The 57,671-nt window shown below is 63.8% G+C and carries 53 protein-coding genes and 1 tRNA gene (1 of these 54 running past the window's edge); 31 read left to right on the top strand and 23 right to left on the bottom strand.

Annotated elements, in window-relative coordinates:
* Together BM118_RS37305 and BM118_RS37300 are read right to left on the bottom strand one after the other, a co-directional pair.
* Positions 1-14 carry the start of a lysylphosphatidylglycerol synthase transmembrane domain-containing protein gene (locus BM118_RS37305; protein WP_092192664.1) on the bottom strand. The gene continues 1,009 nt to the left of window position 1, outside the view, so the window shows 14 of its 1,023 coding nt (coding positions 1-14); the start codon lies at positions 12-14; its stop codon lies beyond the left edge, outside the window.
* 12 nt (positions 15-26) lie between these two features.
* Positions 27-728 carry an SIS domain-containing protein gene (locus tag BM118_RS37300; RefSeq protein WP_244550330.1) on the bottom strand — a complete coding sequence of 234 codons (702 nt, stop codon included), beginning with the start codon at positions 726-728 and terminating at the stop codon, positions 27-29.
* A 51-nt stretch (positions 729-779) separates the two neighbouring features.
* Between BM118_RS37300 and BM118_RS37295 the strand changes: the two genes are divergently transcribed.
* From BM118_RS37295 to BM118_RS37210, 18 genes are all read left to right on the top strand, one after another.
* The gene (locus BM118_RS37295) at positions 780-1,808 is read left to right on the top strand and encodes an SDR family oxidoreductase (RefSeq protein ID WP_092192756.1); all 1,029 of its coding nucleotides are present in this window, start codon (positions 780-782) and stop codon (positions 1,806-1,808) included.
* 85 nt (positions 1,809-1,893) lie between these two features.
* Positions 1,894-3,459, top strand: coding sequence for a PfkB family carbohydrate kinase (locus BM118_RS37290; protein WP_092192660.1), 1,566 nt, complete (start codon positions 1,894-1,896; stop codon positions 3,457-3,459).
* A gap of 28 nt (positions 3,460-3,487) precedes the next feature.
* Positions 3,488-4,489, top strand: a complete 1,002-nt coding sequence (locus tag BM118_RS37285; protein WP_092192658.1) for an NAD-dependent epimerase/dehydratase family protein — start codon at positions 3,488-3,490, stop codon at positions 4,487-4,489.
* Between the two features lie 5 nt (positions 4,490-4,494).
* The gene (locus tag BM118_RS37280) at positions 4,495-5,106 is read left to right on the top strand and encodes an HAD family hydrolase (protein ID WP_244550329.1); all 612 of its coding nucleotides are present in this window, start codon (positions 4,495-4,497) and stop codon (positions 5,104-5,106) included.
* Positions 5,103-6,140 carry an aminoglycoside phosphotransferase family protein gene (locus BM118_RS37275; protein WP_244550328.1) on the top strand — a complete coding sequence of 346 codons (1,038 nt, stop codon included), beginning with the start codon at positions 5,103-5,105 and terminating at the stop codon, positions 6,138-6,140. Before BM118_RS37280 ends, BM118_RS37275 begins: the two co-directional genes overlap by 4 nt.
* On the top strand, positions 6,115-6,963 hold the full coding sequence (locus BM118_RS37270; protein ID WP_092192653.1) for a transketolase: 849 nt from the start codon (positions 6,115-6,117) through the stop codon (positions 6,961-6,963). Before BM118_RS37275 ends, BM118_RS37270 begins: the two co-directional genes overlap by 26 nt.
* A gap of 10 nt (positions 6,964-6,973) precedes the next feature.
* Positions 6,974-7,933, top strand: a complete 960-nt coding sequence (locus BM118_RS37265) for a transketolase family protein (RefSeq protein WP_092192651.1) — start codon at positions 6,974-6,976, stop codon at positions 7,931-7,933.
* Positions 7,934-7,941: 8 nt separating this feature from the next.
* The gene (locus tag BM118_RS37260; protein ID WP_092192649.1) at positions 7,942-9,048 is read left to right on the top strand and encodes a DegT/DnrJ/EryC1/StrS family aminotransferase; all 1,107 of its coding nucleotides are present in this window, start codon (positions 7,942-7,944) and stop codon (positions 9,046-9,048) included.
* Complete coding sequence (locus BM118_RS37255; RefSeq protein WP_092192647.1) at positions 9,038-10,156, top strand: DegT/DnrJ/EryC1/StrS family aminotransferase; 1,119 nt, start codon at positions 9,038-9,040, stop codon at positions 10,154-10,156. Before BM118_RS37260 ends, BM118_RS37255 begins: the two co-directional genes overlap by 11 nt.
* On the top strand, positions 10,153-10,959 hold the full coding sequence (locus BM118_RS37250) for a sporadic carbohydrate cluster 2OG-Fe(II) oxygenase (RefSeq protein WP_092192645.1): 807 nt from the start codon (positions 10,153-10,155) through the stop codon (positions 10,957-10,959). Before BM118_RS37255 ends, BM118_RS37250 begins: the two co-directional genes overlap by 4 nt.
* The gene (locus BM118_RS37245; protein WP_092192643.1) at positions 10,952-11,344 is read left to right on the top strand and encodes an LIC12192 family sporadic carbohydrate cluster protein; all 393 of its coding nucleotides are present in this window, start codon (positions 10,952-10,954) and stop codon (positions 11,342-11,344) included. The genes BM118_RS37250 and BM118_RS37245 overlap by 8 nt, the downstream gene beginning before the upstream one ends.
* A 25-nt stretch (positions 11,345-11,369) precedes the next feature.
* Positions 11,370-12,035, top strand: coding sequence for a class I SAM-dependent methyltransferase (locus BM118_RS37240; protein ID WP_092192641.1), 666 nt, complete (start codon positions 11,370-11,372; stop codon positions 12,033-12,035).
* Entirely contained in the window at positions 12,013-12,591 is a 579-nt protein-coding gene (locus tag BM118_RS37235; protein WP_092192639.1) for a WbuC family cupin fold metalloprotein, read from the top strand. Before BM118_RS37240 ends, BM118_RS37235 begins: the two co-directional genes overlap by 23 nt.
* Positions 12,592-12,653: 62 nt before the next feature.
* Positions 12,654-13,634, top strand: coding sequence for a lysylphosphatidylglycerol synthase transmembrane domain-containing protein (locus tag BM118_RS37230; RefSeq protein WP_092192637.1), 981 nt, complete (start codon positions 12,654-12,656; stop codon positions 13,632-13,634).
* A gap of 29 nt (positions 13,635-13,663) precedes the next feature.
* On the top strand, positions 13,664-15,922 hold the full coding sequence (locus BM118_RS37225) for a hypothetical protein (RefSeq protein ID WP_244550327.1): 2,259 nt from the start codon (positions 13,664-13,666) through the stop codon (positions 15,920-15,922).
* A gap of 275 nt (positions 15,923-16,197) precedes the next feature.
* Positions 16,198-17,415, top strand: a complete 1,218-nt coding sequence (locus BM118_RS37220) for a class I SAM-dependent methyltransferase (protein ID WP_177235036.1) — start codon at positions 16,198-16,200, stop codon at positions 17,413-17,415.
* Positions 17,408-18,613: a class I SAM-dependent methyltransferase gene (locus BM118_RS37215; RefSeq protein WP_092192633.1), complete on the top strand. Its 1,206-nt coding sequence runs from the start codon at positions 17,408-17,410 to the stop codon at positions 18,611-18,613. Before BM118_RS37220 ends, BM118_RS37215 begins: the two co-directional genes overlap by 8 nt.
* Before the next feature lie 3 nt (positions 18,614-18,616).
* Complete coding sequence (locus BM118_RS37210) at positions 18,617-19,651, top strand: Gfo/Idh/MocA family protein (RefSeq protein ID WP_092192631.1); 1,035 nt, start codon at positions 18,617-18,619, stop codon at positions 19,649-19,651.
* On the opposite strand, the gene BM118_RS37205 is transcribed toward BM118_RS37210, so the two are convergent.
* Positions 19,641-21,335, bottom strand: a complete 1,695-nt coding sequence (locus tag BM118_RS37205) for a hypothetical protein (RefSeq protein WP_092192629.1) — start codon at positions 21,333-21,335, stop codon at positions 19,641-19,643. The genes BM118_RS37210 and BM118_RS37205 overlap by 11 nt on opposite strands.
* Positions 21,336-21,479: 144 nt before the next feature.
* Between BM118_RS37205 and BM118_RS37200 the strand changes: the two genes are divergently transcribed.
* From BM118_RS37200 to BM118_RS37190, 3 genes are all read left to right on the top strand, one after another.
* A complete protein-coding gene (locus BM118_RS37200) occupies positions 21,480-21,983 on the top strand; it encodes a hypothetical protein (protein ID WP_092192627.1) in 504 nt (167 codons plus the stop codon).
* Between the two features lie 8 nt (positions 21,984-21,991).
* Positions 21,992-22,498: a hypothetical protein gene (locus tag BM118_RS37195; protein WP_092192625.1), complete on the top strand. Its 507-nt coding sequence runs from the start codon at positions 21,992-21,994 to the stop codon at positions 22,496-22,498.
* Between the two features lie 127 nt (positions 22,499-22,625).
* A complete protein-coding gene (locus tag BM118_RS37190; protein WP_092192623.1) occupies positions 22,626-23,387 on the top strand; it encodes a glycosyltransferase family 2 protein in 762 nt (253 codons plus the stop codon).
* Positions 23,388-23,486: 99 nt separating this feature from the next.
* On the opposite strand, the gene BM118_RS37185 is transcribed toward BM118_RS37190, so the two are convergent.
* Positions 23,487-23,562: transfer RNA gene (locus BM118_RS37185), tRNA-Trp, on the bottom strand.
* 149 nt (positions 23,563-23,711) lie between these two features.
* Between BM118_RS37185 and BM118_RS37180 the strand changes: the two genes are divergently transcribed.
* Entirely contained in the window at positions 23,712-24,935 is a 1,224-nt protein-coding gene (locus BM118_RS37180; protein WP_092192621.1) for a serine hydrolase domain-containing protein, read from the top strand.
* A gap of 241 nt (positions 24,936-25,176) precedes the next feature.
* Here BM118_RS37180 and BM118_RS37175 read toward each other — a convergent pair whose 3' ends face one another.
* Both BM118_RS37175 and BM118_RS37170 read right to left on the bottom strand, forming a co-directional pair.
* Complete coding sequence (locus tag BM118_RS37175) at positions 25,177-25,944, bottom strand: SDR family NAD(P)-dependent oxidoreductase (RefSeq protein ID WP_014494484.1); 768 nt, start codon at positions 25,942-25,944, stop codon at positions 25,177-25,179.
* Positions 25,945-26,068: 124 nt separating this feature from the next.
* A complete protein-coding gene (locus BM118_RS37170; protein ID WP_177235035.1) occupies positions 26,069-26,767 on the bottom strand; it encodes a histidine phosphatase family protein in 699 nt (232 codons plus the stop codon).
* 133 nt (positions 26,768-26,900) lie between these two features.
* Here BM118_RS37170 and BM118_RS37165 point away from each other — a divergent pair, with 133 nt between their 5' ends.
* From BM118_RS37165 to argE, 3 genes are all read left to right on the top strand, one after another.
* Positions 26,901-27,686 (top strand): SDR family NAD(P)-dependent oxidoreductase, encoded by a 786-nt coding sequence (locus BM118_RS37165; RefSeq protein ID WP_092192617.1) that lies wholly within the window; start codon positions 26,901-26,903, stop codon positions 27,684-27,686.
* 1,398 nt (positions 27,687-29,084) lie between these two features.
* Positions 29,085-29,633, top strand: coding sequence for a hypothetical protein (locus BM118_RS37155; protein WP_244550326.1), 549 nt, complete (start codon positions 29,085-29,087; stop codon positions 29,631-29,633).
* Between the two features lie 127 nt (positions 29,634-29,760).
* Complete coding sequence (gene argE, locus BM118_RS37150) at positions 29,761-30,933, top strand: acetylornithine deacetylase (RefSeq protein ID WP_177235034.1); 1,173 nt, start codon at positions 29,761-29,763, stop codon at positions 30,931-30,933.
* A gap of 469 nt (positions 30,934-31,402) precedes the next feature.
* Here the strand turns inward: argE and BM118_RS37140 are convergent, their stop codons facing one another.
* The 4 genes from BM118_RS37140 to BM118_RS37125 all read right to left on the bottom strand — a co-directional run bounded on the left by BM118_RS37140 (position 31,403) and on the right by BM118_RS37125 (position 35,125).
* Positions 31,403-32,029 carry a LysE family translocator gene (locus BM118_RS37140; RefSeq protein WP_092192611.1) on the bottom strand — a complete coding sequence of 209 codons (627 nt, stop codon included), beginning with the start codon at positions 32,027-32,029 and terminating at the stop codon, positions 31,403-31,405.
* A gap of 20 nt (positions 32,030-32,049) precedes the next feature.
* Positions 32,050-32,391, bottom strand: a complete 342-nt coding sequence (locus BM118_RS37135; protein ID WP_092192609.1) for an NIPSNAP family protein — start codon at positions 32,389-32,391, stop codon at positions 32,050-32,052.
* Between the two features lie 298 nt (positions 32,392-32,689).
* The gene (locus BM118_RS37130) at positions 32,690-33,748 is read right to left on the bottom strand and encodes a phosphotransferase family protein (RefSeq protein ID WP_092192750.1); all 1,059 of its coding nucleotides are present in this window, start codon (positions 33,746-33,748) and stop codon (positions 32,690-32,692) included.
* Between the two features lie 141 nt (positions 33,749-33,889).
* A complete protein-coding gene (locus BM118_RS37125) occupies positions 33,890-35,125 on the bottom strand; it encodes an acyl-CoA dehydrogenase family protein (protein WP_092192607.1) in 1,236 nt (411 codons plus the stop codon).
* Between the two features lie 324 nt (positions 35,126-35,449).
* Between BM118_RS37125 and BM118_RS37120 the strand changes: the two genes are divergently transcribed.
* The gene (locus BM118_RS37120) at positions 35,450-36,112 is read left to right on the top strand and encodes a TetR/AcrR family transcriptional regulator (RefSeq protein WP_092192605.1); all 663 of its coding nucleotides are present in this window, start codon (positions 35,450-35,452) and stop codon (positions 36,110-36,112) included.
* Between the two features lie 187 nt (positions 36,113-36,299).
* Here BM118_RS37120 and BM118_RS37115 read toward each other — a convergent pair whose 3' ends face one another.
* The 8 genes from BM118_RS37115 to BM118_RS37080 form a co-directional block, all read right to left on the bottom strand.
* Complete coding sequence (locus BM118_RS37115; protein WP_092192604.1) at positions 36,300-36,692, bottom strand: RidA family protein; 393 nt, start codon at positions 36,690-36,692, stop codon at positions 36,300-36,302.
* 96 nt (positions 36,693-36,788) lie between these two features.
* Entirely contained in the window at positions 36,789-37,004 is a 216-nt protein-coding gene (locus tag BM118_RS37110; protein ID WP_092192602.1) for a hypothetical protein, read from the bottom strand.
* Between the two features lie 104 nt (positions 37,005-37,108).
* Positions 37,109-37,984, bottom strand: coding sequence for a beta-keto acid cleavage family enzyme (locus tag BM118_RS37105; RefSeq protein WP_092192600.1), 876 nt, complete (start codon positions 37,982-37,984; stop codon positions 37,109-37,111).
* A gap of 220 nt (positions 37,985-38,204) precedes the next feature.
* Positions 38,205-39,434 carry a CaiB/BaiF CoA transferase family protein gene (locus BM118_RS37100; RefSeq protein ID WP_092192598.1) on the bottom strand — a complete coding sequence of 410 codons (1,230 nt, stop codon included), beginning with the start codon at positions 39,432-39,434 and terminating at the stop codon, positions 38,205-38,207.
* A gap of 188 nt (positions 39,435-39,622) precedes the next feature.
* Positions 39,623-40,249 (bottom strand): outer membrane protein, encoded by a 627-nt coding sequence (locus tag BM118_RS37095; RefSeq protein WP_177235033.1) that lies wholly within the window; start codon positions 40,247-40,249, stop codon positions 39,623-39,625.
* A 95-nt stretch (positions 40,250-40,344) separates the two neighbouring features.
* Complete coding sequence (locus BM118_RS37090) at positions 40,345-41,550, bottom strand: MFS transporter (RefSeq protein ID WP_092192594.1); 1,206 nt, start codon at positions 41,548-41,550, stop codon at positions 40,345-40,347.
* A 134-nt stretch (positions 41,551-41,684) separates the two neighbouring features.
* Positions 41,685-42,512: a 3-oxoadipate:acetyl-CoA acetyltransferase gene (locus BM118_RS37085; RefSeq protein ID WP_092192592.1), complete on the bottom strand. Its 828-nt coding sequence runs from the start codon at positions 42,510-42,512 to the stop codon at positions 41,685-41,687.
* Between the two features lie 122 nt (positions 42,513-42,634).
* Entirely contained in the window at positions 42,635-44,032 is a 1,398-nt protein-coding gene (locus BM118_RS37080; protein ID WP_092192590.1) for an MFS transporter, read from the bottom strand.
* Between the two features lie 183 nt (positions 44,033-44,215).
* Between BM118_RS37080 and BM118_RS42630 the strand changes: the two genes are divergently transcribed.
* A complete protein-coding gene (locus BM118_RS42630; RefSeq protein WP_283806389.1) occupies positions 44,216-44,350 on the top strand; it encodes a hypothetical protein in 135 nt (44 codons plus the stop codon).
* Positions 44,351-44,456: 106 nt separating this feature from the next.
* Here the strand turns inward: BM118_RS42630 and BM118_RS37075 are convergent, their stop codons facing one another.
* From BM118_RS37075 to BM118_RS37055, 4 genes are all read right to left on the bottom strand, one after another.
* On the bottom strand, positions 44,457-44,660 hold the full coding sequence (locus tag BM118_RS37075; protein WP_092192588.1) for a hypothetical protein: 204 nt from the start codon (positions 44,658-44,660) through the stop codon (positions 44,457-44,459).
* 269 nt (positions 44,661-44,929) lie between these two features.
* Complete coding sequence (fcl, locus tag BM118_RS37065) at positions 44,930-45,889, bottom strand: GDP-L-fucose synthase (RefSeq protein WP_092192584.1); 960 nt, start codon at positions 45,887-45,889, stop codon at positions 44,930-44,932.
* Complete coding sequence (gene gmd / locus BM118_RS37060; protein WP_027549140.1) at positions 45,870-46,940, bottom strand: GDP-mannose 4,6-dehydratase; 1,071 nt, start codon at positions 46,938-46,940, stop codon at positions 45,870-45,872. Before gmd ends, fcl begins: the two co-directional genes overlap by 20 nt.
* 485 nt (positions 46,941-47,425) lie before the next feature.
* Positions 47,426-47,746, bottom strand: a complete 321-nt coding sequence (locus BM118_RS37055) for a hypothetical protein (protein ID WP_092192582.1) — start codon at positions 47,744-47,746, stop codon at positions 47,426-47,428.
* 727 nt (positions 47,747-48,473) lie between these two features.
* Here BM118_RS37055 and BM118_RS37050 point away from each other — a divergent pair.
* The 4 genes from BM118_RS37050 (at position 48,474) to BM118_RS37035 (ending at position 55,066) form a co-directional block, all read left to right on the top strand.
* The gene (locus BM118_RS37050; protein WP_177235032.1) at positions 48,474-50,147 is read left to right on the top strand and encodes a TolC family outer membrane protein; all 1,674 of its coding nucleotides are present in this window, start codon (positions 48,474-48,476) and stop codon (positions 50,145-50,147) included.
* 196 nt (positions 50,148-50,343) lie between these two features.
* The gene (locus BM118_RS37045; protein WP_092192580.1) at positions 50,344-52,593 is read left to right on the top strand and encodes a type I secretion system permease/ATPase; all 2,250 of its coding nucleotides are present in this window, start codon (positions 50,344-50,346) and stop codon (positions 52,591-52,593) included.
* Positions 52,583-53,833 carry an HlyD family type I secretion periplasmic adaptor subunit gene (locus BM118_RS37040; RefSeq protein WP_092192578.1) on the top strand — a complete coding sequence of 417 codons (1,251 nt, stop codon included), beginning with the start codon at positions 52,583-52,585 and terminating at the stop codon, positions 53,831-53,833. The genes BM118_RS37045 and BM118_RS37040 overlap by 11 nt, the downstream gene beginning before the upstream one ends.
* A gap of 339 nt (positions 53,834-54,172) precedes the next feature.
* The gene (locus BM118_RS37035; RefSeq protein WP_244550325.1) at positions 54,173-55,066 is read left to right on the top strand and encodes a transglutaminase-like cysteine peptidase; all 894 of its coding nucleotides are present in this window, start codon (positions 54,173-54,175) and stop codon (positions 55,064-55,066) included.
* Between the two features lie 61 nt (positions 55,067-55,127).
* Here the strand turns inward: BM118_RS37035 and BM118_RS37030 are convergent.
* Positions 55,128-57,671 (bottom strand): immunoglobulin-like domain-containing protein (locus BM118_RS37030; RefSeq protein WP_143099589.1); only part of this gene is annotated, 2,544 nt, incomplete at its 5' end.

The following is a 57,671-nucleotide window of genomic DNA, read 5'->3' as shown; positions in this document are numbered from 1 at the left end:
AACCGCGACTGCATCCGATGCCCGCCTCAGGACGCCGGGTATTCCGCGCGACCGATGACGAGGTCGATCGCGGCCATCATCCAGAACTGGTGCGTGGTCTCGACAATGTTGTAGCTGCGGCTGTCCACCCAGAAATTGACGTCGCCGAGATTACGCAGGGGATTCTCCGCATTCATGCCCGACAGCGTAATCACATCGAGCTTCATCGTCCGCGCCTGCGCGACCGCATTGAGAATGTTCTTTGAGCGCCCCGACGAACTGATCGCAACGAGGCAGTCGCCGGCGCGGGCGTTCAGCCGCACGGCGTGCGCGATCCAGTCTTCGAAACCGTAGTCGTTGGCGAGGCACGACATCATGCTTGCATCGCTGAAGCACAGCGCAGGCACTGATGCGTTCTTCGCCAGATCGATCGCCAGATGCGAGGCGATGCCGGCCGAGCCGCCATTGCCGATGAAGATGACGCGACCGCCCTGCTCGCGCGTCCGCAACCAGGTCGCCCGGGTGGCGGAGATCCCCGCAAAAATACCGTCGTCTATCGCCGTCGCGCGATGGAGGCGCCCGACGTAATCGTCGAGGAAGGCCTTGTGATCGGGATCGACGGACTCGGCAGGCATGGGCTGGCGGCTCGATTGCAACATGTCGCCGTGATACCGACTATTACTAGGGATTGCAAAGGTATAATACTTGCAAAGTTTGCGGGCGGCTGGTAGTCGGCTTTCGGGTTTCACTCAACATTGGCGAGCCTGTTTCGCTGGGCATTCGCGTCACGGATGTTCCCCATGAAATGTATCGTTACTGGCGGCGCCGGATTCATTGGAAGTCACCTCGTCGATCGACTCATCGATGACGGCCACGAGGTCATCGCGCTCGACAATTTCGTCATCGGACGTCCCGAGAATCTGTCGTCGCACGCCGGTTCGAGCCGGCTGAAGGTCGTGCGGGCCGACGTCACCGAACTCGAATCGATCAGGCCGCATTTCGACGGCATCGACTGGGTTTTCCATCTCGCGGCGCTGGCCGACATCGTTCCCTCGATCGAGTCTCCGATCCCGTATCATCGCACCAACGTCGACGGCACGGTCAACGTTCTCGAGGCTGCGCGGCAGGCGGGCGTCAGCCGCTTCGTGTACGCGGCGTCGTCGTCCTGCTACGGCATTCCCGACGTCTATCCGACACCGGAGAGCGCCGAGATCCGACCGATGTATCCCTACGCGCTCACCAAGAATCTCGGCGAGCAGTGCGTCATGCACTGGTGCCAGGTCTACAAGCTTCCGGCCGTGGCGCTCCGCCTGTTCAACGTATTCGGGCCGCGCCATCGCACCACGGGCACCTACGGCGCCGTGTTCGGCGTCTTCATGGCGCAGAAGCTCGCCGGCAAGCCCTTCACTGTGGTCGGCGACGGAGAACAGACCCGCGATTTCACCTTCGTCAGTGATGTCGCCGACGCCTTCGTGACCGCCGCGCGCTCCGATATCTCGCACGAGATATTCAACGTCGGCTCGGACAACACCTACAGCGTCAACCGGCTGGTCGAGCTTCTCGGCGGCGACAAGGTCCACATTCCCAAGCGTCCCGGCGAGCCCGACTGCACCTACGCCGACATCACCAAGATCAAGCGGGTCCTGAAATGGACGCCGAAGGTGAAGTTCGAGGACGGCGTCGCGACGATGCTGAAGTCGATGGACCAGTACAAGGACGCGCCTTTGTGGACGGTGGACAAGATCGCCGACGCCACCAAGGGCTGGTTCAAATATCTCGGCGACGAGGACGGCGCGGCGTCCGGCACGCCGCAAAAGGCAAGCCACTGAACAGGTTCGCCAGATATCGTTGCCGCGAATAGATCAATTCCGGGCCGGCCGGCTGAGGCCGGCCGGCGCTTTGGGTATAATACACATGGGTAATGCTTCGACAGACAAGCTGACCGTCCATCCGGCACCGCACGAGAAGATCAAGACGGTCGAGGAACTGGGCGCGATCGCGCGGGCCGCGCAGGCCGAGGGCCGCACCGTTGCGCTGTGCCACGGCGTGTTCGATCTGGTGCATCTCGGCCACGTCCGGCACATCCTGGCGGCGCGCAACGAGGCCGACGTGGTCATCGTGACCGTCACCGCCGACCGTTTCGTCAACAAGGGCCCGGGGCGGCCGATCTTCCCGGAGAGCATGCGCGCCGAGATGCTGGCCGCGCTCGGCACGGTCGACTGGGTCGGCATCAACCAGACCTCGAGCGCCGAGCCGATCCTCGATACCGTGCGCCCCGACATCTACGTGAAGGGCTCGGACTACGAAAATCCCGAGGATGACGTCACCGGCAAGATCGCCACCGAGCGAGAGGCCGTCGAACGCCATGGCGGCCGCATCGTCTTCACGCGCGACGTGACCTTCAGCTCGTCGTCGCTGATGAACCGCTACTTCGACATCTACGATCCCCCTCTGCGCGATTACCTCCAGAAGGTGCGCGAAAGCGGTGGAGGCGAACGCCTGCTGAAGCTGATCGACAAGATCCAGGACATGCACGTCGTGCTGGTCGGCGACACCATCATCGACGAATACCAGTACGTCACGGCGCTCGGAAAGGCTTCGAAGGAAAACATCGTCGCCACCCTGTTCAAGAATGGCGAGCAATTTGCCGGCGGCGTCATTGCCGCGGCCAATCACGTGGCGAGCTTCTGCAAATCGGTGGAGATCGTCACGACGCTGGGTGGCAAGGACTACCCGGAAGAGTTCATCCGCGCGCATGTCCGCCCGAATGTCACGCTCACGCCGATCCGCATTCAGGGCCGCCCGACGACCCGCAAATTGCGGTACGTCGAGCTGGGATATCTGCACAAGCTCTTCGAAGTCTACACCATGGACGACACGCCGCTCGACGAAGCCGAGCGCAAGGAGATCGACCGCATCACCGCCGAGCGCGTTCGCGGCGGGGATGTGGTGATCGTCACCGATTTCGGTCACGGGATGATCGCTCCAAGCACAATCGATGCCCTGATCGCGAACTCCAAGTTCCTGGCGATCAACGCCCAGAGCAACAGCGGAAACCACGGCTACAATCTGATCACGAAGTATCCGCGGGCGGACTACATCTGCATCGACGCGCCGGAAGCGCGGCTGGCCGCCACCGACAAGTTCAGCGACATCGCGTCGGTGATCGAGACCACCCTGCACGGCAAGATCGACTGCGACAACATGATCATCACGCACGGCTCCTTCGGCTGCTACCCCTTCTCGTCGAAGACCGGCGTCGCGCGCGTGCCCGCCTTCACCAAGACCGTCGTCGACACCGTCGGCGCCGGCGATGCGTTCCTGACGATCACGGCGCCGCTGGTTGCCGCCGGCGGCAATATCGAGGACGTCGCCTTCATCGGCAACGCGGCAGGCGCGATCAAGGTCGGCATCGTCGGTCACCGCAACTCGGTCGAAAAGGCCCCGCTGGTCAAGTTTGTCACCGCGTTGCTGAAATAGCGCACAGGAAGAATTCTGGAGAACGATAGTGATTGATCAGAAATGGAACGTGATGGTCACCGGTGGCGCCGGCTATGTCGGCAGCGTGCTGGTTCCCCAGTTGCTGGCAGCGGGCCACAAGGTCACCGTGCTCGACCTGTTCATGTATGGCGAATCCGTCTTCGACGCGGTTCGCAACAATCCGAACCTTCGCCTGATCAAGGGCGACATCCGCGATGAGGCCGCGATCAACGAGGCCCTGCGCGGCAACAACGCGGTGATCCACCTCGCCTGCATCTCCAACGACCCCTCGTTCGAGCTGGACCCTGCGCTCGGCAAGTCCATCAACTACGACTGCTTCCGTCCGATGGTGCGCGCCGCGAAGAAGGCCGGTATCAAGCGCTTCATCTACGCCTCCTCCTCGAGCGTCTACGGCATCAAGGACGAGGCCGAGGTGACCGAGGAGCTGTCCTGCGAGCCGCTCACGGACTACTCGAAGTTCAAGGCGATGTGCGAGACCGACCTCGCCGAAGAGGCCGCGTCCGGCTTCGTCGCCTGCACGGTTCGTCCCGCAACCGTCTGCGGCTACGCACCGCGGCAGCGGCTCGACGTCGTCGTCAATATCCTGACCAATCTTGCGGTCAACACCGGCCGCATCCGCGTGTTCGGCGGAACGCAGCGCCGGCCCAACCTGCACATCGAGGACATGTCCGCGGCCTATCTGTTCCTGCTTCAGCAGGACGACGCGAAGATCGACGGAAAGACCTACAATATCGGCTACGAAAACCACTCGCTGATGAAGATCGCCGACATCGTCAAGTCGGTGGTCGGCAGCAATGTCGACGTGGTCGTCGAGCCGACCGACGATCTGCGCTCGTACCATGTCTCTTCGGAGAAGATCCGCCGCGAGCTCGGATTTGCGCCGACGCACACCATCGAGCAGGCCGTGTCCGGCCTTGTGGATGCCTTCAAGGCCGGCCGCCTGCCGGACTCGCTCAACGACCCCAGGTATTTCAACATCAAGATGATGCAGAACATCAGCCTGAAGTGAGCGGCGTGCGGATCGGCATCGATTTCGACAACACGATCATCTGCTACGACAAGGTCTTTGCCGCCGTCGCGCGTCAGCGTGGGCTGGTGCCGGAGGGCTGGGAGGGGCTGAAGACCGACGTGCGGGATCATCTGCGATCCCGCGCGGGCGGCGAGCTTGCCTGGCAAGGGCTGCAAGGCTTCGTCTACGGCAAGGGCATTGGCGGCGCCGAAATCTATCCGGGGGTGCGGGAATTCCTGGCGGCGTGCAGGCAGGCCGGCGCGAAGGTCTACATCGTGAGCCACAAGACCCGGTTCGGCCACCAGGACCCCGACCGCACCGACCTGCGTGACGCCGCGCGCGGCTGGCTGCGGGAGGCTGGCCTGATCGACGCTGCGGACGCGGCGCTGGCCGTCGGCGACGTCTATTTCGAGGACACGCTGGCCGGCAAGGTCGAGAGACTTGCGAGCCTGGAGCTCGACGTCTTCATCGACGATCTCGTCGAGGTCTTCGAGCAACCGCATTTTCCGAAGGCCACGCGATCGATCCTGTTCACGCGTTCGCAGCCTCCCCACCCCGAACACTGCAAGCCGATCGCGACATGGGCCGGCATCCGCCGCGAGGTGTTTGCGGAATGAGCGAGCCCGACATCAGCGCGCCGGATGCAATGGCGGTCGGCAGCCGCCTGGCGGGGGCGCGGGTCGCGGCCGTCCAACCGGCGCGGGCCGGCGGCAACAACAGGGTGTTTCGGCTGGAGATGGCAGAGGGACCCCCCCTCGCCCTGAAGCATTATCCGTCCGACGGGCGCGATCGCCTGGGCCAGGAATATGACGCGCTCTCGTTTCTGTCGCGCCACGGCATCACGTCGACGCCACGGCCGATCGCGAAGGACGCGGATGCGTTCTGCGCATTGTATGAATGGTTCGACGGCGAGGCGGCGGTCCTGCACCCCCACGGCGACGATGCCGACCAGCTGGCCGAGTTCCTGGTCGCGCTGCAAAAGCTGCGAGACGCCGAGGGCGCCGGGACTCTGCGGAACGCGTCAGCCAGTATCTTTTCGCCCGAGGAAGCGATTGCCCAATACGAGCAGCGGCTGGACGGACTGAGGCGCGCCTCGGATGATCATCCGAACCTGCGCGCCTTCATGGACGACAGCCTGATTCCCAGCACGGCCATCGCGATCCGGCAGCTCCGCCGTCGCTATGCGGAACTCGGCTGGGATCCCGCAGCGGACATTGCGCCCGAACATCGCGCATTGAGCCCCTCCGATTTCGGACTGCACAACGCGCTGCGCGCCGCGGACGGCCGGCTGCGCTTCATCGACTTCGAATATTTCGGCTGGGACGATCCGGTCAAGCTGGTGTCCGACACCGCGATTCACCCCGGCAGCGATCTGCCCGAAGCCGAAGCAAATCGGTTGACCGAACGCCTCACGCAAGCTTTCGCGGCTAGGGATGACGCGTTTGCGATCCGCCTTGACGTACTGTATCCTGTGTTTGGGGCGATTTGGTGCCTGATTGTCCTGAATACCTATTTGCCGGAAAGCCGCTCCCGGCGCGCCTTGGCTGCGCAAGGTGGCGACCTGACGGTCCGCCTCGCCGGTCAGCTCGACAAAGCCCGCCGGCTCCATCAAACGATTTGCCAACGTGATCCAGATCTCACCCCACGCTGAAGCCGCCCTCACCTGCACGCTCGACGAGCGCAGCCTTTACTTGCGCCGCCTGGTGCTCGGATCCGTCCGCTCGGCGGGACGCGGACATGTCGGTCCTGCGCTGTCGCTGATCGAGATGGTCCGCGTGCTCTACGACGACGTGCTGCGGATCGATCCGAACAACCCGCGCGATCCGGACCGCGACCGCGCGATCCTCAGCAAGGGACACGGTTGCCTGGCGCTCTATGCGCTGTTGGCCGACCGCGGCTTCTTCCCCCTGTCGGAGCTGGAGGGCTTTTGCGGCCCAGACAGCATTCTGGGCGGACATCCCGAATACGGAATGGTGCCGGGGGTCGAAGCCTCGACCGGCGCGCTTGGACATGGCCTGTCGATCGGTGTCGGCCTTGCGCTCGCTGCGCGCATGCGCGAGCGCACCTACCGCACCTTCGTCCTGCTCGGCGACGGCGAGATCAACGAGGGATCGGTGTGGGAGGCTGCAATGGGCGCGGCCAAGCACGGGCTCGACAACCTGGTCGCGCTGATCGACTACAACAAGCTCCAGAGCTACGGGCCCACCGACTACGTCCTGCCGCTGGAGCCCCTCGCGGACAAGTGGCGCAGCTTCGGCTTTGCCGTGCAGGAGCTCAACGGCCATGACGTCGGCGCTCTGCGCACCGTCCTGAAGCAGGTCCCGCCCGTTGCGGGCAAACCCACCGCGATCATCTGCCATACCGTCAAGGGCAAGGGTCTGCCGGCCGCAGAATCCAACGCCGATTGGCATCACAAGAACAAGCTGACCGACAGCGAGCTCGACGCGATTCGCGTAGCTGTCGGCGATTTTTGATCGGCACCCCATGCGCAACACCGCCATGAACATGGTCCACAAGCTCGCCGCGCGCGACGAGCGTGTGCTTTACATCGGCTCCGATCCCGGCGCGGGCACCTTGCGCGCGATGAGCAAGGAGTTTCCGAAGCGCCATCTGATCGAGGGCATCTCGGAAGCGCACATCATCGGCATGTCGGCCGGCCTCGCGATGGAGGGCTTCGTGCCCTACGTCAACACCATCGCGACGTTCCTCACCCGCCGCTGCTACGAGCAGGTGGCCGTCGACCTCTGCCTGCACAATCTGCCGGTGCGGCTGATCGCCAACGGCGGCGGGCTCGTCTATGCGCCGCTCGGCCCCACCCACCAGGCGATCGAGGACATCGCCATCATGCGGGCGCTGCCCAACATGACGGTAGTCTGCCCGTGCGATGCCGACGAAGCGGCACGGCTGATGGAGCAGACCCTCGACTGGACCGGGCCGATCTACATCCGCCTGGGAAAAGGCGGCGACGCCATCGTCTCGAAGGCCGAGCACGGCTTTGAGATCGGCAAGGCCATCCTGATGCGCCCGCCGGGTGACGTCCTCATGGTGACCACCGGGATCATGCTTCAGCGAGCGCTGGCCGCAGCCGACCTGCTGGCCGCACAAGGCGTCCGCGCGGGCATCCTGCACATGCATACCGTCAAGCCGCTCGACACCGAGGCGCTGCTGCAAGCGATCCGCGGCACCAAGCTCGTGGCGACTCTCGAGGAGCATGTCCCGTCCGGCGGCCTCGGCAGCGCGGTCGCGGAGACGCTGATCGACAAGCTCGGATCAGGCCTGCCGGCGATGCTGCGGCTGTCGCTGCCGGACCGCTTCATGCACAATTACGGCTCGCAGGACTCGCTGCTCAAGAAGCACGGGCTTTCCGCCGGCGCCATTGCCACCTCGATCGAGCGCGCACTTGCCGCCTCGCACACCTCCTCCCCTCAACTCCATTCCACCTGACGGGTCACATGTACGACGTTCGATATTCCTATCTGCTCGAGCAATTCTCCGACCCCGCCCCGATCCTGGCCGAGATCGGCCGTCTCGTGGCGACCGGCGACTTCACCCTTGGCAAGCCTGTCGCTGAATTCGAGAAGCGTTTTGCGGAGCTGATCGGCGTGCGTCACGCCATCGGCGTCGGATCGGGCACCGACGCGCTCAAGCTGCCGCTCAAGGCGCTCGGCATTGGCCATGGCGATGAAGTCATCACCGCCGCCAACACCTTCATCGCCACCGTCGGCGCGATCGCCGAGACCGGCGCGACGCCCGTGCTCATCGATTGCGACGATTCCTTCTGCATGAATGTCGACCAAGTCGAGGCCGCGATCACGAAGAAGACGAAGGCGATCATGCCGGTTCAATTGACCGGCGAGGTCACCGACATGGGCAAGCTGATGCCGATTGCGCAGCGCCACAACCTTCCCGTCGTCGAGGACGCCTGCCAGGGCATCCTCTCGGAGTTCGCGGGAAAGCGCTCCGGCACCCACGGCATCGCGGCCGGCTTCTCCCTGCATCCGCTCAAGAACCTCAACGTCTGGGGCGATGCCGGCGTCGTCGTCACCAATGACGACGGCATGAACGAGAAGCTCCGTCTGATCCGCAACCACGGCATGAAGAACCGCGACGAGATCGCGATCCTCGGCTGCAACTCGCGGCTGGATTCCCTCCAGGCGGTGGTCGGCAACTGGCTGATCGGCCAGACCAGCGAGATCACGCGGCGCCGGATCGAGAACGCGGCCTATTACGACGCGGGGCTCGCCGGCCTGCCCGGCCTGCGCGTCCCGCCGCGCCGGCCCAACGTGAAGCACGTCTATCACCTTTACATGGTGTTCGCCGAGCGTCGCGACGAGCTCTATCAGTACTGCCTGGACAACGGCATCGAAGCCAAGATCCACTATCCGATCCCGCTGTACCAGCAGGAAGGCCTCAAGCATCTCGGTTACGCCCCGGGAACGTTCCCGGTCACCGACCGTCATGCCAAGGAAGTCATCAGCTTCCCGGTGGACCAGCACCTGACACGCGCGCAGCAGGATCGCGTCATCGAGACTGTCAGGAAGTTCTGCCATGGACGCTGACACCGGCCGACGGCGCATCGGTTACGTCAATCTTCCGGCGCAATTCGAGGAAGAGCGCGCCGAGATCATGCAGGCGGTCGAGGGCGTCTTCCAGCGAGGCGATTTCATCGGCGGGGCGGCGGTCGGAAAGCTCGAAGAAGAGCTGTCCGCCTATCTCGGCTCGCCGCATGTCGTGACGCTGAATTCCGGCACCGATGCGCTGATCCTCGCGATGAGGGCGCTCAACATCGGTCCCGGCGACGAGGTCATCACGCCGCCGAATTCGTTCGTGGCATCGACCGCCGCGATCATCGCAGTCGGCGCCTCGCCGGTCTTTGCGGACGTGCTGCCGGACCAGAACATCGATCCGGCCGCGGTCGAGGCCGCCGTCACGCCGCGGACCAAGGCGATCATGCCGGTGCACCTGACCGGGCGCATGGCCGACATGACCCCACTGATGGCGATCGCCGCCAAGCACGCTCTCGCCGTGATCGAGGACAGCGCCCAGGCCGTCGGCTCGACCTATGACGGGCGGATGAGCGGCACCATCGGAACGTTCGGCTGCTTCTCCGCGCATCCCCTGAAGAATCTCAATGCCGCGGGCGATGCCGGCTTCCTCGTCGCCGCCGACGCCGAGCTAGCCGCACGAATTCGTCGCCTGCGCAATCACGGCCTGATCAACCGCAGCGACGTCCAGGAATGGGGCATCGTATCGCGGCTCGACACGCTTCAGGCGGAAGTGCTGCGAATCCGCCTGCGCCATTTGCCGTCGGTGATCGAGCGCCGGCGGCGCAACGCCGCGCAATACCGCGCCGAGCTTGCAGGCCTGCCCCTGTTCATTCCGCCCTGCCGCAACATCGAGTTCAATACGTTCCACACCTTCGTGGTGCAAACTGACCGCCGCAACGACTTCCAGAAATATCTTGCCGACAAGGGCATCGAGACCGCGATCCACTATCCGGTGCCGATCCACCTTCAGCCGGCGGCAGCGCATCTTGGTCTGGGGCGCGGCGCGTTTCCGGTGACCGAGCGGCAGGCGGATCAGATCCTCACGCTCCCGATCAATCAGTTCCTCTCGGCCGCCGATATCAGTTATATTTGCGCGACCGCCCGGGAGTATTTTGCATGACGGATACGGACTTCCTCCAGGCCGAAGAGCAGGCGCTGGCGCAGCGCTTCATCGACGACGGCTTCGTCACGACGCCGGCCGACGACCGCCCCGGGCTCGACCGGATCCAGCGGCGCGCCGCTGAACTTGCCGCCGACTATCTGAAGCTGCCGCACAGCAATGATCCCTATGCGATGCTCGACGGCATCCATACGCGCGTGAGCGTCGACGATCTCAACGGCCTGCGGCTCCACGTCTTCAACGGCCTCAACGCCGAGCCCTGGTTCCGGCCGACCTATTTCCGTCTGGCGCGCTCGACGATCGAGACCATCGTCGGCAACGAGCTCTGCATGCAGCGCCGCGTCAACCTCAGCATCCAGATGCCCGGCGACGATTCCTCGCTGCTCGCCACCCATTCCGACGTCTGGTCGGGCGACTCGCCGTTCGAGGTCGTGGTGTGGGTGCCGCTGGTGGACGTCCACCGCACCAAAGCGATGTATCTGCTACCCCCGTCCCTGAACGGCGACATGCAGGATCGGATGGCGAGCCTGCGCAGCGCTGAGGAGCTGTACAAGACGATCAAGCCGCACGCGACCTTCATCGAGATTCCCTACGGTCACGTGATGCTGTTCAACCAGACCCTGATGCACGGCAATCGCATCAACGAGGAGCCCGGCACGCGCTGGAGCATGAACTGCCGGTTCAAGAGCATCATGTCGCCCTACGCGGACAAGCGCTTCGGCGAGTTCTTCGAGCCGATCCTGCTGCGCCCGGCGACACGGGTCGGCATGCAATACAAGCTGCCGGGAGGCTTCCATGGCTGAGCGAGCCGGCCATCGCGGCTACATCGGCGCCCGGCCGCTGAACGGCAGCCGCTCCCCTCAGCACGTCCAGAACATCGTGATCCGCGACTACGCGCGGCGCAAGAACCTGCAATACCTGCTCAGCGCCGTCGAGCACATCATGCCCGGCAGCTACATGGTGCTCGAGGACATCCTGGACGAGCTGCCCCGCTTGAACGGCCTGATCCTCTACAGCATCTTCATGCTGCCGCCCGACGAGGCACGACGGCGGGAGATTTACGACCGCGTGCTGCGCGAGGGCTGCGATCTTCACGCAGCCGTCGAGGAGATCACGCTTTCGTCGCGGGACGGCATTCAGGCCGTCGAGGACATCCTGCTCGTCAATAAATTCGCGACCATCCTGTGACGATGTCGCGGACCGGTCTACGATCATGACCGAGATCAACCTGCTCCAGCCGATGCACGCATCGACCAAGCGGAACTACGTTCAGCGCGTGGTCGAGCATGACAAGGCCGAATCCGCCACCGTGGCGCGGCAATGGGGCCGCGACTACTGGGACGGCGACCGCCGTTACGGCTATGGCGGCTATCGCTACGACGGACGGTGGCGCCCGCTCGCCCAGACCCTGATCGACCGCTACGGCATCAAGCCGGGCATGAGCGTGCTCGATATCGGTTGCGGCAAGGGCTATCTGCTCTACGAGTTCACCCAGCTCGTCCCCGACCTCACGATCGCAGGCATCGACGTCTCCGAGTATGGCATCGCCAACGCCAAGGAGGAGGTGCGGCCGCACCTGAAGGTCGGCAGCGCCGTCGAGCTGCCCTACCCCGACTACGGCTTCGATCTCGTGGTGTCGCTCGGCGTGCTGCACAACCTTCCGCTCGAGGACGTCTTCCGCGCGGTGTCGGAGATCGAGCGTGTCGGACGCGGCGCTTCGAAATATCTGATGGTGGAATCGTTCCGCAACGAGCGCGAGAAGGCAAATCTGCTCTACTGGCAGCTCACCTGCCTGAGCTTCCACGGTCCGGAAACATGGGCCTGGATCTACGACAAATGCGGGTATCGAGGCGACCATGGGTTCATCTTCTTCGAATGAGACGGCCAGCCTGGGCCGGCCGACCTCGCTGCGTGCGCAGAATCCGGAAGTGTACTATTCGGACGACGCCATCGTCACGGCGGACGATGCCACGATCGCTGAGCTGAAGCGCATCGCCGCCGGCAACCCGCGCCTGCGCAGCCGGCTGTGCACGCATCCCGATCCCTCGTCCGGCCTGCACGAGATGCTGATCGTGCATCATCGCGAGGCCTATGTGCGGCCCCACAAGCATTTTGGCAAACCTGAATCGTTTCACGTGATCGAGGGTACGGCGCAGGTCGTGATCTTCGAAGATGACGGCCGCATTCGCGACGTGCTCGAGATGGCACCATACGGCCAGGGCAAGCGCTGCTATTACCGGATGCCCGAACAGGTCTTCCACTCGATCCTGATCACCTCGGAATGGCTGGTGTTTCACGAGACCACCGCCGGTCCCTTCGACCCCTCCCGCACGGCATTTCCCGACTGGGCGCCGGATGGCAGCGAAGCCGCCGCGGTCCAGGACTATGTCACAAAGACTGGCGCGCTCGCCGCAGAGCATCTGGCCCGCAAATAGAGTTCGACCTGCTATCGCTGCTCGACGATCCCACCGTGAATGATCGAGGACGAAACTAGACGATGAAGCAGCCTGCAAAAGCATTGGTGACCCTCGTCAAGTTCGCTGTCTCGATCGGAATCCTCGCATGGCTCTTGCGTGGCCAGGACCTGTCATCCCTTGAGGCCGATCTTCTCGCCGTCAAATTGGAGATGCTGGCGCTCGCGGTGTTGCTGCTGTTCGCCCAGACTTTCGTGCTCTGTCACCGGTGGATGCTGATCCTGCGCGCGATGGGCGTGCCGCTGGATTGGCTGGCGGGCTGGCGTATTCTCATCGTCAGCACCTTTTCCAATCAGGTGCTGCCCGCCGGCGGTGACGCGGTCCGCATCTGGATGTTGCGGCGGAATGGCGTGCAATGGTCGCAAACGATCGGCAGCATCGTGGCCGATCGCTTCATCGCGCTGCTGGCGCTTGTCGCCGTCTTATTGGCAGGAATGCCGTTCCTGTTCCCACGGATCAGCGACAACTCACTCCTTTCCGCGATCGTTATCGTTCTCGTCTTTGGATGCCTCGGCACGATCGCCCTGGCCACGCTGGATTGGTGGCCAGCTCGCATGATCGCGGCGCTGCCGGCCAAGATCGTACAATTCGCGAGGCTCGTCAGGGCTCCGTTGCTGGCGAGTAATGGACGCGGAACGCTGATCGTATCCGCCGTCCTCATCCATCTGATCACGGTCGCAGCCTGTTATGTCCTCGCGATTGGAATGGAGGCGCAACTTTCCGCGCGCGATGCGTTCGTTCTCGTCCCACTTGTCATTCTATCGTCCGCGGTCCCGATCTCGATCGGAGGATGGGGCGTTCGCGAGGGGGCGATGGTTGCTGCACTCAGCCTGGCGGGAATCTCCTCCGACAAGGCGCTCGCGATATCGGTCTTGCTGGGTCTCGGCTCCCTGACCGTGGGACTGTTCGGCGGTTTGGTATGGCTGCTCGCTCCGGAGCGAGCCAATTTCACCCCCGACAAGAGCCGCGCCATCGCCGAGCAGGCCGACGCCGCGTCGATCTAGCAATGGGCAGCGGCAGATCAGATCAGGCGATGGCAGTGCGCTTGCGCACCATCGTCGAGACGTGGTGGTGGCGGATCCTGATCCTTGCGCCGGCCGCGCTCTCCATCTCGTGCCTGAATCGAAGCGGCACCTACCGCGCGTTGATATTCGATGGCGGCTGGATCGCACAGACGTACGTCGTTTCTTGGCTCGTTCTTACACCGTATCTCGGCTGGGTCGTGATCGCCACCGGGCGCCTGACTTACGCACTGATCAGGCACGAGGCCGCCCGGCGCGTCGATGAGTTCTTCGTTGGGGCAGCTATGCTGATCCTGATCGGGTTGGGACTCGGCGCAATTTCCCTCCTGTATCCGCAGCTCGTTCTCGGGCTGATGGTCGCGGCCTTGCTGTGGGACACACGCAGCCTCAGAACGCCACGCCGGATCGAGACAAACTACGCCGCGCTCGCGATGTTGCTGCTCGGCGTCTGGCTTCTGGGAGCGGTCTTCCTCGATCGCGCCGTCATACCGGACGTCATTTCGACCGACGTTCAGCAGCTCTACGCACCCTATCTTGCAGAGGTTGCGAGAAATCACAGCATCTGGCTTGCGGCTGACAATCCCATCTTCTCCGACTTCGAGATCGGTCACGGCAACGGGCTACATCTGCTGCTGGCGACGTTTCTCCCGCCCCATGTCGCCCAGATCATTTCGTTTCTCTACTTCGTCGGAATCGGAGCAGTTATCTTCGAGCTCATCCGCATGCTCATACCGCTACGGGCGTTCGGACCCGGATGGGATCAAGCGGCAATACCAATGGCGCTCGGCGTCGCGATCCTCGGGCTGGCGTGGGACTCCGGTCTCCACGTCATGGAATTTGGGAAGTACCATCTCCAGACGGCAGCATTCTGCTTCTATTTCCTGCTGGTCGTCATTCGATCCTGCGAAGGCAGAGACAGGCTTGCCGCCGGGATTTGCGCCTTTGCTTTCGCGTTGTCTTATCCGCTTTATGCAGTTTTCGCATTCTTGATCTCCGGATTGGGCGTGCTTGCCAAGGCGCTCCAACGCGATCGATCGGGCATCGCCATGGGCATGACGCTAGGATTGAGCGCGGCCGCCGGGTGCATGGTCGCTTTTGCAAGCAACTATTTCTATCTCGGAATTCCGGCAACCAATCCCTACTCGATCTTCCGGCATGTCGTGTCGATAGACCGGTTTTCGCACTTCGGAAGCCTCGACATCCTCGACTATTTCGTGCTGGCCCAGTCCGTTGGAGTGAGCGACTTTTCCATTGGATCGGGACTGATGGCAGCGACCAAACTGGTGAAGACCGTCTTCGAGGCCGCTGCTTTCCTCGTGATGATATCTTGCGTAGTTTCGTTCGCCGACTCAAAGCTTCTGCCCGGTCGATCCTCGGCCCTCAGGGCGCCGTCGTCGGGCACGGCCGCAGGACTCTTCGTCCTCGTCGCCTACCTCGTCAGTGTCCGGCTCCTCGATGCGACACTGCAGATTCCGAGCCTGATGAGATTGTCGTTCCATGTGAACGCGCTGATCCCCGTCGCGAGCGTCGCTGTCGCTTTCGGGGGACTGGCAATCGCATCGCGATTGGCTCCAGGCTGGTTTACCGGGCGCCTCGCTCCGCACATCGCGGTCCTGACGCTCTTCCTGGTTTGCGCCTGGACAATCCGCGCATATCCCTGGCGCAGCTTCAACGCCGACGGCGCCATGCTTTTCGTAAAGGGGCGCCCGCTCGATCAAATGCCCCGTGTCAGCGCCGACTGGCGCCGGTGCGACGGACTACAGCAATCAACGGGTTCCGATCGCATCCTCGCCCTGAACGGCTACCGGGCAATGGTGCCCTGCTATTTTTCGCCGCTGCTCACGCGTGGCAAAGTCATCCACACCTATCAGAGCGACGTCGCACGCGACTTCAGGAAGATCGCACTTGGGACCGCCGATACGGCAGAAGCTACCCTCCGGTCGCTTGGAGTGAAGCTGTTCTATGTCCAGAAGCAGAATTGCGACTTCTGGCTCAACGGCTTCTCCGACCTGTTTCAAAAGGCCGAGCTGGAAAGGCGATTCGCTGTTCATAGCGAGACGCCGCACTATTGGCTGTTGACGTGGAAAGACGGCGATCAAACATTGAGCCCGCAGGTCGAGGCCGGCATTTCAGCGCTACGGACGAAATCGAAGGACATCTACCGGGAGGCCTATGGCACGGAGCCGTTCGAGGTGGTGAAGCGCCGCTCGACCCTTGCCGGCAAGCGAGGAGACATCGCCGCTCTCGGTCAGCTCTCCACCTGCCAATAGGTCATGCGCTACCGCGATCGCCCCGGTTCCGCGCATGTTCGGCGACACGGCGATCTGCAACCTCGAGCTCTCGCCGCAGGCCAAATGCGGCCGTCGGAGGATTCGGCCCACAAAAGGCTGCGAGTACCGCTGCAGGGGACCAAGGGGCCTGTGAATAGCCCTCCCGGGGCAACTTAAGAATTGTGGCACGGCCTGTGCCGCTATATAGGCTTGAGTAAGCTGGGTACCACTCAAGGGTGCCGATTTCCGTATTATTCCTGCGCAGAGCCAAACCAGTGACCGACCATTGCCGCCTTTGCCATTCGACCAACCTGCGACCGGTCATCGACCTCGGACAGATGCCGATTGCGCATCGACTTCGGCACAGCCGGAACGAGCAGGAGGAACGGTATCCGTTCGAGGTGCTCGCCTGCGGCGATTGCGGTCTGCCGCAGATCGTCAAGCCGATCGATCCCGACATCCTGTATCGCCAGTTCAACTACAATTTCAGCAGCTGGAAGCCTGAGCCGCACCAGGTCGACGAGCTCGATACCATCGCGAAATTCTCGAGCCATCAATCCGTGTTCGAGATCGGCTGCAATGACGGCCTGTTCATGGACAAGCTGCGCGAGCGCGGCGCGAAGGTTTTGGTCGGCGTCGAGCCCAACCCGGTGTCGGGCAAGATCGCCCGCGAGCGCGGCATCAAGGTCTATGCCGACATGATCAGCCCGGCACTGTGTCACGACGCGGTCGCCCAGGCCGGCCAGTTCGACCTCGTCGTCTCGCGCCAGGTGCTGGAGCACATCGTCGACTTCGAGAACTTTTTCGACTGCGTCAAGATCGCGCTGCGCGACGACGGCCTGCTGTTCATCGACGTGCCGGATTTCGCGCCCGGCTCGACGGTCGGCGACCTCTCCGTCCTCTGGGAGGAACACGTCAGCTATTTCACCGAACCGACCCTGGTCGCGCTGCTGGCGCGCCACGGCTTCGAGGCGGTGTCCGTGAAGAAATACAATTTCAGCGGCGGCAGCCTCGCGATCGCGGCCCGCCGTGCGACGCGCGACGTGACGCCGCCGCCCGCCCCTGCGGGCGTCGGCGAGAAGTTCGGCCAGCGCGCGAGGGAGTATGGAGCGCGCCTCCGCCCGATCCTCGCCAAGGCTCGCGCCAATGGTGCCGAGATCGCCATCTACGGTGCGGGCTGCCGCGCCTGCACCTTCACCAACGCGCACGAACTGGCTGATCTCGTCGACCTCTCGGTCGACGACCAGAAGGAGCGCCAGGGGCTGTTCCTGCCCGGCACCGGGATCCCGATCCGCTCGCCGGAGGAACTCGCCGGCAAGTCGAATGCGCTCGTCTGCCTCCTTGCCGTGAACGAGGAGAACGAAGCCAAGGTCAGCAGCCGGCTGCGCGAAAACGTGAAGCGCCCGCTGCACATCGTCTCGATCTTCGCGCCCTCCGATATCTGGAGCGAGCTCGACCGCCTTGAGGCGGCCGCAGGGTCGCGGCATGGCTGAGGACAAGCTCTTCAACTACTACGAACGTCAGGACGTCCTGCCGACGTTCGGGAATTTCAAGTCGGCCGCTGAACTTGCGGCCTATGCTGGCCAGCGGCGCGAACTCTTTTCAGACAAGCTCGTGCTGCCTCCGCGGCTGTTCCGCGATGCCGAGGTCCTCGAGTTCGGTCCTGATTCCGGTGAGAACGCGCTGGTGTTTGCCGGCTGGGGCGCGAACATGACGCTCGCCGAACCGAACCGGCATGCGCACCCGAAGATCCAGGCCTACTTCGCGCATTTCGGCCAGGCGGAACGTCTTCGCGAACTCGCATTGTCCGACGTCGAGGGATTTCGCAGCGACCGCCGTTTCGACATCATCGACGCCGAAGGGTTCATCTACACGGTGCAGCCGAGCGAAAAATGGCTCGGCATCTTCCACCGGCTGCTCAATCCCGACGGTTACGCCGTCGTTTCCTATTACGAACGTTATGGCGGCTTCTTCGAGCTCGCACTCAAGGCGATCCATGCCGCCGGCAAGGCCCTGACGGGCCGCCCCGCGCCGGAGACGGCGAAGCTGCTGTTCGAGCCGAAGTGGAACAGCATTCCGCACACCCGCAGCTTCGAATCCTGGCTGATGGACGTGCTTGAGAATCCGTTCGTGCGGCACCGCTACTTCCTCGATGCGGGGGCCCTCTGTACGGCGGCGCACGAGCAGGGATTCGACATCCATTCGGCATGGCCCGCCTATCGCGACAGCCTGGACGTCTACTGGCACAAGAAGGTCCTGTCGACGGACGAGAAGCTGCGTCGCGCCACACGCCATCTCGACCGCAGCCGCCTGAGCTTCCTCGGGGGACGGAAGCTCTATCTGGTCGGCCAGGCCGACGCGGTGAGCGCGATCTCGGCTTCGATCGAAGCGCTGGTGCTCGATGTGGACAGAATGATCGACGAGCCCCTCGGCGACAGCCTGCCCCGCGTGATCGCGAGCCTCGCCTCGTTACGCGAGACGATCCTGACGACGGATATTCTCGCCGACGATGCTTCCGACATCGAAGCCATCACGGCAACGCTCGACAGTTTCCATCGCATCTTCAGCGCGATCGGGCGACGGGATGCGTCCGCGGTTGCCGCCCTCACCCAGTCGGATCCGGCGTTCATCGGCACCTGGGGGCAGCCGGCGCATTTCCTCGTCGTCCGGAAGCGCTTCGAGGGATCGTAGCCAGTGAGGCCAGGCATTGGCATCATCGGAACGGGCATGGTCGGCCAGATGTGCCACCTCGCCAATTTCGCCGCCAATCCCGCCTGCCGCGTCGTTGCGATCGCCGATCTCCGGCCTGACCTGGCGACCGCCGCGGCGAAGAAATTCGGCATCCCCCGGACCTACGGCACGCACCGGGAGCTGCTCGCGGACAGCGAGGTATCCGCCGTCGTCGTCGTGACCAAGCGTCGCGCCACCGGCCCGATCGTGCTGGATGCCTTGAACAGCGGCCGGCACGTGCTGTCGGAGAAGCCGATGGCCTACACGACGGTTCAGGCTGCGTCGCTGGTCGAAGCCGCGCGGCGACAGCGCCTCGTCTACAGCATCGGCTACATGAAGCGTCATGACGCCGGCGTGGCGCGCGCGCTGGCCGAACTGCGGCGTCTGCGCACAGACGGCTCGCTCGGACGCGTTGTCGGAGCAAGGGGCTGGTGCTTCGGCGGCGACACCGGCCGATCGCACGACAATTTCGTCATGACCCGCGAAACCCGGCCGGACGGGCTCGAGCTCTGGCAGGATGGTCCCGACTGGATGCCGGGCACGATGCGGCCCGGCTACGACAATTTTCTGAACGTGTTCAGCCATATCATCAATCTCGCGCGCTACATGCTCGGACCGTCGCCGGCAGTCGCCGAAAGCACCCTCGAGAACTCGGGAGCTGCGCGCATAACCCTCGACTTCGACGGCGTCGCGTGCACGCTGGATCTCGTGAATGGATCCGAAGGTGCCTGGCGCGAGGGATTGACGATCGATTTTGAGCGGGGCGCATTGAGCATCGAATTGCCCCCGCCCTTTGCCGAACAGGAGGCAGAGGTCATCCTCGACCAGGGCGGACAACGCACGCGGCTGGTGCGCGAAGGGAGCTGGGCGTTTCGGCGTCAGGCCGACGCCTTCGTCGCCGACATCGTCAAGCAAGGAACGCCCCTGGCCTCCGGCGAAGATTCTGTGGCCGACATCGCTCTCGCCGAGGCGATCTGGAAGCGGCGCGTCAGCGGCTAGGCATCGCATCCGCCTTCGAACGATCGAGCGGCGTTATTCCCGCGATCGGCCCCGGCTTGATGGTGACCTCTGCCAGTTCACGCAGAAACTGTGAAACGTCGCAGCGCGACAGCAGCCGGCATGCGTAGTACTTGCGCACCAGAGCCTGGTTCGGCGCGGCCGCAGGGCCCGGCTGGAACGAAATCGTCGCCTGCGGCCCCGACGGATCGAGATGATGGAACGCACTTCCCGGCGCCGTCCGCGCCACTTCCATTTCCTGTAGGACGGTCGGCCGCTCGGCGCGCAGGGAAAATCCGAAGAAGGGCTGATTGCCCCAGGCAAGGCGGAGCATGCCGGTGACCTCGGCCAGGCCGAACAGAACGTGGCGTGACGGATAGTCGACGAAACCGTCATCGAGCGCGAACACCGTTGCGGCCGGCTGGGTCCGGCTGGCGAGGTCGTTCGCGAGAGCCTCCTGCTTCAGCGTCCGCGCCTGCATGAAGACGTAGACGTTCCACAGCTGTCCGATCGACAGCACCGCCCCCAGTCCGAACACGACCACGAAGGCTGCCTTTGGCCCGATCGCTCGTTCGACCCATCGTTTGAGAGCAAGAAGGGTCAATGCCGACGGCAGGCCGAACATCAGCAGATGGCGGCTCTCATAGAAGTGCGAGCTGGAGGGCCGTGATCCCGCGACCAGATAAGGGAGCGATAACGCCAGAAACGAAACCACTGCGAGCGAGAGCGGGGCAGCAATCGCATATCCGGTTGCGGTCGGCCCTGTCTCGGCGCGCAGCAGGAACAGGCCGGCGCCGACGAGGAGCACAGCCACAACGAGTGGCGCGGGTGCATCGATCGTCATCTTGATCGCGCTGGTCACGACGTCCCAATAGGCGGTGACGAAGAACGTCTTCCATCCGTTCGCCAATTCGCCGAACGTCGGCAGATGAGCGTTGTAATGCTGAGCATAGACGCCGGTACGTTTGAACCAGACGTTGAGCACGCCCCAATAGACCAAGGGCAGCACCGCCAGCTCCGGATAGCGGGTCATGCAATACCAGGCCGCGCGCCATGTGCGCTGAATCAGGCCTTTCGCCTCGTCGCCGCTGCGCCATACCGCAATGAAGAGGCCCGCAAGCACGAATGCGTACAGCATGATCGTCGAATTGAGTGCAAAGCTCAGCAGGAACACGAGTGCACACGCCATCCGGAGCAGCACGCACCGCATGCCTTGCGCGCTGAAGGCCAGCATCAGCAGCCATGCCCCGATGAACACCAACCCAAAGCTGAACACGTAGACCGCGTTCGCCTTGCCCGCCCAGAGCTGATAGCCGGGATAGGTCCAGACGATCAGTGCGAAGCCGACCGCCTCCGCACGGCCGAGCAGACCGAGACGCGTTGCAGTCAGAGCCAGGCACATCGCGCCGAAGAAAATTCCGGCGAGCGCCAGCAAGACCATCACGGCGATCGGCGCGCCGGTCCAGTTGGCGAAGGTGTCGTAGCTGAAGAAGATCGGATGGCCCGCGCCGCTCAGGAGAAAATCGATGTCGATCATGAAGTCCGGACGCGGCTTGAGCACCAGCCAGTCGTCCATGAAGAGGCCGTCGTTCAGCAGCATCGGCGCATGCGCGACCAGCAGCAACGCCAACAGAACGACTGTCGCGCGCAGCGTTGCGGATGTGCTGAGACGGGAGAGAGACGGCATCGGCGGCAAGAATTCGCACGCCTACCTGGCCGCCGCAAGAGCCGGATGACGGGCTCCCAATTGGTCATTGACCCCCAAAATGCGACCTCCTATAGACACCGCACAGGTTAGGCAGCACCGAGGCGTCCAAGGCGATTTTCCGCGATGAACTTCCTACCGGGCCCGGCACAGACCACTGCGATTTGTCTCAGTGTCGCGCTTCCGCTGCTGTTGCTGTGCTATGCACGTATCGCCATTGGCGGAGCCGGCCGCCGTTTTCGGCTGGGCTGTCTCAGCGTTATCGCACTTTTCGTGATCACCTGTATCGCGATTCCCGGTCCACGGCATCTCGACGATTTGGTCAGCGGCCTCTTCCTCCTGGCGACCGCGATGATGCTTTGCTACGTCCTGTTCAGCCTGCTGGCCTGGGGCTTTACCCTGACGCTGCTCACGGCGCTCGTCCAGGCCGGACGTCCCCTCACCTCGGAGCAATGGGCTGCCGCCTACATGCAGGGGGGAGATCTCGGCACCTTCGCGCACAATCGATTGAAGCTCCTGATCGGTTCGGGAATGGTGACGACGGCCGACGGCAAATTGGCCCCGACGGCCAAGGGGCTCGCGGTGGCGCATCTCGTCAAACTCGTTCGTTTCTCAACGGGTCTTGGATAGCGGCCACGATGTCATTCGCCGTCGGTCTCATCGCTGCCGTCGCATTTGCCCTGCTGGCGCCCGCCATGCAGTTCATCGCTCGTGTTCAGGGCTGGTCGCTTGCACCGGTGATCCTGCTCGCGATCGCCGCGGTCGTTTCGCATCTTCTCGGCGTGCTGCTCGGCGTGTTGACCCTCCCGCAATTCCGCTATTGGGACGCCGCATCGATCTTCGGCTTTGGCGTCATGGGTTACGTTTTCGCGTTTGGAGCAGTCTACAAATCGGTCTCGCTGGACATCCTGCTTGGTCTAGTCGACCGGCCCGGCCGGCAGGCTCCGCTGTCGGACGTCCTGGAACGGCAGGTTCCAGGTCTGTTCCAGGGGCGGACCAAGATCTTGATCGACGGCGGCCTGGTCGAACAGGTCGGCTCGCGCTTTGCCGCGACGGCGGCAGGGCAGATCCTGGCAAAACGGATCGGGCGGCTGCGCCATGCCTTCGGTATCGGCGACACCGGGCTCTACGATTTCCCCGACTAGTTGCCCGAATGCAACGTAGTTGCGTTGACCTGACCTGTGGGACCGATATTGTTGGCCGCACCCCCGATCACCCAGGGGTTGTGGGTAGGGTTCCAACAGTAAGAGTGGCCGGCAACGGCGGTATGCGATGACACCTTCCAGGGCGGCAAAAAGGCTTACGATCGTCATCCCTGCGCTGAATGAGCAGGACAAGATCGCCGATACCATCGACGGCGTGCTGCCGCTCGCGCGCGAATTGCTGGACGATTTCGAGATCTTCCTGATCGACGACGGCAGCACCGATGCCACCGGCGCGATCATGGACGAGTTCGCGGCCAGGGAGCCGCGGATCATCGTGCATCACAACGCCGAGCGGAAGGGCGTCGGTGCCGGCTTCGAATACGCCCTGGCGCGCGCGAAATTCGATGCCATCACCCTCATTCCAGGCGATCATGCCTTTCAGAACGAAGGCATCGCCAGGATGTTCAAGGCGACGGGCGCCGCCGACATCGTCATCACCTATCGCGACAACCAGTCGGACCGCTCCGTCAACCGCTCGATCCAGTCGCATTCGCTGCGCTTCATCCTGAACTGCCTGTTCGGCTTCTGGCTGTCCGACTACCACAGCATGATCGTCTACCCCGTGAGATGGCTGCGCCAGATCGCGGTCAAGGCCGACGGCTACGGCTATCAGATCTGTGCGTTGATCTCGCTGCTCCAGCTCGGCCTCACCCACGTCCAGGTCCCCGTGAGCCTGAACGCGGAGCTGAAGGGGTCATCGCGTGCGCTGCGGCTGCACACCTATTTCGAGCTCGTCGGGACCATCGTCTCGCTGCTCCGCCGCGTTCCGATTCGGGATGTCGATCTCGATCAGGTTCCGGCCAACGCCGGGCCGACCCCCGCACGCTGATCCCCGGCCGAGGCCCCGATCACGGTCGACGACCGCGAGCGCCTGCCGGGGAGATGTTGTCCCCATCCGGCCGATTCTAGTCTAAATGGTTGATTTCGCTGGCAGGAGTGGCAGGGCTCGAACCTGCGACCCCCGGTTTTGGAGACCGGTGCTCTACCAATTGAGCTACACTCCTACGGACCCTGCGTCGCCTTAGGATCACGGCCGCTTTCAAGCACAGGGGACGGCCGGATTGCAAGGGAGAAGCGCGCTGGCTTCGCTTGTTTGTGCCGCGCCTTCTGGGCCACAGTTCGCTCCCGATAATAATGCGCCCCGGGAGTGACCATGACCGCGACAGCCGCCCTTAGCCCCACAACCGCGCCGAAAACTCCGCCTTTGCCCGAGGCCAAGCCCGAGACGCTGGGCCTGTCGCGGCCGCGCCTCCAGGCGATGTCGGACGCGTTCAAGCGCGAGATCGACAAGGGAACGGTGCCCGGCATCACCGTGCTGGTGGCCCGCCGCGGCCAGGTCGGCTGGTTCGAGGCGCTGGGCCGCCAGAGCCCGGCCGCATCAGCGCCGATGGCGCCTGATTCGATCTTCCGCATCTTCTCGATGACCAAGCCGATCGTCTCGGTCGCCGTCATGGCGCTGGTCGAGGACGGCCACCTCCTGCTCGGCGATCCCGTTGCCAAGTTCATCCCGGCGTTTGCCGACCAGAAGGTCGGGATCGTCAGCGGCGGCAAGCTGGACCTGGTTCCACCGAGGCGCCCGATGACGGTGCAGGACCTGCTCCGCCACACCTCCGGCCTGACCTACGAGCACCAGGGCGACGGCCCCGTGCACAAGATCTACCAGGACTCGCGGGTGCGCAGCCGCAAGATCACCAATGCCGAGCACGCGGCACTGGTGGCGAGCTTCCCGCTGGTCTGCCACCCCGGCGACGAGTTCAACTACAGCCGCTCCACCGACATCCTCGGCCGCATCGTCGAGGTCGTCAGCGGCAAGCCGCTCGGCGCGTTCTTGACCGAGCGCGTCCTGGCCCCGCTCCAGATGGCCGAGACCGGCTTTGCCACCGGCGAGGCCAATGCCGGCCGGCTCGCCGAGCCGTTCGCGGCCGATCCCTGGACCGGCGACAAGGTCGCGCTGTTCAACATGCTGGAACAGCCGGTGATGGAATCCGGCGGCGGCGGCCTCGTCTCCACCACGATGGACTACGCCCGCTTCGCGCTGATGCTGCGCAATGGCGGCACGCTCGACGGCAACAGGATCATCGGCCGCAAGACGCTGGAGCTGATGGCCTCCGACCACCTCGGACCCGAGGTGAAGACCAACGGCACCCTGCTCTCGCCCGGTCACGGCTTCGGCCTCGGCTTCGCCGTGCGCCGCGAGGCCGGCATCGCGCCCTTCCCCGGCAGCGTCGGCCAGTATTTCTGGAGCGGCATCGCGGGGACGTTCTTCTGGATCGACCCGAAGGAGGATCTGTTCGCGGTGTTCATGAGCCAGGGTCCGGGCCAGCGCGACTACACGCGCACGCTGGTGCGGGACCTGGTGTACGCGGCGGTGGATTGAGGTCCTTCTGACGCGCGACGCCGCATCCACATTCGCCGTCATGCCCCGCCACCGGGTCTCGCCTTCGGCGAGCCCGATGACAGGCTCCGGCGGGGCATCCAGTACGCCGCGGCGGTCGTTCGTTCACACAACTGCGGCCGCGGAGTACTGGATCGCCCGCCTTCGCGGGCGATGACACCGATGATGGGGCGCGGCGCTTGCCCCCTTCCTCGAGCAGCGCGTCAGCTAGCCAATCGCGGCCTCAACTGATCGTCGCGCCGCCGTCGATCACCATGGTCTGGCCGGTCATGAAGTCGCCGGCCTTCGAGCCCAGGAACACGGCCGCGCCGGCGATCTCGTCGGGGATGCCGATGCGGAGCAGCGGCGAGCGCGAGGTCGAGGCCTTCAGGTTCTCCGGATTGTCCCACAACGCCTTGGCGAAATCGGTCTTGATCAGGCCGGGCGCGATGCAGTTCACGCGGATGTTGTGCTTGCCGTATTCGCAGGCGAGGTTGCGCGCGAGCTGCATGTCGGCGGCCTTCGAGATCGCGTAGGCGCCGAGGATGGTCGAGCCTTTGAGGCCGCCGATCGAGGAGACGATGATGATCGAGCCGTCCTTGCGCTCGATCATCTGCGGCACCACCATCGAGATCAACCAGTTGTTGGCGACGATGTTGTTGTCGAGGATCTTTCTGAACTGATCGTCGGAGATGCCGGCGAGCGGACCGTAATACGGGTTCGATGCGGCGTTGCACACCAGCACGTCGATCTTGCCGAAGGCGCGGTTGCTCTCGTCGATCAGGTTTTGCAGATTTTCCTTCGACGAGATGTTGGCCGCGATCGCGACCGCGGTGCCCTTGCCGAACTTGTCGTTGATCCCCTTCGCGACCTGGTCGCAGACGTCGGCCTTGCGCGAGGAGATCACGACCTTGGCGCCGTGCTCGGCCATGCGCTCGGCGATCGCGAGCCCGATGCCGCGAGTCGAGCCGGTGATGACGGCAACTTTCCCCTTCATGTCGAACAAGGTCATGTTTCTCTCCCAGATTGATCTTCGTATTCAATATCGTTACGCGGCGATGCGAAGCATCGAACTATGGTGCGCAATTGCGCACCTGAGGTCTGGTCCTTCGGACCATCCCGGGATGACAGCTCACTCAGGCGAGCTTCTTGACTTCAGGTCCCGCAAGCTGGTGCATCGCCGCGTGCGCATCATCCGCGATCCACGGCTGCTGATTGACCATCGGCAGCCGCCAGACCATGCGCTCGGGACTGGCAAAATAGTCGAGCCGCGTCACCGAGCAATTGTCGATGTCGAACGACAGCCCCCGCTCCGGCTGGCCATCGAGCGCGAGCCCCAGCGCGGCCTTGATGGTGCCGCCGTGCGCGACCGCGACGATGTCCTGCCCCGCCGCCTCGGTGTTGATCCGCTCGATGGTGCGGCGCGTGCGGTTGTAGAGATCCATGAAGCTTTCGCCGCCGGGCGCGGGCTCGTTGATGTCGGCGAACCAGCTGGTGCCGACGGGACGGCTGGCGATGAACTGGGCGCGGTTCATGCCCTGCCAGCGGCCAAGATTCTGCTCGGCAAGGTCCGTTTCCCACTTCATCGACGCAGGCCTTGGAAAGCCGGCCGCCCAGATCGCTTCGGCCGTTTGATGCGTCCGCATCAGATTGCTCGAATACCAGACCGCCTTGCGTGGCAGCACCTTGGCAACAGCATTGAACACATAGGTGTCGCTGGTGTCGCAGGCGATATCGCTCTGCCCGTAGATGTTGCCGCCGTCATTGCGCACCGGCGCGTGACGGACCCACCACCACCGTGTCGTGACCACATTCGGCTTGTCTGCGCCTGCCATCGAAACCCTTCCATCCCGTGTAATGTCGCTGTACGTCAGGTGTGAACGTGTCTCAAGACACTTTACCGTTTGAAATCTTGTTTGAAATTCCGTCGCGCGGCAAGCGTCGTGCGCGAGCCAAAGGGAGAAACGCATGGGCCGCCTGCAAGACAAATCCGTCATCATCACAGGCGCCGGCAGCGGCATCGGCCGCGCCGCTGCGCTGCTGTTCACCAGGGAAGGCGCCAGGCTGATCGCGGTCGATCGCACCGAGGCGGTGAAGGAGACTGTCGAGGAGGTGAAGAAGGCCGGCGGTGTCGCGGAAGCGATGATCGCGGATGCGGGTTCCGAGAAGGATGTGATCGCGGTCATCGACAAGGCGGTGAAGACGCACGGCCGGCTCGACGTGATCTGGGCCAATGCCGGCGTCTCCGGCGGGCTCGTCCCGCTCGGCGAGCAAACCGTCGAGCACTGGCAGGAGGTGCTGCGCGTCAATCTGATCGGACCGTTCCTCGCGGTGAAGCACGCGATGCCGCACATGGTGAAGCAGCAGTCCGGCGCGATCGTGCTGACCGCGTCCGTCGCGGGCCTCAAGGCCGGCGCCAGCGGCCATCCCTATGCGGCGAGCAAGGCCGGCGTGATTTCCCTGGTGCAGACCGCCGCCTATTCGCTCACCGGCACCGGCGTGCGTATCAACGCGGTCTGCCCGGGCCTGATCGAAACCGGCATGACGAAACCGATCTTCGACCGCGCCAAGGAGCGTGGCACCCAAAACAAGATCGGCCAGCTCAATCCGCTGAAGCGCCCCGGCCAGCCGCACGAGCTCGCGGCGATGGGGCTGTTCCTGGCGAGCGACGAAGCCTCGTATGTCAACGGCCAGGCGTTCCCGGTGGACGGCGGCCTGACCGCGTCGATGCCGTATACGGGCAAGCCGGTTTAGCAAAGTCGCTCTCCACGTTGATGATGGCCGGGCGAGCCCGGCCATTTTCGGACCGGCGTTTTGCGCGAGACCGCGGCAACACCCTCGCTGTCGTCCTGGCGAAAGCCAGGACCCATAGCCACCGAACTTGGTTGCTGCGAACGCTGGTGGCCACGTCGTGCTTCGACCACGCTGACCGGGGTAATGGGTCCTGGCATTCGCCAGGACGACGGTGGGGGATAAGGCGCAAACTGCATCACCACCGTCATTGCGAGCGCAGCGAAGCAATCCAGAGTCCCTCCGCGGAAAGATTCTGGATTGCTTCGCTGCGCTCGCAATGACGGAGTGTGGGAGACAACACCCGTTCCTCTCGTGTCCCGGACGCGCTGCAACGCCTCTTGGCGTTGCTGCGCAGAGCCGGGACCCAGGATGCGACGAGATCGCCGACGCCTGGGCCCCGGCTCTGCAGCGCACCGCTAAAGTAGCGCTGCGCTGCGTCCGGGGCACGAGACCGTTGTTCATCGATAGACATAGCTGTTCATCCTCGCGGCATGTTTCGCCCGAGCTTTGCTTCGTCGCGTCACGCCCAATGAAAGAGGGCGCAGGGAAGGCCGGGAGCCGGTTGGCTCCCATTGGCCGCCATGCCAAACGCGGATTGCGCTACGATGCACAGCGGGAAACAGGGCAACCGGAGCATCCCGGCCTTCCCTGCGCGATGGTTGGAACGGCTTATGTCGCGCTCTCCCCGGGGAGCGATGCACTATTGCCCCCGTCGCCTTACGGATGGCTGATGCGCGGGTCCGGTTGAACCACACACATCACCGCAAGACTTGGCGCACAGACCCCGGGCGCCAGGACGACACGATTTGGCCGTACGCCGATCACACCGGTCGTGCGCGCGATGGTCTCGCTCACGGTTGCCCGCCCTGCGATGCGTTTCGCGCCGATGTGACCCACGTCCACCGCCGCCCGGCCCGCGTTCGTGACGATCGCGATACGCCCCTCTTCCTTGGGCCGGAGTGCGCGCACTATCCGCCAATTCCGAATTTCGGTAAAGTGGAATATTTTGCGACCGCGCGTTGACCGGCATCTTGCGTGTCTTGCCCGTCGGGCAACGCAAGGGATTGTAGCCCGGATGAGCGCAGCGACATCCGGGATTCTCGGCACGAGCTGTCCCGGGTATCGCTCCGCTCACCCGGGCTACGGGTCTGCAGGTTGGCGCCGGCGGCCCGCCTCATTCGGGCCGAATGGTCCCGGCCTGATGTTGCCGGGCGGTGACAGATTCCGTTCGATCGAACCGCTAATGTCATTGGCTCGGTTTGTTTGAGGAATGACGATGCACGTTTTTGCAGGCATGAACCAGAACCTGCTCGGTGCGCGTGTCGAGGTCAGGCTCGGATGGTGAGGCTGGATTTGGCCATGCGCGTGCGGAAATATCTCGGCCTCGCTTTGGGCGTGGTGGTCGCCTTGTCGCTGGCGGTCATGAGCTCGACCATGGCCGAAGACGACAAGGCCGCCGCCAAGCAGCAGCCGCAGCTTCCCGTCAGCGCCGAGCAGGCGCTGTACCTGATCCGCTCCACGCTGCTGACGCTGAACGATGCCAACCGCACCGGCAACTATTCGGTGCTGCGCGACCTCGCCGCGCCCGACTTCCAGGCCAGGAACAGCGCCGCCGATCTCGCGCTGGGCTTCACCGACCTGCGGCGGCGGAATTTCGACCTGTTCTCGGTGGCGCTTGCCGCACCGCAGCTCTCGACGCCGCCTTATCTCGATCCCAACAAGATGCTGCGCCTGACAGGATTCTTTCCGACCCGCCCGCTCCAGATCAATTTCGACCTGACGTTCCAGAACGTCGCCAACCAGTGGCGGCCCTACGGCATTTCGGTCGCAACGCCGCAAGCGCCGCCGGAAACCGCCGCGGCGCCGGCGCCCGCCCCGGCCAAGAAGAACGCGGCCCAGAAGAACTGAGCGCATTCGGACGGCCGACCTGGCTCGCCCGCCCGCCCAGCGGGTTTGCACGTCGTACCGTTCCGTTGGTATGGTTCGTGCAGGCGGCAGAGCCGACCACCACCCCTCCCATCACATGATCCCGAGAATGCTGGACACAAGACCCGACCGGATTCGCAAGCTCCTCGCCGACCTCGTCGGCTTCGACACCGTCAGCGACCGCACCAACCTGCCCCTGATCGCCCATATCGAAAGCTACCTCGCCGCGCTCGGCGTCGGCTTTGAGCGCATCGTCGACGAGACCGGGCAGAAGGCCTCGCTGTGGGTCACCATCGGGCCGGAGGACCGCCCGGGCCTCGTGCTGTCGGGCCACACCGACGTCGTGCCTGTCGTGGGCCAGGACTGGAGCCACGATCCGTTCAAGCTGGTCGAGCGCGACGGCAGGCTCTACGGCCGCGGCACCACCGACATGAAGGGCTTTGTCGCGGTGTGCCTTGCCATGGTGCCGGAGATGCTGGAGGCCAAGCTCAAGACGCCGATTCATCTGGCGATCTCCTATGACGAAGAGATCGGCTGCGTCGGCGTGCGGCCGATGCTCGGCGAGGTCGCCAAGAAGAAGGTCAGGCCACTCGGCTGCTTCGTCGGCGAGCCGACGCAGATGCAGGTCATTATCGGCCACAAGGGCAAGCACGGCGTGCGCGCCACCTTCCGCGGGCTCGCCCGCCACTCCTCGATCGCGCCCGACGGCGTCAACGCGATCGAATATGCCGCCGAGCTGATCGTCGAGATCCGCCGCCGCGCGGTGCAACTCGCAGGCAAGAGATCAACGGACAGCCTCTACGACGTTCCGCACTCGACGCTGCTCACCAGCATCGTCCATGGCGGCGCCGCGCTGAACATCGTGCCCGATCTCTGCACGGTGGATTTCGAATGCCGCGGCATCGGCATCACCGAGTCGCGCGAGGTGACGGATGCGATCGTCGCCTGGGCCAAGGCCGAGATCGAGCCGGCGATGAGGGCGCGGCATCCGGAATGCGGCATCGATTTCGAGGAGATCCTCGATTATCCCGCGCTCGACACCGCCGCCGACGCTGCCATCGTCACGCTGGCCAAGAGCCTTGCGGGGCGCAACGACCACGCCAAGGTCGCCTTCGGCACCGAGGCGAGCCTGTTCGCCAGCATGGCCGAGATCCCCTCGGTGGTGATCGGCCCCGGCGCGATCGCGCAGGCGCACACGCCGGACGAGTTCGTCGAGATGTCGGAGCTGTTGAAATGCGCGGGCTTCGTCGAGAAGCTGATCGCGCATTGTGCGAAGGGCTGATGCATAGGGCGGGTTAGCCCTACAGATGCGCGAGGCGGATCTGCTCGGCCGCCAGTTTGCGCGAACTGATTGCGAGGACTCCGAGCTCCATCCTCGTCATTGCGAGGAGCTCTTGCGACGAAGCAATCCAGTCTGCCACCGCGGAAAGATTCTGGATTGCTTCGCTTCGCTCGCAATGACGGAGGGAACGAGCGCTCCTCATCATCGGTGTCATGCCCCGCCTTGTGCGCAATTGCGCACTGGGGCGGGGCATCCAGTACGCCGCGGCAGCTCGATTCGAGCAGCGCCGCCTCTGGAATACTGGATTGCCCGCCTTCGCGGGCAATGACGCAGAGAGTGTGGGGACGGCCTGTAACCCGCATGAGCGACTTGTCCGCCGTAGCTCGAAGAGCGAAGGCGGAAGCGACATGCGGGACGACCTGCCCCGGATATCGCTGCGCTCATCCGGGCTACGGGAGCGCACCGCGCCTCAGCGCTCCTGCAATGCCAGCCGCACGCCGACGGCGCAGTAGATGGTCCCGACCACTTTGCCCTGCCACTTCACGACGGCCGGATGGCGGCGCAGGAAATTGCCGAGACGACCGGCACCCACGGCGAACACGACGGTGCTCAACAAGCCGAGCAGCACGAAAACGATGCCGAGGATCGCAAGCTGAAGCGCGGTCCCGCCGTGTTCCGGCCGGACGAACTGAGGCAGGAACGCCAGGAAGAACAGCGCGGTCTTGGGATTGAGCACCTCGGTCAGCACGGCCTCGCGGAATGCACGACCTGCGCTGATCGTGGGCGCTCCGCCGTTCAGAGCGATCGGTGCCTTGTCGAGCATGGCGCGAATGCCGAGATAAATCAGGAACGCGGCCCCCGCATATTTGACGATGCTGAACAGGAGCGCCGAAGTGGCGATGATCGCCGAGAGGCCGACGATCGCCATGCTGGTGTGGATCACGTCACCCGCCGCAATCCCCGCGCCCGTCGCGATACCCACCTTCGTTCCGGAGCTTGCGGCGCGCGCCATGGTGAGCAGCGTGGCCGGACCGGGAATGAAGACGAAGCCGAGCACGATGAGGATGTAGGTGATGAGAGTGGTGTGGTCGATCATGGGCGTGGTCCCGAGGGCCGTTAGCGTAACAGGCTGAGCGAGGGCGAATAGTCCACCGGCACGAGCAGGCGATCCTCGATCTGGCCCACCATCAGTCCATGCTCGGCGTGAGTGACCCGCTTGATCTCGGCCCATTCGGCGTCCGCCATGAACGCCGCCCACGCCGACGTCTTGACGGCCTCGTCGGGCCACTCCAGGAGATAGGCGAATTCGGTGCGATCACCGTGTTTCGTCTCCCACATCGCCACTATCCGGAAGCCATATCTGGTTCGCATGATGCGGGCGGCGTGATCGCGAAACCGGGCGTGGAACGCGGCCTTGTTCTTCTCGAAGATCTCGTAGATGCGCAGTTGCTGGATCATGATCAGTCTCCGTGCCCCGCGGAGATAGGATCGGAGCGCGGGATGTCAAAGGTCGCGAAGTTGTAGGTATCCGCGAAGGCGGTGGGCACGGCGCGAAACGCGCGCCTTTGCCCACCCTACGGAAGCTGTCATGCCCCGCGAAGGCGGGGCATCCAGTACGCCGCGGCCTCACGGTTCAAGCACTGCCGCCTCTGGAATACTGGATTGCCCGCTTTCGCGGGCAATGACACCAAGTGCCTGGCGGGATGTGAACCACAAACGAAAAAGCGCGGCCACATGGCCGCGCCGTCGCATTTCCTTACACCGCCCCCGCCTTCTGCGCGTATTCCCACGACGCCTGCGACAGCGGCACGGTGCGCTTGGCGGATTCGAGCGCCTTGGCGTTGGCGGCGGTGCCGTCGCGGATGCGGCCGGCGATGCCTTGCGTGATGCCGGCGAGGCGGAACAGGTTGTAGGAGAAGTACCAGTTGAGATCCGGCACGCTCATCCCGGTCGCGTTGCAATAGATCTGCGCGGCCTCCTCCAGGCTTGGAATGTTGAGCGCCTTGAGGTCGACGCCCTGCAGGCCCGGCATGATCCACTGCATGAGCAGATAGGTGAAGTCAGCCATGGGATCGCCGAGCGTCGACAGCTCCCAGTCCAGCACGGCCTGCACGCGCGGTTCCGTCGCGTGGAAAATCATGTTGTCGAGCCGGTAGTCGCCGTGCACGATCGAGACGCGCGCCTGTTCCGGCACGGTCTTGGGCAGCCATTCGGCGACCTTCTCGAACTCCGGAATGTGCTGGGTTTCGGAGGCGCGATATTGCTTGGTCCAGCGGTCGATCTGGCGCGCGAAATAGTTTCCGGGCTTGCCGAAATCGCCAAGGCCGATCGCGACGGGGTCGAACATGTGGAGCTTTGCCAGCGTCTCGATCTTGCTGGTGAAGATCTTGCGACGCGCATCGCCATCCTGGCTCGGCAGCGCCGGATCCCAGAACACCCGGCCCTCCTCCATCGACATGATGTAGAAGGCCGCGCCGATGACGCCGTCGTCCTGGCACAGCGCATAGGCGCGCGCGACCGGAAAGCCCTGTTTTCCCAGCGCCGCGATCACGCGATATTCGCGATCGACCGCATGCGCCGACGGCAGCAATTTGCCGAACGGCTTGCGGCGCATCACGTAGGAACGCTTCGGCGTGTTCAGCCGATAGGTCGGGTTGGACTGGCCGCCCTTGAACTGGAGGACGACCAGCGGTCCTTCATAGCCTTCGACGTTGTCGCGCATCCACGCCTCGAGGCGCAGCTCGTCGAAACGATGCCGCTCCTCGACCGGCTTGGTGCCCGAGAACTCCTCGTCTTTCCTGACGCCGTCGGCCACGATGACGCTCCCTCTTTTCTCATTTTCCGTCATTCCGGGATGGTCCGAAGGACCAGACCCGGAATCTCGAGATTCCGGGTTCGATGCTATGCATCGCCCCGGAATGACGGTGTGGGGAGCGACACGTCGCCCTCCCCCATCTTAGTGCGTGGAAGAGTTTGCATACTTCCGAACTTCAAGTCTGGCAATGGCGCGGTTGTGCACCTCGTCCGGACCGTCGGCGAGCCTGAGCGTGCGGATGTGGGCGTAGTCCTTGGCAAGGCCGGCCTCGTCGGAGACACCGGCGCCGCCAAAGGCCTGGATCGCCTGATCGATGATCTTCAGCGCCATGTTGGGGCCTGCGACCTTGATCATGGCGATCTCGAGCTGCGCCGCCTTGTTGCCGACCTTGTCCATCATGTCGGCGGCCTTGAGGCACAGCAAACGGTTCATCTCGATGTCGGTGCGCGCCTCGCCGATGCGCTGCTCCCACACCGAATGCTCGATGATCTTCTTGCCGAACGCGGTGCGCGAGGAGAGCCGCTTCACCATTTTCTCCAGCGCCTCCTCGGCCTTGCCGATGGTGCGCATGCAGTGGTGGATACGGCCGGGACCGAGGCGGCCCTGCGCGATCTCGAAGCCGCGGCCCTCGCCGAGCAGGATGTTCTCCTTCGGCACCCGCACGTTGTCGAGCAGCACCTGGGCATGGCCGTGCGGCGCGTCGTCGAAGCCGAAGACGGGGAGCATCTTCTCGACCTTGATGCCGGGCGTGTCGAGCGGAACCAGGATCTGCGACTGCTGCTGGTGCTTGGCCGCCTTCGGATCGGTCTTGCCCATCAGGATCGCGATCTTGCAGCGGGGATCGCCGACGCCGGACGACCACCATTTGCGGCCGTTGATGACGTAGTGATCGCCGTCCTTCTCGATGCGGGTCTCGATGTTGGTGGCATCCGACGAGGCCACTGCCGGTTCCGTCATCAGGAAGGCCGAGCGGATCTCGCCGTCCATCAGCGGCCGCAGCCATTTGCGCTTCTGCTCCTTGCTGGCGTAGCGGATGAACACTTCCATGTTGCCGGTGTCGGGCGCGGAACAGTTGAACACTTCGGAGGCCCAGGTGATGCGGCCCATCTCTTCCGACAGCAGCGCGTATTCGAGATTGGTCAATCCCGCGCCGCGGAATTCGTCGTCCTCATGCTCGGACGGCGGCATGAACATGTTCCAGAGGCCTTCGGCCTTCGCCTTCTTCTTGAGGTCCTCCAGGATCGGGATCACCTTCCAGCGCTCGCCGGTGCGATCCTGCTCGTCATAGACCGGCACCGCCGGACGCACGTGCTTGGCCATGAAGGACCGCACGCGGTCGAGCCATTCCTTCTGCTTGGGGGACAGATCGAAATCCATGGGACGCTCCTCGTTTCTCTCTTCGAACCTGTTTTGCGCCGGACTGTCCTCCCGCCGCGCGCGACCCGCAAGCGTGAATGCGCGCGGCTTGCGAAGCTTCAGGCCTGATCGCAGTTGCGAACGAGTCCCGATTGCGGATTGACTTTTCCCGGCCTTCAAACGATAGTTTCATACAACTGTTTGAATAGCAACTCCCCTCGGCACTTCGCGCCGTCCTCGTCATTCCGGGGCGACGCGAAGCGTCGAACCCGGAATCCAGAAGTTGCGGCGCGAGATTCCGGGTTCGCGACGTTGTCGCGCCCCGGAATGACGGGATAAAGAGCCATGGCCAGCGATCATACGAGGTCTGCCATTCTCGCCGCCGCCGAACGGCTCTACGCCGATCGCGGCTTCGGCGACGTGACGCTGCGCGACATCGTCGCGGAGGCCAATGTCAACCTCGCGGCGGTGAACTATCATTTCGGCTCGAAGGACGAATTGATCGCGGAACTGTTCGTCTCCCGCTCGATCGCCACCAACCGCGAACGCCTGCGCGAATTGAAGGCGGCGGAAGAAGAAGGCGGCGGCCGCGCGCCGATCGAGGTGATCCTGCGCGCCCTCGTCGGCCCCACCTTGCGCGGCTGCCTCGGACCCGAGAACCAGCGCTCGACGGCGGCGCGCTTCATGATCCGCGCCTCGATCGAATCCGTGCCGCCGATCCGCCGCATCAAGAACCGCGAGATCGACCATCTGCGCAAATTCGCCGGCGCGATGCGCAGGTCCCTGCCCGACCGCAGCGACGTCGATATTTACTGGGGCCTCAACTTCGCGCTCGCCATGGCGCACCACACCATCCGCGAGAGCGAACGGCTGACGAAACTGTCGGAAGGCAAATGCGATCTCGACGACGTCGAGGACGTGGTTGCACGCGTGGTCAGCGTGGCGACGATGGCGCTGACGGCGGGCAAGGTCGAGGCCAAGGCGCCGGCACGGCTCGCTGCGCGTTAGCGAAGAACCGTAGCCACGCCAATGCTGCGCTCCCTCGCCCCGTTCTACGGGGAGAGGGTTGGGGTGAGGGGCTTCTCTCCGCGCGTGAGATTGTCGACGGACCTGTACCCCCTCACCCGGATTGCATCTTCGATGCAATCCGACCTCTCCCCGCAAGCGGGGCGAGGTAAGCAAGCGACCGCACGCCTCACATCATCGCGATGCAGTCGATCTCGACGTCGAAGGGGGCGAACCATTCCGGCGTGCAGACGAAGATCCGCGCCGGCGGATCGATCGGGAAATAGCGCGCATAGACCGCGTTGAACGCGGCGAAGTGCTTCGTCGAGGTGCAGTAGACATTGCACTTCATGACGTTGTCGAGGGAGGCGCCGGCCGTCTGAAGGCACAGCTTCATCTGCTCCATGATGATCTCGCTCTGCCGCTCGATCGGCGCGGATGCGATCTCGCCGGTTTCAGGATCGAATGGCGGCAGCCCGGCGACGAAGATCATGTTGCCGGCGCGCGTCACCGGCGAGGTCGGCGCCTTCCAGCGGTCGAGAAAGGACGAGATCGGTTCGACGCGGAGCGCTTCGCGTTTCATGGGCGGCCACCTTCGGTTCGAGCGACACTGGCGCCTTGCTACATTATATTGCAGCCGGCATGTTTCGCTTCTGATCGAAGTGTGGTCGTCGCGGGGTCAGGCCCGCTGCGGCATCTCCTCGGCCTCTTCCTTGGCGAGCAGCAGCAGCATCTCGATGCCCATCTCGCCTTCCTGCGGCGAGCGGATGAACTTGATTTCGTCGGCGCTTTGCCGCAGCGCAGCAATGATGGCGACGGCCTGATTGGCGGTTGCCGCCTCGGTTGCCAGAACTGCCTTCTGGTTCTTGGCCTGGAACCCGATCGTATAGGACATGCGCTTCCCTCCCGGAACTCGTAGGGAGATCGAATCAGAGTCGGACGCGAAGCGGAAGCCTGTGTGAGTACGGACCGGGTTTATCTGGGGATTGCGCGCAAGCCTCAGGCAAGGCCGAGCATCGCGCGCGCCTCATTTGCAGTCGCGACGCTCGCACCCATGCTCCCCAGGATGCCCGCGGCATGCGCAACCAGCTCGGCATTGGTCTTCGCCAGCACGCCCTTGGACAAATAGAGATTGTCCTCCATGCCGACACGGACATGGCCGCCGAGCAGAAAGGCCTGCGCCACCATCGGGAATTCGGCGCGGCCGATGCCGAAGCCGGACCAGATCGCGCCCGGCGGCAGCAGGCTGCGGGCGTAGAACATCGTCTCCGGCGTCGCCGAGAAGCCGTATTTGACCCCGAGCACGAGGGAGAACAGGCCCGGCCCCTTCAGCGTGCCGTCGGCGAACAGGTCGCGCGCCAGATGGCAGTCGCCGGAATCGAACAGCTCGATCTCCGGAAGCACGCCGGCCGCCTTCATGCGCTCGGCCATGACGCGGACGTTGCGCGGCGTGTTGATCACGACCTCGCCGCCGGAGTTCATGGTGTTGAGATCGAGCGTGCAGATGTCGGGCTTGAGCAGCTCGACATGCTCGACGCGCTTTTCGGGCTGGAGCAGCGTGGTGCCGGGCCCTGCGATGCGGGGATCCTCGATTGAAGGGACGAAGCGTCCGCCGGGACCGGTGGTCAGGTTGATGACGAGACTCTTGTTCCGCGCGCGGATCTTCTCCACTACCTCGCGGTAGAGGTCGATCGACATCGAGGGCCGCCCCGTCGCGGGATCGCGCACGTGGATGTGGGCGATAGCGGCGCCGGCTTCGGCCGCTTCCAGCGCGGAGGTCGCGATCTGCTCGGGCGTGATCGGCAGATACGGCGACTGCTCGGGTTTCGTCAGGTTGCCGGTGATGGCGCAGGTGATGATGGTCTTGCCGGTCATATGATGTGATCCCCAATGTCACGTGCCACAAGCGCCGGCCCTCTTCCTTCTCCCCTTGTGGGAGAAGGTGGCGCGAAGCGCCGGATGAGGGGTCTGTCTCGACGCGCTCAACTGACGGTGTAGCGCGCGGAGAGAACCCCTCACCCGTCTCGCCGCTATCGCGGCGAGCCACCCTCTCCCACAAGGGGAGAGGGAAAGCTCGCGCGCCGCTTCATCGAAGCTAGATAATACCCTGCTGCTTCAGCGTCTCGATCTTCCCGGCGTCATAGCCGAGCTTGCCGCCGAGCACCTCCTGGGTGTGCTCGCCGAGCAGCGGCGGGGCGCGGTAATTCTTGATCGGGGTTTCCGAGAAGGTCAGCGCGTTGCGGATCAGCGACAGCTCCGGCTCGAACTTGTGCTCGGTCTTCACCCGCATGCCGCGCGACTGGACGTGCGGATCGTTGAACACCTGCTCGAAATTGTTGATCGGACCTGACGGTACGCCGGCCTCCTCCAGCTTCTCCAGCCAGTAGGCCACCGGCTTCTTCAGGAACAGGCCGGCGAAGATCGCCATGATCTCCTTGCCGTGCACGACACGGTCGTTGTTCTTGACGAAGCGCTTGTCGCTGGCGAGCTCGGGCTCGCCGAGCACCGCGCAGGTGCGCTGGAACTGGCCGTCATTGCCGACCACCAGCATCAGCTCGCCGTCGGTGCAACGGAACACGCCGGCCGGCATGCCGCCATTGCCCCAGGTGCCGCGGCGCGGCGGTGTCTTGCCGTTGACGAGGTAGATCTGGAGCCAGTGGCTGAGCGAGGCAATCACGGTGTCGAGCAGGCAGACGTCGAGATGCTGTCCGACGCCCCCATTGGCGTCGCGATGGTAGAGCGCCGAGAGGATGCCGATCGAGGTGTTCATGCCGGTCATGTAGTCGACGATCGAGGGACCGACCTTCATCGGGCCCTCGCCCGGCTCGCCGTCCATATGGCCGGTGACGCTCATCAGGCCGCCCATCGCCTGGAGGATGGCGTCATAGCCGGCGCGCGGCGCGTAAGGTCCGGTCTGGCCGAAGCCGGTCACCGAGCAATAGATGATGCCGGGGTTGATCGCCTTGATGGTCTCGTAGTCGAGGCCGTAGCGCTTGAGATCGCCGACCTTGTAGTTCTCCATGAAGACGTCGACGTCCTTGGCGAGCTCACGGATGATCGCCTGTCCCTCGGGCTTGGCGATGTTGACCGTGACCGACTTCTTGTTGCGGTTGGCGCAGAGATAGAACGAGTTGTTGTTGTTCGCCTTGCCCTCGGGGTCGGTCAGATAAGGCGGCCCGAAGGCGCGCGCGTCGTCGCCGGTGCCCGGCCGCTCGATCTTGATGACCTCCGCGCCGAGATCGCCCAGCATCTGGGCCGACAGGGGCCCGGCGAGCACACGGGTGAGGTCAAGGATCTTGATGCCTGAGAGCGGCAAGGCCGACATGTCGATTTCCTCCGGGGAACTGGATCTTGGCGCGGCGGCCATAGGCCGCGGCCGCGCTCCCTGCGGATACACCATTTTCGCAGCCTGAGCACTGCACTGGCGGCATGCCGCCATCCCCCGCTCCGGCGGCGGCAACCAGCCGACGGCGTCGAATTCCGCGTGGCGAATATCGTACCGGCCGCGGCTGGCTAGAACCTGACGCTCACGCCGCCACGCACGGACTGAAAGCGCGGATGCTGCTCGTAAGATCCGCCGACAGCGGGCCAATCGAAGCGCGTGGTGCCGAAATCGCTGTAGCGATATTCCAGCCGTGCCGTGACGCGATTGGTCAGCGCCACCTCGCCACCGGCGCCCACGGTCCATCCGGTCTTCGTAATATTGGCGTCTGCGGACGGGAATGCCACGGGATCACTCGCATTCCAGTGGTACTTCAGCTCGGTGAAGGCGACACCGCCTGTCACATACAGCAGCAGTCGCTCCGTCGGTGTAAAGCCGAGCCGCCCGCGAACCGAGGCTTCCCAATCCTTGCGAGCGCTGAACACCAGCCCGAAACCAGGGGATACAACGTCACTGACCCGGCCGACATCCACATCGCCCTCGATGCCGAGCACCAGCCGGTCAAACTGATGATTGTAGCCGACATGCACGCCGCCAAAGCCGCCGCTCGGCCTGAAATCCTGGCTGAAGCCGGTCGGCGGGCCGCCGAGGTTGAACTCGATGGTGCGGTCGCGGCTCCATTCGTAGCCGCCCTGGGCGCCCACATAAAAGCCGGTCCAACTGAGAGGTGGCGTGACGACAGCGCTCGGCGCTTTCACGGGCAAAACGAGAAGAAGGCGGCAGGCAATGCACAGCGACTGAGGCGAGCCGCCACATCTGCATGGTAGGCGCGACCGAAGCGCTCAGACAGGTCTCACGCGGCAGCCGCCGAGGCGACTCGCGGCCGGCGACGGCCGAGCAGAACCAGGATCAGCACGGTCGCGCAGGAAAACACCAGGGTCAGGCCCAGCGCGGCGCGGCCGCCGAACTGGGTCAGCAGAGCGGCTAGGAGTGGCGGCGAGATCGCGGAGGCCAGATTGAGCGGCAGCGCGATCATCGACATCGCCTTGGCGAACTCGGCCTGGTCGTAGAACACGAGCGGGATGGTTGCCCGCGCCACCGCCATGGCGCCGCTGCCGGCGCCATAGAGCAGGATGAAGACCGCGACCGCCCAGGTCGCCCCCTCGCTCAGCATCAGCAGCAGCATGGCGACGGGGAGCGCCGTGCCGGCGACAAGCCCGGTCGTGATTCCGTCCCACCGCCCGCCGCCGAGGAAGTCCAGCCCGCGGGCGCTGACCTGGATCACGCCAAGCATCGAACCGAAGGCGATGGCCTGGGCCGGCGCCAGCCCTTCCGCCCGCAGCAGCTCGATGAGCACGGCGCCGAGACCAAAATTCACGAAGGCGTTCAGCGTGATCGCGATGACGACCAGATTGAAGGTGCCGCGCGGAATCGCAGGCGCATCAGAGGGTTTTGCAGCCGAGCCGCCTTCGTCCTTCACACTATTCCGGCGCGGCGCGCCGAAGACGTAGAGCGGAAGCGAGACCAGGATCAGCATGGCTGCGTAGACGAGGCAGGTGCCCCGCCAGCCGAAATGGCCGCTGAGAAACGAGGTGGCCGGCCAGAAGATGCTGCTGGAGAGGCCCGTCACCAGCATCAGCGCGCCGATGGCGTTCTTGGCCTGGCGCCCGGCAACCTCGTTGAGCATGATATAGGCACCGGTCGACAGCGTGGCGCTGCCGCCCATGCCGAGAATGACCCAGGCCACGAAATAGAGCATCGGCTCGCGCGCGAAATACAGAGCGACGTAGCCCGGCACGGCCACAACGGTGCCCACCATCATCACCTTGCGTGCGCCGTGCCGCGCAAACGCCTTGGCGAGCCAGGGCGCGCACAGCCCCATGGTGACATAAAGCGTGGAGGTGCCCGCAAACACCATCGGCAGGCTCATGCCGAGATCGGCCGCAAGGTCGCGGCCGACGATCGGCGGAAGGCCGATCGTTCCCCATCCGATGAGCTGGGTGATTGCAAGCACCAGCAGGACCCCGATGAGCCTGCCGTCAGATTTCAAGAACCGCATTCCAAACGTCGCCTGCCCGGCAGGCGCCGATCACGCCTGTGGGCATGTCTTAGCCGGAGACTCAGCGCACGGGAACGCCGGCCGCCGAATGGCAGAAGGCAGCCGGAAGCATGTCAGGAGGAGGCAGTAGGCCCCTATCCCGCGAGCCCGAGCAGGGATCGCGCCTCGGCCGCGGTCGCGGCCCGCCGGCCGTGGCGTGTGACAGCCTCACAGGCGACGGTCACGAGCTCCGCGTTGCTGGCGGCCAGCCGCGTCTTGTCGATCCTGATATTGTCCTCGAGCCCGGTGCGAATCGCGTCGGCGCCGCGCGCGAGCGCCCAGCCCATGACCTCGGCTTGGTGGCGCCCGATCCCGGCCGCGGTCCAGGTCGCTTGCGGGATCAGCCGCTTCAGCTCCCCCAGGAGGATGTCGAGGACATGCTCGTCCGCGGGCATCGCGTTCTTGACGCCCATGACGAACTGCACGTGCGGACGCGGGTCGATCAGCCCCGCCTCGATCAGGCGGCGGGCGCCGTGCAGATGCGACAAATCGAAGATCTCGATCTCCGGCCGGATGCCCTCCGCCTTCATGCTGGTGGCAAGGGTCTCGACCAGGGCGGCGCTGTTCTCGTAGACAATCGTTGGAAAGTTCACCGATCCCGTGGACAGCGAGGCCATGTCGGGCCTCAGGTAGAGCGATGATCCACGCGCCGAGGGATCGCGGCCCCGCCCGCCGGTCGAAAACTGAACGATCATCCCCGGGCAGTGCTTTTTGATCCCCTCCTGCACGAGGGCGAAACGCTCGGGATCGGAGGACGGCGTCTCGTCATCGTTGCGAACATGGATATGCGCAAGCGTGGCGCCGGCCTCGAAGGCCTGTTGCGTCGACTCGATCTGCTCGGACGGCAGGATCGGCACCGCAGGATTGTCCTTCTTGCGCGGAACGGAGCCGGTGATAGCGACAGCAACGACGACGGGGTTCATCCTGCAACCTCTTGATAATCGCGCTCACGCGCACCGAGTTCGACCAGGCAATTACGTAACGCGTCGAGCCCTGCCGCTGCAAACATCATCGATCGCAGCGGCATTGCCTCGTCACGTTTTCGTCAGGTCGGAATTGCGGCCGCGCTACTCGCCGCTTCGGCACGCTGCCGCTCATAGTCGGCCCGCGCCATCGGAACGGCCTTGGGATTGCCGAGATCGTCGATGCGGATCCGGTAGGTTTCCCGGGCGGTGACGGCCGCCAGCGCCGCGATGACCGTGATGCCGAAGGCGATCGCCCCCACCGTCAAGGGAATGTTGGCCGAGCCGGGAGGCGCCACGGTCGCAAACAAAGCGGGAAGCAACGCGGTGATGGTCGTGCCGATGTTCTGCGAGATCGCCATCGCCGACACCCGCGTGCGCGTCGGAAACAGCTCGGGGTAAAAGCTCGGGAAGATCGCATTGTAACCCTGATAGACGACGCCCCACATCAGGAGCGACAGCAGGATCGCGAGCGGCACGTTCCGGATGCTGATGGCGTAGAGATAGCCGAAGGCGAGCAGGCCGGAGAGCAGCGCGCCCACGATGATCGGAGGCTTGCGGCCGACCTTGTCGGAGAGATGGCCAACGAAGGGAATGACGAACACGGCCAGCATGTTTCCGAGCACCGGGATCCAGAGATAGACGTCCTTGGCAAAGCCGATGCCATAGGCGGGCTGGACCGCGTAGGCCGCACCGAAAATGGTCGCAACGACGGGGATGACGTTCATCAGAGCCATGCAGATGACCCTGAGCATGTCGCGCCAGCTCAGCTTGATGGCCTGGACAATGGGCGCCCGCGGCGTTTCTCCCCGCTCGTCCTCGCGGGCAAAGGCAGGCGTCTCGTCCACTTCGCGACGAATGATGTAGCCTGCGACGATGACGAAGAAGCTGAGCAGGAAGGGAATCCGCCAGCCCCAGCTGTTGAAGGCGTCGGTCGGCATGTAGGCCGCCAGCGGCAGGAAGACGGCTGCAGCGAGGATCTGACCGGCCTGCACACCCTGAAGGGCGAAGCTCGCGTAGAAGCCGCGCCGGCCAAATGGCGCGTGCTCCAGGATCATCGAGCTCGCGCCGGAGATTTCACCGGCCACGGCAAATCCCTGCACGAGGCGCAGGATGACGAGCAGGATCGGCGCGAGGATACCGACCTGGTGATAGGTCGGCAGAAGGCCAACGGCCATGGTCGAGATGCCCATCAGGAACATGCAGACAATGAGGACGGTCTTGCGCCCATGGGTGTCGCCCCAATGTCCGAGGACGAAGGCGCCGATCGGCCGGGCCACATATCCAACCCCATAGGTCGCCAGCGATGCGACGATGGCGACGGTGGGATTGTCTGACGGAAAGAAGATTTGCGGGAAGATCAGCGACGCGGCGGTCGCGTAGATGAAGAAGTCATAATATTCGAGAGCCGACCCGATCCAGCCGCTGGCAGCAGCCTTCCTGGACTGACTCATCTGATGGATCGCGCGAGTCGTGACCATTTCAAAATTCCTCCCTGGTTTGCTGACGTCCCGTTGGCGGGCTTCGTTCGAAATTGGGCAGCACTCTCCGGACGCTCTGCGGAGCTTCGCGAGCGCTGGTCACTGCCGATGGGTGTCTGATTGGTCGCGACAATAGGCTTTCGCCGGGCTAACACAATTACCCAGTTATGCGATAAACCTAACATGATGTTATCTAGGCCGGAGCGTCTGCCGCCGGACAGCAGTCATGTTCGCGAGGAAGCCGACCGCCTCGATTTCAATGCGGGCGCCGAGGTCACGATCGGGATCGCCGCGCGGCGCGGCCAGTTGATCATGTGACGAAGCTAAAGCGCGATGAGATCAGGATGAGCCGTCATCGCGCTTTGGATTGTCCTCTACACATGATCTTTCCGGAAAACCGCTTCGCACGTTTCCGGATCATGCTCTAGCTGCCGAGCGCGGTCTCGCCCGCTTCGCGGCCGGGGACACTGACATGAACCTCATGGCCCTGGCGCAGCGCCAGCGAGGCGGCCGCCACCGCCGATTCGAATGCCGATTCCTTGGTGACATATTTGCCGTTGACGTTGCCGTCGTGCAGCACGCCCCATTGGTCGTTGACCGGTACGATCGCATATTGAGCAAGGCCCATCGTCAAACTCCATAGCGTTGAAAATCATCTTCAACCGGCGAGCCTATCGCTGCGTGAGCTGCGGAGGCGCCGCGCTCACCCGCCACACCGTGTTGCCGGTGTCGTCGGCGACGAGCAGCGCACCTGTCTTGTCGATGGCGACGCCGACGGGACGGCCGCGCCTGGTTGATTTGCGCCGTGGTGCGCACGCGCAGGTCTTGCTGCACGGTCGGCCTCGTGTGGCTTTTCGCCCTGCCCGACCGGCCAACTAGTGCTTGCGGCGAAGGTTCCTACTCTTGCGCTGTCACCGGCGCCACGGCCTGATACGCCGCATAGGCGCGCTTCAAGCCATCGTGAAGCGAGGTCGTCGCGCGCCAGCCGAGTTTCGTGAGGCGGCTGACATCGAGCAGCTTGCGCGGCGTGCCGTCGGGCCGCGAGGTGTCGAAGGAGATCTCGCCGCGGTAGCCAACGACCTCGGCTACGACGCGCGCGAATTCGGCGATGGTGATGTCCTCGCCGCTGCCGATGTTGATCAGCTCGGCTGCCGAATAGGTCTTCATCAGGTGCACGCAGGCATCCGCCATGTCGTCGACATAGAGGAACTCGCGCCGCGGCGTGCCGGTGCCCCACACGACGACGCTTCCGGCGCCCGCAACCTTGGCCTCATGGAAGCGGCGGATCAGCGCGGCGACGACGTGGCTCATTTCGGGGTGATAATTGTCGCCGGGGCCGTAGAGATTGGTCGGCATCACATTGATGAAGTCGCATCCATATTGGCTGCGATAGGCCTCCGCCATCTTGATGCCGGCGATCTTGGCGATCGCATAGGGCTCGTTGGTCGGCTCCAGCGGGCCTGATAGCACCGAGTCCTCGCGCAGGGGCTGCGGCGCCAGTTTCGGATAGATGCAGGAGGAGCCGAGGAACATCAGCTTCTCGGCGCCGTTCTGATGCGCGGCGTGGATCACGTTGGCCGCGATCGCGATGTTGTCGTAGATGAACTCGGCGCGCAGCGTGTCGTTGGCGACGATGCCGCCGACCTTGGCCGCGGCGAGGAACACGACCTGCGGCCGCACCTTTGCGAACCAGTCGAACACGGCGGCCTGGTTGCAGAGATCGACCTCGCGCCGGTCCACCGTGACGAGTTTGACATCCTCTTCGGCGAGCCGGCGCACGAGCGCGCTGCCGACCATACCGCGATGGCCGGCGACGTAGACGCTCTTGCCCTTCAGCTCAAACAGAGCGTTTGCCATGGGCAGCGTCCCGCTTCGCCTCGGCCAGATCGTTTGCCATCATCTCCTCGACGAGCTGGGCAAAGCTCCGCTTCGGCTTCCAGCCGAGCACCTCTCGCGCCTTGCTGGCATCGCCGATGAGGAGATCGACCTCGGTGGGGCGGAAATAGGTCGGATCGATCTTCACCACCGTCTTGCCGCTCTTGGCATCGACACCGGTCTCCTCGACGCCTGCGCCACGCCACGCGATGCGCCGGCCGACCTGCGCGAACGACAATTCGACCATCTCCCGCACCGAGCGCGTCTCACCGGTGGCGAGTACGAAGTCGTCGGGCTTGTCGGCCTGGAGGATCTTGTGCATGCCCTCGACATAGTCCTTCGCATGTCCCCAGTCGCGCTTGGCCTCGAGATTGCCGAGATAGAGCGTCTCCTCCAATCCCACCTCGATGCGGGCGACGCCGCGCGTGATCTTGCGGGTGACAAAAGTCTCGCCGCGGATCGGGCTCTCATGGTTGAACAGGATGCCGTTGGACGCGAACATCCCGTAGGCCTCGCGGTAGTTCACGGTGATCCAGTAGCCGTAGAGCTTGGCGACGCCGTAGGGAGAGCGTGGATAGAACGGCGTGGTCTCCTTCTGCGGGATCTCCTGCACGAGACCGTAGAGCTCGGAGGTCGAGGCCTGGTAGAATCGCGTCTCCTTCTCCATGCCGAGGATGCGGATCGCCTCCAGCAGCCGCAGCACGCCGATCGCGTCGGCATTGGCGGTGTATTCCGGGCTCTCGAAGCTGACGGCGACGTGGCTCTGGGCGGCGAGATTGTAGATCTCGGTCGGCCGGATCTGCTGCACCAGGCGAATCAGATTGGTCGAGTCGGTCATGTCGCCGTAGTGCATCAGGAACGGCACGTTGCCGACATGCGGATCCTGATAGAGGTGATCGACCCGTGCGGTGTTGAACGAAGACGAGCGCCGCTTGATGCCGTGCACGACATAGCCGAGCGACAGCAGATATTCGGCGAGATAAGCGCCGTCCTGGCCGGTCACGCCGGTGATGAGAGCGATCCGCTCAGTCATTGCTATCCCGATCTCCTGGTACCCATTGGCGGGGCGGTCCGCGCGTTCGTGGCCGTCGATGTGACGCCCTTCTTTGACAGAACGGCCGCCCCGGTCAACTCGTACGGGACGCAATGGAGATTGGAGCGGGTGGATCGCTCCGGCTCAATTCCATCTTCCCGTTTTTATACGTAATTCCAACAAGTTACATCGCCCCCATTTATCGTCGGGCGCTTCACCCATCCGAACACGCCGCTTTGACGTTTCTTCATTGTGCGGCGATGCAGCCGGCGTTTGATCGACGCCAAGGAAACGGCATTTGCCGCTCGCGAGCGATGGCGATCGGACGCTCGTTGGGATCATGCGGCGTGGCGAGAGGTCCTGACCACCCCTCTCATATGCCGGTCCGGGGAGAGAAGTGACCGCATTTCGATTTAGCCAGAGGAGGGATCTGCCGAACTTCCGTCATGCTCGGCACGAATCCTCGAATGAATGGAATTCGGAAATTATTCGTCGTCCGACGTCTTCACGTTGGACCCCTTCCCTCGGCGGAGCCTTCTGATGAATGCCGTGATCGCATCGTACGCTTGCAGCAACGGCGGGCTCAGAGAAAAGAAGGTGCCGAGCGCGATTGCAATAATTGCATGACGAAGCGAAAATCCCTCGTCCTCTTCCAGCTGGCTGTTCGGATTGATCAATGCTGGCGACAGCCCACTCTGTCCTCTCTCGCCAGTCGACCTCCGCGACTTCCGCGGAGGGATCATGATCACGACGAAGAGAACATTGATGAGCAGCCAAATGCCGAGAATAATAAGCAGCGCACGCATCGGAAATCCGAAAATATAAATTGAAAAAAATAGCCACGTCACGTCTGCGTATGTTCGTTCACGCTTCCGTCACATTCATCTAGGTGGCTTGCCGGACGCAAGCAAAAAGCGCGCATTCCTCCCCTAAGGAGCGTGCAGCCTCAACAGCCGGCGAGCACTCGGCGGGCACGGCGCTGTTTCAACCGGACGGCTGATACCGGACGGTGGTCGGCACTCACATGGGCGCTTGCCGCCACACCATGGTGCCGCGGAACCGGCAGACGAAGCAGCGCCAACGCTCTGCATCGGCTACACCTGCCTGCAACGATGGCTGTGATGACAAGCGTGGATGCCAGCTCCGTGTCGGCCGAGAATTGTGCTCGCGCTGTGGCAGCGGGCTCATTCGGACGATTGGTTTGAGCCCGAAAGCCCGGTTTCTGTTCCCCAACAGAGAATCGTCGGTCGGCGGAACAGCACCTCATGCGGCATCGTGGATCGACAACAGCCCGAGAGGTAAGACGGCACGGGGGGAACTTGATCGCGTCCAAGGTTGGCGCCGCTCCTCACCCGAAGAGAGAGGTATTATTGCACCTGTGCTATGCCTCCGACGTGGCATAAATGCGACAACCCCGTACATTTGCTCAACTTTCCCGCATTGTGCCTAGCTTGTCTGTTCAGTCCTTGCGAGACTTCGAGCAATTTCACGGGGGACCCCGCGACCGAATTTCGGAAACGGGCGGAGGTAAAATTGCTCAAGCACATTGTCGTTTTCACAGCATTGGCACTGGTTCCGTGCGGCGGCGCATTGGCCGAACCGTTCTCGATTAATGACGCGTTGAAACAGGCCGTACGCACCAATCCCGGGGTCGGCGAAGCGTCGGCTAACCGCCGCGCAACCGAGAGCGAGCTTCGCCAGACCCAGAGCACGTTGCTTCCGCAGGTGCGCGTGGAAGCGCGCTGGGGTCCCGAAAAATTCGACCAGAGCGCTGCCGTGTCCAGCGGCACCGCCCTGCCCGTCCCGGTCGTCGGAAACGGCTCGTGGCGAAACGGATCGCAGGAATCCGTCGTCGTCCGGCAGGTCTTGTTCGACGGCTTCGCCTCGATTCACGACATCTGGCGGCAGACGGCGCGTGTCAACGCAGCCGCTTTCCGTGTTCGCGAGCGTACCGAATTGATCGCTCTGGACGCAGCGGAAGCCTATGTCGACGTCGTGCGCTATTTGCGACTGGTCACGCTCAGCGAGCAGAACGTCGCCAACCACGAGAAGATATTCGCCAACGTCAACACGCGCTTTTCCGGCGGACGCGCCGGTGAAGGCGATCTCGAACAGGCCCGCGAACGGGTCGAAAATGCCCGCGCGACGCTCGCCGAATTCCGCCGGAGCCTGGAAGAGTCCCGCGCCAGATTCCGCAAGGTTGTCGGGCTTGAGGCCATCAATCTTCGCTTCCCGGGACCGCTGGGCGGCCTGCCGACGACCCGCGACGAGGCCCTTGCAACCACGGTACGGTTCAACCCGACCATTCAGGCCGCGCAGGCCGACGCCGACGCGGCAAAGCATGCGTTTCGCGTGACGGACGGCGCTTTTGTTCCGACCTTCTCGCTCGAGGGCCGGGCGACACACAACGACAATACGTACCCCTATCTTGGCGTTACGCACGACGACTACAGCGGCAAGGTTGTCATGTCCTGGGATGTCTTCCGCGGCGGTCAGGATGTCTGGCGACGGTCGGAGATGTCCGAGCGCTACGTCGAAAGTACTGCGCGGCATGCACGCCTTCAGCGCGATGCAATCGAATCCATCGACAAGGCCTGGGCAGCGCGGACGGTCACCGTGACACGGATCGCGGCGCTGACGCGGCAACTCGAGGCTGATCGCAAGACGATTGCGGCATTCCAGAAGGAATATGAGCTTGGCCAGCGTTCGCTGATCGACCTCTTGAATGCCCAGAACCAGTATTTCAACGCGTTGGTTTCGTTGACTTCGGCTCGCGGCGTCGTGGTGTTCGCCGACTATCAACTTTTGGCGGCCATGGGCACGTTGCTCGAATATTTGAAAGCTCCGCCGCCCGTCGATGCAGCGCCGATGGATATTGGGATTTTCACAACGCCCGACTACAAGGTGCCGACGCTCCGGGTGAAGCTGCCCCAGACCGGTTCCGAGCCGCTGAGCGTCCCGGTGCCTGCACCGGAACGGGTTACCGCCCGTCTGGGCTACGCGAGCGAAGCGCCCGAACTTGATGCGTTCAAGGATCGATGGCCATCGCGTTCCAATCAGGCGACCCTGCTGGGAGCATCCGAATGGATCACGCAGCAGCGAAGCACCAGCGATCCGGTCGTACTGCACACCTCTCCCGTTACCGCGTACGCGGCCGATAGAAAGCCGCACTGGCTGGCGACTGCGTTCGAGCCAGCTCAGAGATAGTGCAAGTTCCGCGAGTGCAGTCGGTTCGTGATCGGCGAAAGGCGGTTCGAAGATTAACCTTTAGTTGTGCTTTTGCCGATTAACCAAATGATTTCGTGCGTTTTCCGCTATGCTGGAATGACGGTTCGCTTTTCGCTCCGCCTCATTTCATTTTGGACATTCGCATTTGTTAATTCGAGCATCCGAGTCAACGCGCATGCATGGCCACCCCGTTGCGGAGCGAGCCGTTGCGTCTGAACCGAAGCAAGCGACGGGTCGCCTCGAAAGCGACGACCCGCTTGCATCATCGCTCATTTACCTGGCGTCGTACCACGGCCGTGCCGTCAGCCGCGAGGCACTGCTAGGCGGCCTGCCGATCCTCGATGGTCGGTTGTCAGTTCCCCTCTATGACCGTGCGGCTCAACGCGCGGGTCTCCAGACCGAAGCCGTCAAACGGGACATTGCCGATATTCCCGCGCTGGTGCTGCCGGCCGTCCTCATCATGAAGAACGGGACGACGCTGATCCTGCTGGAGTTCGACAAATCCGGAAGCAATGTCAAAGTCCTCAATCCGTCGCTGACGGCCAGTCTCCCCGAGCTTCACGCGATCCAGACCATCTCGGCCGACTACACCGGATACGCATTCTTCGTCAGGGCGGCGGTCGAGAGCAACGCGCGCGCCGTCGCTGCTGGCGATCTGCCGCGAAGCCATTGGTTCTGGTCGGTGGTCAAGTTGCATTGGCGCAGCTACGGTCACATCGCGCTTGCAGCCTTCCTGATAAATATGCTCGCGCTGGCGACGCCCCTTTTCACGATGAGCGTCTACGACCGCGTCGTCCCCAATGGCGCGCTTCCTTCGCTGATTGCCCTGTCGATCGGAATGGGGCTCGCGATTGCGTTCGACTTCATCTTCCGGACGGTTCGCAGCCGCATGATCGATGTCACCGGCAAGACGATCGACGTCATCCTCGCTGCCAACATTTTCGAGCACGTGATGGGCGTGAAGATGGCGCAGCGCCCCTCTTCGGTGGGCATCCTCGCCAATCAGTTGCGCGACTTCGATTCAGTGCGCGAGTTCTTCACGTCCGGCAGCGTCGTATCCGCGACCGATCTGCTGTTTGCAATGCTGTTTGTCGGGATCCTCTTTGTCATCGCCGGGCCGCTGGCCTGGATACCTCTGGTGATGTTGCCGGTCATGCTCCTGATCGGCGTGGCACTGCAGCGCCCGCTGGACCGGGCCATGAAACGCCAGCAGGCTGAAGCTGCGGCACGTCATGGCGTGCTGGTCGAATCGCTGTCCGGCCTCGAGACGATACGCGCGACCGGCGCCGAAGCCCGCATGCAAACGGCCTGGGAGCGATCCGTCGCAGCAACGGCCCGCTCGGGCGAAGACGTCCATTTCTGGGCCTCGCTCGCGCTGACGAGCGCCAACACGGCCCAACAGCTCACCAGCCTCGCCCTGATCGTCGTCGGCGTATTCCTCATCCTCGACGGCAAGCTCACGGTCGGAGCGCTGGTGGCGGCAAACATGCTGGCGGGGCGCGTTCTGGCACCGATCGCCGGGATCGCATCGGTGATCACGCGCGGAACGCAGACGCTGAGCTCGTTGAAGGCCATCGATCGCATCATGTCGCTGGAGCGCGAGCGATCCCCGACGCGTGCCTATGTCTCTCGACAAATCCGTGAAGGCGCGATTGCTTTCGACGGCGTCAGCTTCACTTACCCCAATGCGCCCGGCAAGGCCCTCGACAAGGTATCCTTCAAGATCGAAGGCGGCGAGAAGGTCGGCATTATCGGACGCATCGGATCCGGCAAGACGACCGTGGGGCGGCTTTTGCTCGGCTTCTATGAGGCGCAGGAGGGCCGCATCCTCGTCGACGGTGTCGATTCGCGGCAATACGATCCGTCCGACCTGCGGTCCGGCGTTGGCTTTGCGATGCAGGACACCGAGCTGTTCTTCGGAAAGCTGCGCGACAACATCGCGCTGGGCAAACCCGAGGCAACCGACGAGGAAGTCCTGGCCGCGGCACGCCTGGCGGGCGTCGAGACGTTCATCGCGGGCCATCCCATGGGCTACGACATGCCCATTTCGGAAGGCGGCCGGAGCCTCTCCGGCGGCCAGAAGCAGGCCATCGGCCTTGCGCGGGTGCTCATCAGGAAGCCGCGGATATTGTTCCTGGACGAACCGACCGCCCATTTCGATATTCGCAGCGAAGCCGAATTTCTCGAGCGCCTGAGGGCGCTGCGCGAAGAGCAGATCACCATTCTGATCTCGACGCATCGCCTCTCACTGCTGAATATGGTCGACCGCCTGCTGCTGTTCGACAACGGCCGGCTGATTGCCGACGGCCCCCGCGACAAGGTTCTCGCGCTCCTGCAGGGCAAGCCGGCGCCATCGACGCCGAGCCAGAACCCGGCGGCTGCCGAGCAACCCGCCTCACCCATGGCCAGAACCAATGTCGTCTGATTTCGCGTTTGCCAACGATGTTCGGGCCGCCGCCGCGCTTCGCGCGCCGCGGACCTCCCGCATGCTGCTTGTCGCATCCCTTGCCATGCTCGCCGCGTTCCTGACCTGGGCTCATTTCGCCGTGCTGGACGAGGTCAAGCGAGGAAATGGCCGCGTTGTCCCCGCGCGCCAGATGCAGGTGGTGCAGTCGCTCGAAGGCGGGATCGTCGGCGATATCCTCGTCCAGGAGGGATCGATCGTCCAGCAGGGCCAATCCCTGATGCGCATCGACGACACGAAGTTTGCATCCGAATTCGGCGAGATCAGGGAACGGCGGGCTGCGATGGCGGCCCGTGTCACCAGACTTGAGGCCGAAGCCAGAGGAAAGAGCGAGCTGATCTTTCCCGATCAGCTTGACCAGGTGGTGCCGTCGGCCGTGGCCACGGAAAGCAGTGTGTTCAAGATGCGCGCGCAGAAACTGGCGCAGGATGTCGACGTCCTGAACCAGCAGGTGGCCCGGCTCGGCGGCACACTCAAGCTGCTGGATCGGGAGCTGGCGTTGACGCGCAAGCTGTACGAGCAAAAGGTGGTGCCGGAAATCGAGATGTTGCGGCTCGACCGCCAGGCGACCGAGATGCGAGGACAACTCGCGGAGTCTCAATCCAAGATCGCGAGCACGATCTCCTCCTTCCGCTCCCAGGCGGACGAGGATCTTGCGAAGTCCAAGGGCGATCTGGCCGTGCTCGATGAAAATATCAAATCAGCGCAGGACCGGGTCCGGCGAACCGACCTGAAGGCGCCGGTGCATGGCATCGTCAACAAGCTGAACGTGACCACCGTGGGGGCCGTCGTGCAGCCCGGCGCCAACGTGATGGACATCGTTCCCCTCGACGACACGCTGCTGGTCGAAGGCCGCATCAAGCCCCAGGACATCGCCTTCATCCGGCCCGGCCAGGACGCCGTGGTGAAGATCTCGGCCTACGATTCCTCGGTCTATGGCTCGCTGAAGGGCAAGGTCGAGCGGATCAGCGCCGACACGATCGTCGACGACAAGGCCGAGAAGACGCCGGAGCGCCAGGAGAGCTTCTATCGCGTCATGGTGCGGACAGAGAAGAACCACCTCGGCACGGAGCAGAAGCCGCTCCCGATCATTCCCGGCATGGTCGCGACGGTCGAGGTGCTGACCGGCGAGAAGTCGGTTCTCGATTACCTGGTGAGGCCGGCCCGCACACTGCGCGACGAAGCCCTGCGCGAGCGTTGAGGCCTCGGCAAGGTTAACAGAGCGCAAAGGTCGCGGCGACAATTTGCCGGTCCCTCGAAGCGCGGGATTGACCGCCTTTGCGACAAGACTGCCGCCCTCCCCCCGCTTTAACCTCGTCTAAGCGTCACAGACCTCAGTCTCGATCCGACAACAGGATCGGGGCGTGGATCGACGCGATAGACGTTGACGACGCTCCCGGCGCAGGGGACGTCGTCTATGACACTGCATTGGGAATTGCAGCGGAAAGGCTTGTGCGCGCTTGGCGCAGCGCTGGCTGCATTGATCGTTGCGAGCGTGACCCCGCCTGCCCGGGCCGATGAGGTCTTGGCTCAGGACGTCTTGGCTCAGGAAACTCTCGCACCCGGCATTGACGCGGCAGCGCGGGCGCCGGCGACATTCTTCCGCATCAACGACGTGCTGGCGAAGCTCGATGCCATGCGCGGCCGCGGGCCGAATGCAGTCCGCCTCGCGGCGCTGACGCCTTCCAACATCGCGACCGACGCGGCCCCCGAGCCCAGGCCCGCACCGGCGAAAGGCGACGAGCCGTTTGGCCTCTTCACCTTCCGCGCGCCCGAAGGCCTGTTGTGGCAGAAATGGCGGGGCCTCGAGACCAGGCTGGCGAGGGACGCAGAGACACTGAGGCGGTGCGAGTCTGATGCCGCCAACTGCCCTTCGAACGCCGCGCAGTTCCTGCGATTGATCGGCGCCGTCAAAGCGAAATCGGGACGCGCAAGGCTCGACGAGGCCAACCGCGCGGTCAACATGGTCGTCCGCTACGTCAGCGACTATGCGCAGCACGGCGAGGCCGATCGCTGGAGCTCGCCGCTCGAGACCTTCTCGACGGCAAAGGGCGACTGCGAAGACTATGCGATCGCGAAATACGTCGCGCTGCGCGAAGCCGGATTTCCGCGTGAAGATCTACGGCTCGTGCTGGTCCGCGACCGCGCCGTGCGGCAGGACCACGCCGTGCTCGCCGCGCGCCTCGACGGGCAGTGGCTCGTGCTGGACAACCGGCGCTCCGAGCTGATCGAGGATTCAGGGGCGACGCACCTGGCCCCGCTGTTCGCCATCGACCACGCCGGCGTTCACCTGTTCGCGGCACCCTACGCTCAGCGCCAGCTATCCGGACCCGCGGAAGCAACGCCGGCTGCCAGCGACGAAGCGACTGAATGGGGCAACACGGACGTCGCTGCCGGCGCTGCCTGGCCCGGCGCACTCCCGCTGCTGATGTGAGACAGAAAGAAAGCGGCTCTCATCGAGCCGCTTTCCGGTATCGTCGGCACCTGCCTGTCGGCTAGGCCTGCGCGGCGTGGTTCACCTGCAGGTCATTGTCGATGAACAACGTGGCCGCAGGGCCGCTGGTCGAGACCCATTGGTGGAAGACCTGCCCGCCTGACGAGTTAAAGGTCGTTGCAGTCTCGGTGAAACCGGTCAGTTGAACGTCGTCGCCTGCCGATCCGAGAATGAACAGCGTATTAGCGGTGCCGCTCTGACTGTTTATAGCACCCGCTCCGCCTGTAATAGAGACCACCTTGGCGGCATCCAGTCCGTGGAGTTCGGTGCCATACCCGGAGCTCGCGATCCCCTCCGTTGTGAGCAAAATCGCTTCCAGATTGGTGAGATTGGCCGACGTCAGATCGACATCATAGAGCTGAACGCCTCCCGTGTTGTGGGCATCGGCAGAAGAGAGACCGCCGGTAGGCGCGCCGGATATCTCAAGCGAGGTATTGTAGATCGCACCTTGGTCTATGCGGAGGATGTCGAAACCGGCACCGCCGTTCACAGCCGTATCGGCGGCATCGAAGACGATCACATCGTTCTTGGCACCGCCGTTTATCGTATCTGCACCGGCGCCACCATTCAGGAACGTATTCCCGGTCCCGCCCGTCAGCGTATCGTTGCCATCGTATCCATAGACGTAGTTGCCGTTGATGCTGCTTCCCGTCACCGAAGCACCCGAATTGCTTCCCGAGGTTCCATCCAGTGAGTTCAGATAGGTATCCGTCGTATGATTGCCATCCGGGATGATTTCAGACGTTAACGCTTCAGCAGTCGAGCCGGAGAGCGTGTAGTTTATCTTCGTCGTGACCCCACTGCTGTCAGCGGTCATCGTGACGCCGTTCAACACGAAATCAGTGACGTTGACCTGGCTCGTCGCCGTGAAGGCACTTTCGAGCACGACCTCGTGCGTATGCGCTCCATTGATGTTGAATCCTGCGTCGCCAACGAAGGTCGACGCTTGGCCCGTCCCCTTGAACGTCAGGACCTGCGAGAAGGCATCAAGGGGGCTTGCCTCATCGATGAAGCTCAAAATCGCTTCCTGGACCTGGCTGTTCGTGTTCGTCGTGAAATTGCCCGTCAAGAGCCGGGCGGCGGGGATTCCTGTCGTATCGCTGAGCGTCGCCACGTTATCAGTGGTGAGATCGACATTGCTCGCGCCCACGCCGCCCCCATGCAGCGTGCTTTCGGTGGAAGTAGCGGTAGCCGTAAAGTTCAGCGTGCTTGGCAGCGTGCCCGTCGCCGGCGCCGTCACGGCAAAGGTCAGATCGATCGTGGCGGTCTGGCCGGCGTTCGGATTGAGACCTGTATCCTGGGGGACGATGATGTGGATGTCGCCCGTCGCCGAAGTGTAGGTGTAGCTGAACGTCGTGGCGACGCCGTTGTAGGTGCCCGCGATCGTGCCGCTTGCCAGGAGTCCGGCCGTGAACCCGCTCTGGAGATGGATATCCAGCGTGTGGGTCTCCGACCCATCGTGAACGTCACCGAACGTTGCCTTGATTTGCAGCGCTCCGGTTTCGCCATTGCTGAAGGCCGTATTGGAATCGCTGGACGAGTCGGTCACGAAGATCATGTGTGTCTGGCCGGCGACCACGGTCGGCATGTCCGCGACGGCGTCGACATAGATGGTACCGGCCGTCCCCGCACTGGTGGCGGTGATCGCCCCCTGCACCGCAGTGGCCGTCATCGTGACGCTCGCGTCCACATCGGTGTTCAGCGGCGGCGTCATCGCCACCGAGACCGTCTCGGCTGTGCCGTCCGCGGCACCGCTGATGTTGAAGGTCAGCACGCCGCTACCGGAGTTGAAGGTTGCGGTCACAGTCGCACCGTTGACCGTGGCCGTGGATGTATCGACGCTCCAGCCCGTGAGGCCTGACACGACGATCTGGGTGACATGCGAGCCAGCGCTGACGGGCGTAGCCGTGAACTGGAACACCTCCTGGGTGTCTTCCGGCAGGGCGACATTGCTGCCGACGGCAACGGTTGGCGCGTACACGACCGGCACCGAGGTCGCCCCGACCTTCAGCAATTGCTCGTACTCGCCGCCGCCGCTGAAGATCCCAGTGATGGAATCGGCGATCGACGCCTGATTTGTGATCTGCCCGTCGGTGTAGTTGGTCGTCACCGAACCGCTCGTCTGCCCGGTAAAGATCGTGACGTGCTCACCGTTGGCCAAGGTTAGCACCAGATCGCTGGTCGGCGTGAACGGGCTCAGCCCGCTGGTCAGCGTCACCGTATAGGTGATCGAGCCGCCGAATTCGGAGATGCCGGCGGTGGACGTCGTCAAGGTGGCGGTGACGGGATCCTGATCGTCGGTGATCGTCGTCGTCACCGTCGCCGGGTTCGTCACCAGGCTCTCGTACTCGGTTCCGCCGGTATGGCTGAGGATGCTGTTCGTCACCGGGTGGGTGTCGATATAGACGTCGTCCTCGTTGATCGCGATCGTCGTCGAGCCGCTGGCCTGGCCCGCCTGCACGATGACGTGCTCGCCATTGGCCAGCGTGAAGTCCAGGTCGCCGGTCGGCGTGAACGGGTTCAGCCCGCTGGTCAGTGTCACCGT

Origin of the sequence: Bradyrhizobium sp. cf659 (assembly GCF_900113725.1) — a bacterium.
Classification (GTDB): domain Bacteria; phylum Pseudomonadota; class Alphaproteobacteria; order Rhizobiales; family Xanthobacteraceae; genus Bradyrhizobium.
The sequence above is the reverse complement of the archived record's forward strand: the minus strand, read 5'-3'. Positions and strand labels throughout refer to the sequence as shown.

Coding starts and splice junctions, on each gene's coding strand:
- BM118_RS37295 (WP_092192756.1), top strand. CDS start 780: ATGAAATGTATCGTTACTGGCGGCGCCGGATTCATTGGAAGTCACCTC.
- BM118_RS37290 (WP_092192660.1), top strand. CDS start 1,894: ATGGGTAATGCTTCGACAGACAAGCTGACCGTCCATCCGGCACCGCAC.
- BM118_RS37275 (WP_244550328.1), top strand. CDS start 5,103: ATGAGCGAGCCCGACATCAGCGCGCCGGATGCAATGGCGGTCGGCAGC.
- BM118_RS37265 (WP_092192651.1), top strand. CDS start 6,974: ATGCGCAACACCGCCATGAACATGGTCCACAAGCTCGCCGCGCGCGAC.
- BM118_RS37260 (WP_092192649.1), top strand. CDS start 7,942: ATGTACGACGTTCGATATTCCTATCTGCTCGAGCAATTCTCCGACCCC.
- BM118_RS37255 (WP_092192647.1), top strand. CDS start 9,038: ATGGACGCTGACACCGGCCGACGGCGCATCGGTTACGTCAATCTTCCG.
- BM118_RS37250 (WP_092192645.1), top strand. CDS start 10,153: ATGACGGATACGGACTTCCTCCAGGCCGAAGAGCAGGCGCTGGCGCAG.
- BM118_RS37245 (WP_092192643.1), top strand. CDS start 10,952: ATGGCTGAGCGAGCCGGCCATCGCGGCTACATCGGCGCCCGGCCGCTG.
- BM118_RS37240 (WP_092192641.1), top strand. CDS start 11,370: ATGACCGAGATCAACCTGCTCCAGCCGATGCACGCATCGACCAAGCGG.
- BM118_RS37235 (WP_092192639.1), top strand. CDS start 12,013: ATGGGTTCATCTTCTTCGAATGAGACGGCCAGCCTGGGCCGGCCGACC.
- BM118_RS37230 (WP_092192637.1), top strand. CDS start 12,654: ATGAAGCAGCCTGCAAAAGCATTGGTGACCCTCGTCAAGTTCGCTGTC.
- BM118_RS37225 (WP_244550327.1), top strand. CDS start 13,664: ATGGCAGTGCGCTTGCGCACCATCGTCGAGACGTGGTGGTGGCGGATC.
- BM118_RS37215 (WP_092192633.1), top strand. CDS start 17,408: ATGGCTGAGGACAAGCTCTTCAACTACTACGAACGTCAGGACGTCCTG.
- BM118_RS37205 (WP_092192629.1), bottom strand. CDS start 21,335: ATGCCGTCTCTCTCCCGTCTCAGCACATCCGCAACGCTGCGCGCGACA.
- BM118_RS37200 (WP_092192627.1), top strand. CDS start 21,480: ATGAACTTCCTACCGGGCCCGGCACAGACCACTGCGATTTGTCTCAGT.
- BM118_RS37195 (WP_092192625.1), top strand. CDS start 21,992: ATGTCATTCGCCGTCGGTCTCATCGCTGCCGTCGCATTTGCCCTGCTG.
- BM118_RS37190 (WP_092192623.1), top strand. CDS start 22,626: ATGACACCTTCCAGGGCGGCAAAAAGGCTTACGATCGTCATCCCTGCG.
- BM118_RS37180 (WP_092192621.1), top strand. CDS start 23,712: ATGACCGCGACAGCCGCCCTTAGCCCCACAACCGCGCCGAAAACTCCG.
- BM118_RS37175 (WP_014494484.1), bottom strand. CDS start 25,944: ATGACCTTGTTCGACATGAAGGGGAAAGTTGCCGTCATCACCGGCTCG.
- BM118_RS37170 (WP_177235035.1), bottom strand. CDS start 26,767: ATGGCAGGCGCAGACAAGCCGAATGTGGTCACGACACGGTGGTGGTGG.
- BM118_RS37165 (WP_092192617.1), top strand. CDS start 26,901: ATGGGCCGCCTGCAAGACAAATCCGTCATCATCACAGGCGCCGGCAGC.
- BM118_RS37155 (WP_244550326.1), top strand. CDS start 29,085: ATGCGCGTGCGGAAATATCTCGGCCTCGCTTTGGGCGTGGTGGTCGCC.
- argE (WP_177235034.1), top strand. CDS start 29,761: ATGCTGGACACAAGACCCGACCGGATTCGCAAGCTCCTCGCCGACCTC.
- BM118_RS37140 (WP_092192611.1), bottom strand. CDS start 32,029: ATGATCGACCACACCACTCTCATCACCTACATCCTCATCGTGCTCGGC.
- BM118_RS37135 (WP_092192609.1), bottom strand. CDS start 32,391: ATGATCCAGCAACTGCGCATCTACGAGATCTTCGAGAAGAACAAGGCC.
- BM118_RS37125 (WP_092192607.1), bottom strand. CDS start 35,125: ATGGATTTCGATCTGTCCCCCAAGCAGAAGGAATGGCTCGACCGCGTG.
- BM118_RS37120 (WP_092192605.1), top strand. CDS start 35,450: ATGGCCAGCGATCATACGAGGTCTGCCATTCTCGCCGCCGCCGAACGG.
- BM118_RS37115 (WP_092192604.1), bottom strand. CDS start 36,692: ATGAAACGCGAAGCGCTCCGCGTCGAACCGATCTCGTCCTTTCTCGAC.
- BM118_RS37110 (WP_092192602.1), bottom strand. CDS start 37,004: ATGTCCTATACGATCGGGTTCCAGGCCAAGAACCAGAAGGCAGTTCTG.
- BM118_RS37105 (WP_092192600.1), bottom strand. CDS start 37,984: ATGACCGGCAAGACCATCATCACCTGCGCCATCACCGGCAACCTGACG.
- BM118_RS37100 (WP_092192598.1), bottom strand. CDS start 39,434: ATGTCGGCCTTGCCGCTCTCAGGCATCAAGATCCTTGACCTCACCCGT.
- BM118_RS37090 (WP_092192594.1), bottom strand. CDS start 41,550: ATGCGGTTCTTGAAATCTGACGGCAGGCTCATCGGGGTCCTGCTGGTG.
- BM118_RS37085 (WP_092192592.1), bottom strand. CDS start 42,512: ATGAACCCCGTCGTCGTTGCTGTCGCTATCACCGGCTCCGTTCCGCGC.
- BM118_RS37080 (WP_092192590.1), bottom strand. CDS start 44,032: ATGGTCACGACTCGCGCGATCCATCAGATGAGTCAGTCCAGGAAGGCT.
- BM118_RS42630 (WP_283806389.1), top strand. CDS start 44,216: ATGATGTTATCTAGGCCGGAGCGTCTGCCGCCGGACAGCAGTCATGTT.
- BM118_RS37075 (WP_092192588.1), bottom strand. CDS start 44,660: ATGGGCCTTGCTCAATATGCGATCGTACCGGTCAACGACCAATGGGGC.
- fcl (WP_092192584.1), bottom strand. CDS start 45,889: ATGGCAAACGCTCTGTTTGAGCTGAAGGGCAAGAGCGTCTACGTCGCC.
- gmd (WP_027549140.1), bottom strand. CDS start 46,940: ATGACTGAGCGGATCGCTCTCATCACCGGCGTGACCGGCCAGGACGGC.
- BM118_RS37055 (WP_092192582.1), bottom strand. CDS start 47,746: ATGCGTGCGCTGCTTATTATTCTCGGCATTTGGCTGCTCATCAATGTT.
- BM118_RS37045 (WP_092192580.1), top strand. CDS start 50,344: ATGCATGGCCACCCCGTTGCGGAGCGAGCCGTTGCGTCTGAACCGAAG.
- BM118_RS37040 (WP_092192578.1), top strand. CDS start 52,583: ATGTCGTCTGATTTCGCGTTTGCCAACGATGTTCGGGCCGCCGCCGCG.